Here is a 47,608-nt window from a genome sequence, read left to right as displayed (position 1 = left end):
ACCCAGGCTTGGTACACTGAACGTAATCAATTGCAAAAGGCAGTAGATTGGCAGTTTACTACTGCCGATGCTCGGATTCGACTGAAGCGCCTCTATCCACAAATTGAAAACTGACAGTCCACTAGGGCACATCATCAATTTCCCCTAGAAGCCTCGAGGGATAAGTATTACAGTGGTCGTCCCAACTTTCCCAAACGAGGGGCGTAAAAACATCTACTGCAAGAGCGTCTGGCCTCTAAAGGATGACAGCACCTAGGGGAGACAATCTGAGAACCTACACCCTTTGGACAGATATCTGCGTCATTACTACACCCATCATCACTACACCATAGTCTAGGACGATCAAGAAAAGGTTCCTGGCTCCCGATCCTAGGAAGAAGCCCAAATTCAATCTGATATACGACAACGGATAGCAAGCTTAAAGGACATTAGAGAAATCGGCAAAATCGGGCAAGATTTTCCTGATTCTGAGTTTATACAACTTTATACAACAAGTTGACCAAACAGCACGATTAATGATGCCTAAGTGAGCTATTTAATTCATTAATTTCTATTTGAATTTTCGATTCCATTAGCATAAGAGTCGGTCATTTATATCAGTTCAGACAGATCGTTCAGACAGATAGTTAGATAGATAATTTAAACCCCATACTAAATATAGTTTTTGGCCATTTGTTCACTATTGTTTCCTATTGGAGTTGATAGCAGAATGGGTAGGGCTCTAGACTTAAGCCTTGCCCACGCTGTTTTAACATGGAGCTTGCTTCCCCTAATCAACGGGTCGCCTAACAGAATTTAATGGGGTGAACCAGGGAATGAGCCCACCGCTCAAGCCCACAGCCGTTATGCCCACGGCTGTTATGCCATAACCTACAAAAACACTAGGGCAGCCTGTTCGTTTACACTCTGTCTAGGAGTTCACTGAATGACTCCACCCTGAATTGATCTTGAATTGATGGACAAAACTTAATTCATCTTCACCCCAGCCCCTTTCCTAGAGCGGAAGAGGGCGTTTGAGACAGCCCTTGTGTTCACAGTCCCTTCTTCCAAAAGGGAAGAAGGGATTTAGAGATGAGGGCAAACGAGCGGTCAGTCAATCATTACGCCACTTAAATCATTACTCCACTTAATCGCCCACATAATCCACAGCCTTCTTTAAGCATGTAATCTTTTACCAGTGCCTCCGTACCCTCTCTACCTTTATCCTAACGCTCCATCACTTAGGCAACTCGAACTGTGCAGCCCGTTGATTTCACGACATTGATGGCGATTTGTCATGAACTTCGCCAAACCTGGATTCCTGCCCGCCTGGAGCAAGTTTACCAACGCGATCGCCATACCCTCTGTTTAGCCTTGCGCACCCTCCAGGGAAGGAGCTGGCTTACAATTTCCTGGAATCCCCAAGCAGCACGGCTCCACATCAGTGATCCCCCCCCGCGCCAGCCTGATACCTTCACCTTTAGCCAACAGCTGTGGCACCAACTGGGAGGATTAGCATTGGTGGACATCGCGATCGTGGCTCCCTTTGAGCGAGTCATTGCGCTCCAGTTTGCTAAACGGCCTGGGGATCCAATTCTCTGGCAGGTTTACGTGGAAATTATGGGGCAATACAGCAATGTAATTTTGGTCAACCAAGCCCAGGAAATTGTCACAGCAGCCTACCAAGTTGGGAATCGCCAGTCTCGGATTCGATCGATCCAAACGGGAGATCCCTACGAACTACCACCACGACCGACTAGTGATAGTCCTACGCTGGAAGAACCCCGCGATCGCTGGCAAGATCGCCTTCAACTGATCCCTGGCCCCCTGGGAAAAACCTTACTGAAAACCTATCGCGGCCTCAGTTCTACATTAGTGGCGGAGCTACTTAGCCGTGCTGATCTCGATGCGACGGTTCCAACCGATCGACTCCAGCCAACAGATTGGCAGCGATTATTTGACGCTTGGCAAACCTGGCTGAAAACCCTAGCCGAGGGGAACTTTCACCCTTGTTTGCGCCCTTCGGGATATTCGGTTTTGGGTTGGAACAAGCCGGACTTTTTCCCCTCAGCAGCACCGAATCTGAGCGCTCAGGAGATTCTAAACCGTTACTATACCGATCGCTGGAATGAGCAAATCTTTAGTCAACTGAAACACCAACTTCAGCAGCGCTTGGCCAATCTCCTCGGCAAATTACACAGTAAGAGATCGGGGTTTCTGGATCGCCTCCAGGCCAGCGATCGCGCAGATGAACTGCGCCAACAGGCGGATTTGTTAATGGCCCACCTGCACCTAGGGGAACCAGGTATGGATCAAATTGAGCTATCCGATTTTGCAACTGGAGAACCCATTAAAATTTCTCTGAGTCCCGAGAAAAATCTAGTCCAAAATGCCCAAAGTCTCTATAAGCAGTACCAGAAACTGACCCGAGCCAGGGCCGCGATCGATCCCCTCCTGGCCACTGTCCAAGGGGAAATTCACTACCTTGAGCAAGTTGAGACTGCGCTGCGTCAATTGGAAACCTACACCACGATCGCCGACCTCGACACCCTGGAAGAAATCCGGGAAGAACTGATCCAGCAGGGCTACTTAGAAGATCCCAACTATCGCCGGGAAGCCCAAGGCAGCGATCGGGCCAGTGAACCCCACCATTACCCAACCCCCAGTGGGTTTGAACTGCTGATTGGCCGCAATAACCGCCAAAATGACCAACTAACCTTTCGGACTGCGGGGGACTACGATCTTTGGTTTCACACCCAGGAAATCCCGGGTAGCCATGTGTTGCTGCGGATGCCACCGGGCAGCGTCCCCGATGAAGCAGATTTACAATTTGCCGCTGATCTCACCGCTTACTACAGCCAAGCCCGCCAAAGTGAGCAGGTTCCGGTGATCTACACCCAACCCAAACATGTTTACAAACCCAAGGGGGCAAAGCCAGGCACAGTAATTTATAAGCAGGAACAAATTCTCTGGGGCAATCCCCAAAGGGGGCTATCCTGGCTCCGGGAAGAGAAAAAGGTTTAGCGGACGACGGATCCAGATCGTAACGATCCCAGTTGCAGTGGGCGATCGCAAAGTTTCGAAATCATGTGAATTTTCACAACGAATTTTTCGTATTTTCTGTTACAATTCCAAGTCAATAGGGATAAATACTCTATAAGAGCCTTCTGCACGCTTGGGAACGCGCAGAGTTGAGGTTCCTTCGATGTGAAACGACAACAGCAAACCATTCTTGGTTTACTTAATATCTAGTTGACCAGCTTCTAGGGAGAGGCTGGTCGATTTGTTTTTGCGCGTCACTTGATCCAACTGAACCGCTATGCCTCACTGTTATGCCACTAACCGCTATGCTCGATTGATGGATTCATGCGCTGACTTGATCAATGCCTTATCTCTCGACTAGATTCCCGCTTTAGCCCTCTGACATCATTCGTCTATGCCCAGCTACGCCCTTGTCCATGAGTGGTTGACCCCAAAAGCCACTGGCGGTTCCGAACTCGTTGTCCAGGAAATCTTGCAGTACCTTGATGCAGATCTTTACGCCCTCATCGACTTTGAATCCCGCAACCCCAAAAGTTATCTCTACCGACGCACGATCGGCCATACGTTTTTGCAACATTTTCCCTTGGCAGAACAAGGCGTTCAGAAATACTTACCTTTGCTGCCCTTGGCGATCGAACAGTTGGATTTGGGTCCCTATGACATTATTTTGTCATCCTCCCATGCAGTGGCCAAAGGGGTGCTAACCAAAGCCCACCAGATGCATGTGTGTTACTGTCATGCCCCTATGCGCTACGCCTGGGATTTGACCTTTGACTATCTCAACAACAGTCGATCGGGGCGCGGAATTCCGGGCATCCTGACGCGCTATTTACTGCACCAACTGCGCCAGTGGGATGTCCTCTCTGCAAACCGGGTGGATTATTTTGTTGCTAATTCGAAAACGACAGCGCGACGAATTTGGCGCTGCTATCGGCGGGAGGCGGAAGTCATTTATCCCCCCGTTGCCGTCGATCGCTTTCCCTTGGTTACCGAAAAACAAGATTTTTATCTCACGGTCTCGCGGCTGGTGAGTTACAAGAAAGTTGATTTAATTGTCGAAACCTTTAACCAACTCGGTTTGCCCTTGGTGGTGATTGGCGATGGCCCTGATCTGGCAAAAATTCGTAAGCGGGCTAAGGCCAATATTCAACTCCTAGGTTGGCAATCCAATGAGGTGGTTGAACGCTACATGGCCCAGGCCAAAGCCTTTGTATATGCAGCCTATGAGGATTTTGGTATCGCCCCGGTAGAAGCCCAAGCCTGCGGGACACCCGTCATCGCTTACGCTGCTGGCGGTACTGGAGAAACGGTGAAAGATGTGCGACAGTGGGGCACCCAAGGCACGGGTATGCTATTCCCCCAACAAACGATCGCGAGCTTACAGGAAACGATTCAAGCTTTTGAAGATCAATACGCCCAGCTTCAGCCTGAGGTGATCCATCAGCATGCCTTAGGGTTCCAACCCACGGTCTTTCGCGATCGGTACTTGGAGTTTATCGATCGCAGTTACAGCGAGTTCAAAACCCAGCAGCATCTCGATCGTTCCTGGCTATGACAACCCATAAACTGCCCTAAAATTTGATCCAATTTAAGCCAAGTGGGGACGATCGCTTTATGATCGGAACTACATTTCTTCGAAAAAGTGAAAGCTTTTTTCGCAAAAATTTACAGTTTTTACGGAATTGAATTCATTTTTATCGAAAAATCAGTGTGTGGTGTGGAGTATGCGTAACATGACTGCCGATAGCCCAATTGCTTCGGGACAGGTCATTCGAGGTCAGTCAAAGTCTCGTCGGGGCAAACCGCCGCTTTGGACTTTACTGGATCGAGCGATCGTCAAACGCCTTTTTGATATTGTCTTTTCATTCTCTGTACTCATTCTTTTTTCACCGGTCTACTTGCTTTTGGCCCTGCTGGTCGCCCTCAGTTCCGATGGCCCAGTTTTTTACATCCAAGAGCGCGTAGGCAAGCAGGGTCGTCATTTTGGCTGCATTAAGTTCCGTACCATGGTCAATAATGCCGATCGGTTACTGACGGAAATGTTAGCCAGCTCGCCGCACTTACAGCAGGAATTTGAAGAAAATTTCAAACTCAAACAGGATCCGCGTATTACTTGGATCGGTCATTTCCTGCGGGTTACCAGTCTGGATGAATTTCCTCAATTCTGGAACGTTCTCATGGGGGACATGAGTGTGGTCGGGCCTCGTCCCTTGGTGCCCGAAGAACTCTACCGTTACGGCGATGCCATTGAGCAAGTGCTTTCTATCCGTCCCGGCATCACGGGGCTCTGGCAAGTCTCGGGACGCAATGACATTCCCTATCCCCAACGGGTTCGCATGGATGCTTACTACGTCACTCACCGTAGATTTTGGTTGGATTTCTGGCTGATCATCAAGACGGTGCGCGTTGTGCTCTTTCCTAAAAACAACGGTGCCTACTAGGGGGTCGTGAACTTTACCCTGACAGGCTAAATTCCCTGGACTAAGCTCACTAGATTTTGTCTAACCGCTATACTGTCTTCGATAAAACTTGCATCAGGCAATTGGCGGAACTTTAAGGAGTCTTCGTACAGACTTTGGCCTGACTTTATACGATCCTCGCCCAATTCAGGCTAGGCTATTGGCACCTTCTTGAGACCAAAACGTGAACTATGCATGACTTCAGGAATTTAAGTCGTTGGACAGTTGTCTCTGGCAAGCCAACGCACAAAGATTCATTGCAGTCGTTTCGATCACGCTTGGTTGAGGGATTAATAAATCTATAAATTTCAATCTAGGACGATCGAGTAATGAGGCGTCTCATCACGATTTTTTGCCTAGAAGGTTTGATTTTTATACGGATCCCTAATCCATTTGGATGAGTTCATTAGAGACCAGACTTGCACTTAGATCCATTCCATCTGTAGCAGTTGGACTTGTGGCAGTTGGACTTGTGGCAGTTGGACTTTTGTCCTTCCACGAGATTTGTACGAAAGCTAGTCTGTAATGATTTGTAAATGTTTTCTATCGTGATTCGCAGGGAAGGAAAGAACTAGCATGACGCAACGTAAGCGGGCATTGATTACAGGGATTACCGGGCAAGATGGTTCCTATTTGAGTGAACTCTTGCTGGAGCAGGGCTACGAAGTGCACGGGATTATCCGTCGTACCTCCACCTTCAACACCGATCGGATCGACCACATCTACGAAGATCCGCACGCAGAAGGAGCACGCCTGTTCCTACACTACGGTGACCTGACCGATGGCACCATGCTGGGTCGCATCATTGAAGAAGTTCAACCCCACGAAATTTATAACCTCGGTGCCCAATCCCACGTTCGGGTCAGCTTTGACTCTCCGGAATACACTGCTGACAGTGTGGGAATGGGTGCCCTGCGCCTGTTGGAAGCCGTACGGGACTATCAGCAACGGACTGGCAATGAAGTGCGTTATTACCAAGCCGGTTCTTCAGAAATGTACGGCAAGGTGCTGGAAGTCCCCCAGAGCGAACTAACGCCCTTCTATCCCCGCAGCCCCTACGCCTGCGCGAAAGTCTTTGCCCACTGGCAAACCGTTAACTACCGCGAATCCTACAATCTATTTGCCTGCAACGGGATTTTGTTTAACCACGAATCTCCCCGTCGTGGCGAAACCTTTGTAACCCGCAAGATTACCCGTGCAGTAGCTCGTATTGCAGCTGGGAAACAAAAGAAACTGTTCATGGGCAACCTGGATTCCAAGCGGGACTGGGGCTACGCCAAGGACTATGTGCGGGCAATGTGGCTGATGTTGCAGCAATCTGAGCCCGATGATTATGTGGTAGCAACGGGTGAAACCCACTCGGTTAAAGAGTTTCTTGACCTAGCCTTTGGTCGAGTCAATATGGATTGGCAACAGTATGTAGAATTTGACCCTCGCTACCTGCGTCCGGCAGAGGTGGATCTGCTGATTGGAACCCCAGCGAAGGCGAAGGAAAAACTCGGTTGGGAGCCTTCGGTAACCTTTGAAGAATTGGTGAACTTGATGGTGGATGCTGATCTGCGTGCCGTCGGCATTGATGCCCCCGCTGGCCCAGTGAATTCTGAGAATGCGATCGTGCGGGAAAACGTAGCTGCTATGTCTTTCTAGATGAATCATTGCAGCCATCTCTCCTGAAGGAGATAGCTGATTTTGGAATAGGGACTGAGGGCATCTTAATAGGCTTTCTCAGTCCTTATTTGTAAATTCTCAACTTGTAAATTCTGCGTTGCAAGTTGTTGAGCCATTTTTCAAGATACCCAGCAGTTTTTTACAGTACAAGGCTAGACATACCATGACTTCAGCAGCGATCGACCTTTCTAATAAGCGCATTGTCGTGACCGGCGGTGCAGGATTCCTCGGCAAACAGGTAGTGCAGCAATTAATCGCTGCCGGAGCCAATCCTGATAAAATTTCCATTCCCCGATCGAAGGACTATGACCTGCGGCAATGGGAAGCTTGCCAACGGGCTGTCGCTAATCAAGATATTGTGATCCACCTTGCAGCTCACGTCGGCGGTATTGGCCTTAACCGGGAAAAACCTGCGGAGTTGTTTTACGACAACCTGATGATGGGCACACAGTTGATCCATGCAGCCTATCAAGCCGGGGTAGAGAAATTTACCTGCGTCGGGACGATCTGCGCCTATCCCAAGTTCACCCCGGTGCCTTTCAAGGAAGAAGACATCTGGAACGGCTACCCGGAGGAAACCAACGCCCCCTACGGCGTCGCCAAAAAAGCACTCTTGGTACAGCTTCAGTCCTACCGCCAACAGTACGGCTTTAACGGCATTTACCTGCTGCCCGTCAATCTCTACGGCCCAGAAGACAACTTCGATCCCCGCAGTTCCCACGTGATTCCGGCGCTGATTCGGAAAGTGCACGAAGCCCAACTTCGGGGAGATACAGAAATTCCCGTCTGGGGCGACGGTAGCCCAACGCGGGAATTCCTGTACTCCGAGGATGCGGCCCGAGGTATTGTGATGGGAACGACTTCCTACAATCACGAGGATCCGGTCAACTTGGGCACCAATCGGGAAATTTCCATTAAGGATTTGATCGAACTAATCTGTCAGTTGATGGAATTCAAGGGCGAAATCGTCTGGGAAACGGAGCAACCCAATGGCCAGCCTCGCCGCTGTTTAGATACCCAACGGGCGAAGGATCGGTTCGGTTTTGAGGCGAAGGTCAGCTTTGAAGAAGGGCTGAAAAATACGATCGAGTGGTACCGAGCCAACGCTCAGTAAGTCCTGAAATTCTCCATCGAATAGAACAATTTCTATTCATTCCGTCTACGAGGGAGCTATGACTAGCTCCCTATTTTGTAAGCAGGATTTTATGAGCACGATCGCATTATCTGGCCCCATTACCCTGACTTTAGCTTGACCATAGCGCAACTCCTGCAAAGTGGCGATTCCATGGGCAACTAGAACCGACAAATTCCTGGCGGGCAGAGATCTGAGAAGGGAAGGACGAAGCGATCGCCCGTTTGCCGATCTAGCCGCACAATCCGGTGATGGTTGGTATCCGCCACAAACAGCCAGTTATGGGCGATCGCCAGTCCCGCAGGTTCCGCAAAATCGGCAAACATCGTTTCGCATTGCCCTGTCGCCAGATTGATCCGTTTGATTTTGTGGTTGTAGGTATCCGCCACCCAAAGATCGGGCTGATTACCGGATGGATCATAGGCTAGCCCCAGACAGTGTTGTAGCCGTACCCCTTCACCTTGACCATCTCGATCGCCAAAGTTGTAGAGATTCCCCGAGCCGCAAATGCTCCTCACGATCGGCTCTTCAACCAGCGTAATGGCTCTCACCGTACTGCTTTCACAATCCGCCACAAACAACGATCGACCATCCGTCGCCAATCCACTCGGTTGGGCAAAGGCCGCCCTTTCTACCACACCGTCGAAACAACCCTCCGCACCCGTTCCTGCCCAGGTTTGCAAGTGGCCCGTCGTGAGATCCAAGCACCAAATTTGATGGGATCCAGCCATGGCAACCCATAGGACGCGATCGTGCCAGAGCAAATCCCAGGGGGAATTCAGGGCTACAGCTTGGGCCAGTCCACCGTGGGGATAGAGCCAGGGACTTTGGACACCTGTTCCCGCGATCGTGGTGATTTGGTAGGTGTTTAAGTCAATTTTGCGAACTGCGTGATTACCTGTATCGGCCACGTACAATGCTTTGCCGCTTGGATCGAGGGCCAAACCCTGGGGATTGGCAAACTGTGCCCTATCCCCATCGCCATCCTGAAAACCAGCCTGTCCCTGACCGATCGATTGGCTAGTTTGTCCCAAAAAATCGGTCACGACAATACGATGGTGGCCAGAATCCGCAATGAAGAGGCGATCGGAGGCGCGATCGGCTAGCACTTTACCGGGAAACCGTAGAGATTCTAGGTGCGGGACGGGGGATGGAGGCGTCGCGATCGCGGTTGCGGCCTTGGAGTCCACCAGTGCCTGCAAAGCGGATTCAATGCGATCCAACTGCCCTTCTCCGATCGCCGTCAACACGATATAGCCCTGGGCATCAATCAGCACAAAGGTGGGATAGGCACGCACCGCATAGGCATCCCAGATGTGTCGATCGTGATCCACAACAACGGGATGGCGAATGTTGTAACGGTCGATCGCCCCTTGAATCCCTGCGATCGCGTTTTCTGCCGCAAATTTCGCCGTGTGCACGCCAATGAAAGTAACCTGCTGGTAATATTTCTCAGCCAGATGGTGCAACTGGGGCAAAACGTGTAAACAGTTGATACAGCCATAGGTCCAGAAATCCAACAAAATAGGCTGCCCCCGCAATGACGCGATCGAGAGAGCAGCACTATTGAGCCAAACTAAATTTTGAGGAAACTGGGGCGCACGCACGCGAACCATAGAGTTATTTCAGGGAAATGTCAGGGAATCTATCCCCAGAGTAGTCCATGGGTTCGCGATCGCTATTTTTTCTCCGCCGTTACAGAAGTTCCAGCGGTGGCCGCCGCTGAATTGACGCCTTTACTCGAGGCACCATTAGTCGAGGCACCCGCTGCATCAACCGACTTCTCGATCGGGGCCGAAGGCTTTAAGTATGCTTTCAGGTAGTCATACTTATCGGCCTTGTCTGGGTTATCAGCTTTGTCTGTCTTATCTGTGCCCTTTGCCTGATCGGCCTGCTTCTCCACTGACTTGTCTGGCATTTGTTTCTCAGCCACCGTAGGACTAGAGACAGCAGTTTTAGAAACCGCAGGACTGGACAAAGCCGCACTAGGCACAGGCTTGACCGGAACCACTGGTTTGACTGGAGTCACCGCTTTTACAGGAGCCACCGCCGGAGCTGGAACCGCAGCCTTCACCGGAGCCGTAGTTTTCACAGGCACTGGGGGTTTTACCGGAGTCGCAGTTTTTACAGGGGTAACTGGTTTAGCGGGGACGATCGGCTTAGTCGAGGCTGCCGTTAATTTTACTGCTGACGATTTCGCCTCTGATTTCACCTCACTTGGCTTGGACTCCGCCGGGGCTGGCTTGGATAGCGTCGCTTTAGCGGGTAAAGGCTTAGCAGGTTGACCGATCGGGGTTGAGACGCGATCGGATTTTACCGCTGCTGGCGCAACCGAGGGACTAGACTCCGGTGCGGCTAACTTGGGAAGCTTGATTTGATCCTTCAGCCGATTAAAGACACTGCCCAAGGAAGGCTCTGACGGGGAAGACGGACGGGTTGCCGGAGCGATCGAGGCTGGCGTTTTGACGGTTGGGGTTGTCGTCGCCGTTTTTTCCGGAGCGGATGCCTTGGGCGCTGCATTCACTGGGGTCGTAGCATTCACCTTGGGAGCGGTAACAGCGGGCGAGGTCACTTTAGGAGCGATGACGGGAGCTTTCGGAGCCAGAGAAGGCGAGATCGTTGGCTTTGCAGGTGAGGCAGGTTGTGAACTGGTCTTTGGTGCAACTGCTTTCGGTGCAACTGCTTTCGGTGCAACTGCTTTCGGTGCAACTGTCTTCGGTACCACCGTTGGGGAACCCGTGGAGGAAATCGCAGGTTTAGCACCAGGAGCAACCGTCACAGGCTTGCTAGCCTCAGGCTTTTTCGCTTCAGCAGGCTTAGTCTGAGCAGGTTTAGCGATCGAGGATTTCAGTTCAGACTTTTGTTCAGACTTTTGCGAGGTGAAGGGTTTGAGATTGGAAACCGTTTCTGGACGGGCGATCGCGCTTGGAGCCGGAGAGACCTTAGTGACCGTCTTCGCAGGAGTAACCGTCTTCGCAGGGGTTGAAGCTGCGGGTTTCGTCCCAAATTTCGGAGCTTCAGATTGTTTTACTTCAGATTTCGTCACCTCAGGTTTCGCAATCCTAGGCTCAACAATCTCAGGCTTCACAATCTCAGGTTTCGCAACTTTCTCCGACTCAGGTTTCGCCCCAGACGATTTTGATGCCTCCGGTTGCTTAAACCGCTCCAGGAAGCCATTCAACGGATTCGCTTCTGGGGTTGCGATCGCACTGGGTTTAGCCGATGCAGAAACCTGGGGTTTCACAGGCAGTCGATCGTCCGCCTGCTTCAACCGCTTAACCAGTTCATCCAAACTTTCCGATTGGGAGGTCGGAGCAGGAGTCGCCATTGGCGCAGATTTCGGAGCGACGATACTCGTCTTGGGCGTTACAGGAATCTTAGCCGCCGCAGGGGTCGGCACTGCAATGGCAGGAACCTTAGGCGCGACCTTGGCAGAGGGCACATTAGCAGAGGGCACGATCGGGGCAATCGAAGGTGCTACCGCTGGCTTAGGTACTACTGCTGGCTTGGGTGCTACCGCTGGGCTCAGCTTCACCGTGGGTTTCACCGCTGGGCTACTGGATGGTTTAACCGTTGGCTTAACAGAAGTGGGTTGGACGGGAGTCGAGGTAGGTTTCGCGATCGCTTTCACCTCAGGCTTCACCGCGGGCTTGGTTTCCGGTTTTGCCTCCGGTTTAGGCTCAGGCTTAGTCTCCGGCTTTTGGAGCCGTTCTAGAAATCCCTTGAGAGGATTATCAAACTTCTCAGGTTCGGTAGGTTTGGATGCCGATTTAGCCTCAGGTTTGCTCGTCGTCACAGGCTGAGGCACGATCGCTGAAGGGACAGGCTTAGCATTTACCGATGGGGCGATCTCCGGAGCTACGGGCGCTTTGGGCGTCACCGCTGACGGGGTTATCACTTTAGTCGCCGCTGGCTTCTCCGTCGGAGATGACTTCGCCCCTGGACTCGGGACAGTCGTCGCTTTTGCCGCCGCTTTGGGCGCAGTGGTTGGTGCAGTAGCTGGGCTCGGTGGAGGCGTTGCTGGCTGACGGAACCGCTGGAGGAACCCACCCAAGGCATTTTGGGGGGATTGAGTTGCAGGCTTGGGCGCGATCGTGGACGGCGCGTTTAGCGTCGGTACTTTTGGCGTCGGTGCTTTCACCGCTGCGGGACTGGGCAAAACCGACGGGGCGATCGCAGGCTTCGGAGCTTCCGGTTTCTTCGCTGCTGGCTGTTTAATTTCTGGCCGTTGGGCTTCTGGTTTCTTGACCTCTGGTTTCTTGACTTCCAGCTTCTTAGCTTCTGGTGGCTGCACCTTAAGCGGTTTAGCTTCAGGCTGCTTCACCGGGGGCGTGACCGCAGCTGGACTAGGCAAGGGTTGAACCACCTCCGGTTGAGCCGGAGAAGACTTGCGGAAGCGATCGAAGAAACTGCTGAAAGGCGACTTTTCCGCTTTGGCCTCAGGTTTCGACAATTCCGGCTGAACCGAGGGAAGAACGGCGGAGGGTTTTACAGGCACCTTCGGTTCTGCGAGCACCTTCGTCTCTGGCAGTTTAGCCGCAGGTTTGACCGTTGGCGGGACAGCAACCTTCGGCGCAAGCTTCACAGGTTCCGGAGCTTTAACCTTTAGATCCGCAGGAATGGGCGTTTTCTCGATCGTCGGTTTAGCTTTACCCGCTTCAGATTTGGGCTGGGCGATCGCAGGTTTAAGTTCCTCCCGAACTTTAGGCGCTGGACTCACGATCGGTGCAGGAGAGACCGCCGGGGAGGTTGACGCAGGAGCCGCAGGTTTACGGAAACGTGCCCAGAAACCACCTATCTTTTCCGTCGGTTTTTCGATCGGTTTCTCAGACGCTTCCTTCAGTTTTTCAATTGTGGAAGTCTCAGCCTTATTAGATCCTTCCTTTGGCGCAGTCGGTTTTGGGTTAACCGATGGCACAACGGCAGGAACCTTAGAGGCTTCCGGTTTAGGCACAATCACAGGAACGGGCACCGGAGCCACCTTCGGCGCAGTCACCTTCGGCGCAATTAATGGAGTGGTAGATTTTGCAGGAGCCACAGGCGAGATCGCGGGTTTAGGCGCAATCTCTTTAGCTTCCGGCTTTACTTCTGACTTAGCTTCCGAAGCTTTCTGTTCAGCAGGGCGAGCCTTAGGACTAGCCTGGGGAGCTACTGAAGGTTTGACTTCTGTTGGAGCGGCTGGCTTACGGAAACGATCGAAGAACCCACCCTTTTTCTCCGGCGTTGCGACTTTTTTCTCAGTCTCTTTTTTCTCAACCTGAGGAGTCACCGTTGAAGCACTCGACTTGGGCGCTGGTACGATCGGCGTAACCGCTGACTTCGGCGTTGGTGCAGGTTGACTCGGAGCAGGAGCCGTAGCTTTCCCCGGAATGGGAATGGGAATGGGAATCGGCACCACGTTGGGCTTCGAGGCTGACCCAGGGGCGATCGGGATTGGCGTAGGACTGCTGGGAGTTTTCAGCTTCACCGCTTTCGGTTCCGGCGATTTTGCAGGAATGGGACTCGCAGAAGGACTCGCCCCAGGACTGACTGAAGAACTCGCAGATGGCGTTACTTCTGGTTTTGTTGCTGGTTTAACCTCGGATTTCGCATCCTTATCTTTTGGTGCTGGCGGAGCCGCTGGACGGAAGCGATCGAAAAATCCACCTTTCTTCTCTGGTGGGGCCGCTTTAGCCGCTGCTTCCGGGGCAGGAGCCGCTGGAGCTACAGCTTTTACTGGAGCCGGAGCCGGAGCCGGAGATTCCGTCGGCTTGGATAATTCCACCTTGGGCGCTTCCACTTTCGGCGCTTCCACCTTAGGTTCCGTCGCAGACGTTTTCTCTACAGACGTTTTCTCTGCAGGCTGAGGAGAAGTTTTTGCGGATTCAGCGGATTTCGCAGATTCGATCGGTTGTGGCGTGATCGACGGTTTTACTTCTACTCTCCGCCCCGGAGACAACTTAAAGAAACCTTTCTTTGCTGGCGCTTTTTCTGAAGGTGCAACTTCTGTAGGGACAACGGGCTGAGGTTTTTCCGTTTTTGCTTTCGTCGGCTCAGGCGCAAGTTGTAAGGGTTCTGGCGCTTTCTCCGGCGCAGGTAGGACTTGTTTTACAGATTTTGCTTCCGGAGCAGAGGGCGTTGCGGGGGCTGTCGCTTTTTCCGCAGCAACTTTCCCTTTTTGAGCCTTTAATTTCTCAGATTTCGCTGCTGGCGGAACCTCTGATTGGGCCTTTTTCGTTTTGGATTCCGCTGCTGGCCCAACTGGAATGGGAATTGGGACGGGAATCGGTAGCCCACCCGGCGCAATTTTAAGATCACCAGATTTCAGATCTGCTTTCGGCTCGATCGCGGGAGCCGTCGGCACCGCTGTAGGTTCAACCGTTTTAGCTTCTGTTTTTTTAGCTGCTGTCTTCTGAGTCTCCGCTGAACCACCAGGCGTTTCACTGGGGACAGCCCCAGGTTCCCCTATAGGAGTCACAGCAGGAGCAACGCTCGGTGATACCCCAGGACTGGGAACAGGTTCCGGCGGTTGGTAGTTGGGATCCACAATCCCCCGCGCTTCGGTGATCGTCAGTTCCCCTCGGATCAATTTAGATAAGGTATCGCTGCCACCCGGTTCAAAGGTAAAGACCCGCGCCGTGTTATTGGCAAAATTTTCGATCGCGCGACCTTTATCGTTAATAAATTCCAATTGAACCCAGTTTTGTCCTGGTTTAAAGCCTTTCAGGTAAATCGGCTGCCAGCGATCGAGATTAAAGCTTTGACCATTCACCGTCGCCTTAATCTTCCAATCCTCAACCTCATCCTTTTTATTACCTTGGGCAACTAAATGAAGGGGCGCATTGGTCAAATAAAAATCTAACAGGATCGGTTCTGCGCCATAGGTTCCCTGAGGCCGACTATAAGTCAGCAAGGGTTTATCGGGATCCGGTGCATTTTCCCCAGTCTTAGTCAAAACATGAAACGTAACCTGGGCATAGGCTCCATCATTTTTAAAGCTCTCATGCCAAGGTCGAGAGGCAAATACCCGTAGCGTGTGGGTTCCTGGTGTCAGATCCTTGAGTTGGAACGGTTGGCTCAGGTCATAAACCGCCTGATAGGGCTGGTTATCTAAAAAGAGGTGCAGGTGCGGCCCCAAGCCAAACTTGGCATCTTTATAGATCGGCAAATCTTTGACGCGCAAACGCACATCAACCGTTGTATCCTGCACCACTTCATCAGCCTTAGGGCTGACCACCGTAATTTGAGGCTGATATTTTTCCAGCACTTGACGCAGTTCCTGGATGGCCAGCGGTGGCGACGCTTCTGAAAGTTGTCCTGAGGTCTTCACCGAAGCAGCCAAAGCGGGGGAACCACTCCACAGACCCATCAGCAACATCACCAAGCCCAGGGCAACGGGCTTCTTTAAGGTTTTCCACCAGCGACGCCGTCCCACCACGCGATCGTTCTCCTTATAAAAAACGAATTTTGTCAAAGGCAATACTCTTTTCCATTTCAGCTTAAAGCCTATGGGCACTATAGCGGAAAAGCCCGAAATCACTGGCTAATCCTCACGAAAGTCTATGAATTCTGGATCCAAAGACCGTTTTAGCATTTATCCTACTATTCTCATTTCTAAGAAGGCACGATCCCAAAATCATTCTTTTAATCATTTTCGTAACATTTGTTCACTCACGCATTGAAACAACGTAATTGATCGCAATCAATTGTTGACTTTCTCTTTTTCAATCATGAAGTTGTGTAAATGCTATTGCTTCCCCCTTGACTTTTTGAACTTTAAGAGTGGTCAAAAGCTCTATGTGATTTAGCTTTTAGGGTTTTTGAATTATTGTTAATCCTATCCAGAAACACTTTCGTTCAAGACCTATAATGACAGGCGTGAGAACCTAGTTCGAGCAGCGATCCCTTGCTAGTTAAGGCTTTTAGCTGAGATAGTTTAAGGGGGCTTCGCATAGACCAAACGGCACAAACCGCATTCTGGCTGATTCTTCAGCACCTTGGTCTTATCCAACATGGCTTGCGTTTGTAAAGTTAGTTCGTGCTAAGCACTGCCTATTAGGGATACCTCGTTCCTTTTCTAGAGAGAGGAGAGTCTCAATGACAATCAGCCCACCGGAGCGCGAGGCGAAGGTGAAGGTTGTTGTCGATAAGGATCCGGTTCCGACTTCCACCGAAAAATGGGGTCAGCCTGGTCACTTCGATCGCACCCTCGCTAAGGGGCCCAAAACCACCACTTGGATTTGGAACCTCCACGCTAACGCTCACGACTTCGATAGCCATACTTCTGACTTAGAAGACGTATCTCGCAAAATTTTTAGCGCCCACTTTGGTCATTTGGCCGTTGTGTTCATTTGGCTCAGTGGCATGTATTTTCATGGCGCTAAGTTTTCAAATTATGAAGCTTGGTTGACGGATCCTCTAGGTGTCAAGCCTAGTGCACAGGTCGTTTGGCCTATCGTCGGTCAAGAAATTTTGAATGGTGATGTTGGTGGTGGATTCCACGGCATCCAAATTACGTCTGGCTTATTCCAGATGTGGCGCGCCGCCGGTATTACAAACAGTTTTCAGCTTTACTGCACTGCCATTGGCGGTCTAGTAATGGCTGGTTTGATGTTGTTTGCTGGCTGGTTCCACTACCACAAGGCAGCTCCGAAGCTGGAGTGGTTCCAAAACGCCGAATCCATGATGAACCACCACTTGGCTGGTTTATTCGGTTTGGGTTCATTGGGATGGGCAGGTCACCAAATCCACGTATCTCTGCCGATCAACGAACTGTTGGATAAGGGCGTTCCTGCGAGCAAGATTCCTCTGCCGCACGAGTTCATCCTGAATCCTCAGTTGATGGCAGACATCTATCCCAGCTTTGCCAAGGGCTTAACCCCCTTCTTTACCTTAGACTGGGGCGCGTATGCTGACTTCCTGACCTTCAAGGGTGGCTTGAACCCCGTAACCGGTGGCCTGTGGCTGACCGATACGGCGCACCACCACCTCGCATTGGCAGTGATGTTCATCGTGGCTGGTCATATGTACCGCACGAACTGGGGCATCGGCCATAGCATGAAGGAAATCCTGGAAGCTAACGGGCCCGACCCCGTCATGATTACTGGGAATGGTCACAAGGGTCTATACGAAACCTTGACCACCTCTTGGCATGCAAACCTGGCTATTAATCTAGCGATCGGTGGCTCTGTCACCATCATCGTGGCTCAGCATATGTATGCAATGCCACCCTATCCTTACCTGGCGACAGACTATGCAACGCAACTGTCGCTATTCACCCACCACATGTGGATTGGCGGATTCCTCATCGTAGGGGCGGCTGCTCACGGTGCCATCTTCATGGTGCGTGACTATGATCCGGTGGTAAACCAAGGCAACGTGTTGGATAACGTTATCCGTCACCGCGATGCCATCATCTCCCACTTGAACTGGGTTTGTATTTTCCTGGGCTTCCATAGCTTTGGTCTGTACATCCACAACGACACTATGCGGGCCTTCGGACGTCCTCAGGACATGTTCTCCGATACCGCAATCCAACTTCAGCCCATCTTTGCGCAGTGGGTGCAAGGCATCCATGCAGCTGCAACAGGTTTGGGTTCCACTGCTCCTGGTGCACTGGCTCCGGCAAGTGTTGCCTTCGGTGGAGATGTTGTAGCGATCGGTGGCAAGGTTGCCATGATGCCGATCGCCCTGGGCACCGCAGACTTCCTGGTGCACCATATTCACGCCTTCACAATTCACGTGACGGTGCTCATCCTACTCAAGGGTGTTTTGTTTGCCCGTAGCTCCCGTCTGATTCCAGACAAAGCCAATCTGGGCTTCCGCTTCCCTTGTGACGGCCCTGGTCGCGGCGGTACCTGCCAAGTTTCTGGTTGGGATCACGTCTTCCTAGGTCTGTTCTGGATGTACAACTCCATCTCGGTTGTGATTTTCCACTTCTCTTGGAAGATGCAGTCTGATGTCTGGGGTACTGTTTCGCCCGATGGGACTGTCAACCACATTACCTACGGCAACTTTGCTCAAAGCGCAATCACGATCAATGGTTGGCTGCGTGACTTCCTGTGGGCGCAAGCTTCTCAGGTAATCAATTCCTACGGTTCTGCGCTGTCTGCTTACGGTCTCATGTTCCTGGCCGCCCACTTCATCTGGGCCTTCAGCCTCATGTTCCTGTTCAGCGGTCGCGGCTACTGGCAAGAATTGATTGAGTCCATCGTTTGGGCACACAACAAGCTAAAAGTGGCTCCTGCTATTCAGCCTCGTGCTCTGAGCATTATCCAGGGTCGAGCTGTGGGCGTGGCACACTACCTCTTAGGCGGAATCGCCACTACGTGGGCGTTCTTCCTAGCTCGGTCACTTTCACTATGATGAGCCAGGAGGATTATTAGGACTTATGGCGACTAAATTTCCCAAATTTAGCCAAGACCTTGCCCAAGATCCGACGACTCGTCGTATTTGGTACGGGATCGCCACGGCTCATGACTTTGAAAGCCATGATGGCATGACGGAAGAGAAGCTCTATCAAAAGATCTTCGCAACCCACTTCGGTCACCTGGCAATCATCTTCCTGTGGGCTTCTGGCAGCCTGTTCCACGTTGCTTGGCAAGGCAACTTCGAGCAGTGGATTAAAGATCCGCTGAATGTTAAACCGATCGCTCACGCGATCTTTGACCCTCAGTTTGGTAAGGGTGCCGTTGATGCCTTCACTCAGGCAGGCGCTTCCTACCCTGTGGACATTGCTTACTCCGGTGTTTATCACTGGTGGTACACCATTGGGATGCGTACGGTTGGTGATCTGTATCAAGGTTCCATCTTCCTGCTCATTCTGTCTGCAATCCTGCTATTCGCTGGTTGGCTACACTTGCAACCCAAGTTCCGTCCCAGCTTGGCATGGTTCAAAAATGCTGAATCCCGTCTGAACCACCACTTGGCTGGTTTGTTTGGGGTTAGCTCCCTGGCTTGGACTGGTCACCTGGTTCACGTCGCAATTCCTGAATCCCGTGGTCAACACGTGGGTTGGGACAACTTCCTCTCTGTCGCACCTCACCCCGCAGGTCTAGCTCCCTTCTTTACAGGGAACTGGGGTGCGTATGCACAGAACCCTGATACCGCTGGGCATGTGTTTGGCACTGCTCAAGGTGCAGGGACCGCAATCCTGACCTTCTTGGGTGGTTTCCATCCTCAGACCGAGTCCCTGTGGCTCACTGATATGGCTCACCACCACCTGGCAATTGCTGTTCTCTTCATCATTGCTGGTCACATGTACAAGACCAATTTTGGAATTGGTCATAGCATGAAAGAGATCATGGAAGCGCATAATCCTCCTAAAGGCACGCCCTTCGGCGGCATGATTGGGGATGGGCATAAAGGGATGTATGACACCTACAACAACTCCCTACACTTCCAACTCGGTTGGCACTTGGCTTGCTTGGGCGTAGTTACCTCTTTGGTAGCTCAACACATGTACTCCATGCCTCCCTACGCGTTCATCGCGAAAGACTTCACCACGATGGCAGCACTCTATACCCATCACCAGTACATTGCTGGGTTCCTGATGGTTGGTGCTTTTGCCCATGGTGCAATCTTCCTGGTTCGTGACTACGATCCAGAAGCTAACAAAAACAACGTTCTAGCACGGATGCTGGAGCACAAAGAGGCTCTCATCTCTCACTTGAGCTGGGCTTCCCTCTTCCTGGGCTTCCACACCCTGGGTCTGTACGTCCACAACGATGTTGTGGTTGCTTTCGGAACTCCCGAAAAACAAATCCTCATTGAGCCTGTCTTCGGGCAATGGGTTCAAGCATCCTCTGGTAAGCTGCTCTACGGCCTCCAAACGTTGCTGTCCAACCCTGAAAGCGTGGCTTACACGGCTTATCCTAACTACGGTAACGTTTGGTTGCCCGGTTGGCTGGACGCCGTCAACAGTGGCAAGAACTCCTTGTTCCTGACGATCGGCCCTGGCGACTTCCTGGTACACCACGCGATCGCGTTGGGTCTGCACGTAACCACTTTGATTCTAGTCAAGGGCGCACTGGATGCTCGCGGCTCCAAGCTGATGCCTGACAAGAAAGATTTCGGCTATGCCTTCCCTTGCGATGGCCCCGGTCGTGGCGGTACTTGCGACATCTCTGCGTGGGATTCCTTCTACCTGTCCATGTTCTGGATGCTGAATACCATTGGCTGGGTTACTTTCTACTGGCACTGGAAACACCTATCTATCTGGTCTGATAACGTAGCTCAATTCAACGAGTCTTCGACCTACTTAATGGGCTGGTTCCGTGACTACCTGTGGCAGTACTCTGCTCCGTTGATTAATGGTTACAACCCCTATGGGATGAACAACCTAGCTATTTGGTCATGGATCTTCTTGGGTGCTCACTTGGCTTGGGCAACTGGTTTCATGTTCCTGATCAGCTGGCGTGGTTATTGGCAAGAGTTAATCGAAACCCTCGTTTGGGCCCATGAGCGCACTCCTCTGGCGAACCTGGTTCGTTGGAAGGACAAGCCGGTGGCACTGTCCATCGTGCAAGCACGCTTGGTTGGTTTAACTCACTTCACTGTGGGCTACATCTTTACCTACGCGGCGTTCCTGATTGCTTCGACTGCTGGTAAGTTCGGTTGATCGAGCTAGTGATCTTTAACTGAAAAAGCCTCCCGAATGGGAGGCTTTTTTGTATCTAGATAATTGGACAAAAAGATAGCGAAAAAAGCAGCAAATCCGAGGTTCGAGACTGCCGAAATCAGCCAAAATGGGGATGCTGTTTGTAGAAGTGCTTATGAATAACTTTATTGCAGGCGTGGTTGCTTTTCTAGTGGCAGCATTTGGATGGGTACTGTTTGGCAAGCCAAAAGGTGAAACAGAGAATAAATCAGAAAGCACGGAGGTTGTTACCCCTCCCCAGCCAGAAAGTCCTCCACCCGAGCTCGTAACACCGATCGAAACTATCAATCCACCCACAGCTACAGTAGAAACAGATGAGACATTAGGAAATGTCATCACTGAACTACCAGCCCAAGCTGAAGAGCCAGTTGATTTGATTAACTCTTTGCCTACGGAAGAAACTAGCACAGGCTCATCCTTCAGCAGCAATTTAGAAGATCCTTGGGCAGACCCATCAACCCAGGAAATAGCCCAAGGCAGCATCACGTTTGATGAGGTGACTCCCACGGAGTTTTCCGAGGCATCCGATGAAGCACCGATCGAAATTAATGTAGATGATGCAACGCAAGTGCTTGAATCTCACGAGTCAAGCCCATCTACACCGGTTACATCCTCCACTCGTTACAACGTTGGCGGCCCCATCCTTGAGGTACCGTTTGCAGCGATCCAAGATCCAAAGCGACCAAAAACTTCAGAATTACAGGATCTGAGCCAACAAATTTTAGGCTGGGGAACTTCTCGGCTTTTGAGCAATGTTCCTAAAGTTTTACCCTACGCTACCCACAACGACCCGCTAATTCGGAGTTACGTAGCGCTTGCGCTGGGTCAAATCGCCACCCCCCATACCGTGAAAGCAGAAATCGCCAAAGTGATTCCTGTCCTTGGCAAACTGAGTCAGGATAGCAATGGTGATGTGAGAGCGATGGCAATGAAAGCATTAAGTTCTATCCAATCCCCAGATGTGTTACCGTTCCTTGAAAAGGGATTGCTGAATGCCTCTGGCCCCGTTAAGCAAGCAGCTAATGCGGCCATTCAAAAGTTGAAACTGAATTATGGCAGTCAAACGACCTCAGCGGAAATTCCGCCTTCTCTCCAGCAAAGGCCCTAGACATCAAGTCTGACAGGATTTTCTTTAGTAAAATCGCCATTGCCGCTGCAACGCAGTCAGTTATACCCAGAGGATCAGTCCATTTGATTCGATTGATTTCTCTGGGTGCCATGTATGAATCTCAATAGCAATACCGGCCATTTTGCGGCGTCTTTTGATTGCTTCCTGTTCGAATCGCTCCTAAAAGCGTAGAGACAATGACACAGCGTTTTTTAATGGGATCTTGGTTAACTGATAATGTAACTCGACCAAGCTGACCATTTACATTGCCGTAGTCATCAAATTGAACCAAATACACTCCATTTTTCAGACGCAGCGTTGTCTCACCATCAATGAGTACACCTTGAGGTAACGCTCTCCATTGCACAGGTTCCTGATTCATTGGCGAGATCGCCCATTCGGTAGTGACTTGATTGGTTTGTCGAACTTGAAATTGATATCCTATTTTTTTGAGTTTCGCGAAATTCTGAGCCTGTTTCATCCCTTCTACAATTTCCGACTGCGCCACCCCAAGTCGCCAGTGCGTATAAAAAGATAACCAGGACGGAACGCCGATCGCTACAATAATCCCCAAAATAATCAATACAATTAACATCTCAATTAAGGTAAACCCTGTTTCCTGTTTTTTAGGGTTCGATCGTGGCCAAGAACTAAAGTAGCGCATAGACCTGAGTCCAAGTTATGAATAACCAATGAGATCAGCAGAGTACAATACCGTTAAATTGCCCCACGAATCAGACGCACTAACAGATTATTGAAAGTTTAATCCCATCTACACAGGACTTAAAAAAGCACTCACTTAAATTACATTAGTCACGATTTCAGCCACAGTTTCAACACAATTTCAACTATGTCAGGAAGAGTAAGCACAACAACCAGCAATAGAAAACCCTCTCAAGGACTTATGAAAGGGTTTTAACTTATCAGTCAGTATTGGGGGGTATCAGATTCATCTCAAGGAGAATACTCTATCAATTACAGTCAGTCCCTTCACCTTCTCTCATTCCACCTAATACCGTCTGAATAATGACACATTTGGTTGTTCCACCGCGTGTCGGCTTCACACCTATCTTAAAAATTGCATTTGTGGCAATTGGCTGAGTGGTCTCTCGAACTATCTCCCCATAGTTATCAAAGACAACCCACGCATTGCCTGTTTTATCAAACGTAACGTTATCTTTACTCAAATTACCATTGCCTAAAGTTTCCCATTTAGTCACAGCAGCATCTGGAATCGCGGTTCGATTTTGAGTGCAGTTTCGATTCGCAGACACAGCTGCATCCACACTGCCTGAATTTGGGCAGGGTAGTATGGCTAAGCGGAGATTAGCCAAATCAAAGCGAACTTCTCGGGGCGTCTTAGTTTGTTTCGCCTCTGCTTGGGCTCGGCGCAAAATATCAAAAATCTGAGAACGGGCAGAGTTGGTTCTTTGATTATTCATAAAACTGAGCCATCCCGGAGCCGAGATCGCTGCTAACACTCCTACGATAATCACAACTAGAAGTACTTCCAACAGCGTATAGCCAGCAGTTGAAGCATAATTCACAGGGGAGCTGATTCTGCGTTGGATAGTCATCCTACTTGTCTCCAAGGGCTTATGAAACTCAGTTGACTCAAAATCTCAATGGTTGACTTATTGATTAACTTTACCGATCGCACCTCGAGTAAGCACCCGCGTTTCCATTAAAAATGGCAAATTGCCTGTTCCAACAGGAATCCCTGGGCGACCTGCTGCATTCCCTCGGATATAAATCGCAACTTCCTGGTTGAGATTATTCGCATCCGCTCCCCGGACACAGGTATAGAAGCCTAAAGTTGATTTAGCACCCGTCGCCAAATCATTGCCGGGACTCATAATAAACCCTCCCAGTGTAGGATTAGCGGAGTCGTAGGCAGGAGTAGGGCACAGATTACTCCAACCGTTGCTAAGATCACCCGGAACCCCAGAGTTGGCATTGGCAGCAATCGACTGAATTCCCCGAGGAGGCGTGCTTTTATCCTCGCGATTATCCACAAAATCAATCAGCACAAGATTATTGGCCATTGAGGTAGGCCGACCACCATTTTTAGCCTGCAAATTTTGTGTTGCTGCACCCGCAGTGTCTGCTCCCCACGGCCAAGTTTCGAAGTTAGTCTGGCCCTGGAGGGGATTGACCCAGCCGGGAGTAGCCGTCGGAGCCCCAGCACCAGTGATGGAAGCAGTTGTAAACTGAGGTAACTCGTAACGCGTGATTCGCCCCCTGCCACGCCACAGCCTGTTGGAATTATCCGTGTTTAGCGCGTAAACCACTAGGGTATACATCCGCTGAGAAATACAAGGCACCCCTTGTAAACTCGTGGCAGCATTGGCAGTACCCGCACTAGTGCGGCAGCGATCGATCAAATTTTGGGGTAGGGGGTCAACTCGCCAAAAGGCTAATACAGGAAGGCTAGTAGCATCATTTAACGCAGCTGGTACATAATTTAAGACCCCAGGGCAACGCTTCTGTCCAGCGGTTTTATTGAAAGGATTGGCACCATCTCCTTGTAAACAACGCCCATCATAAACGTACACCGCTTCTTTGAGATCCCGTGCCATATAATCTAGGGCAGATTGCACCTCCCGTTGAGTATCGCTACGGCTGGCATCCCGCTGGTTGGTCTGCATCAGCTCCACCACCCCGTAGAGCAACCCAGTCACAATCAGACTCCCGATCGCTAAAGCCACCAATAGCTCTAGCAAGGTAAATCCGCTGGTAGAACGAACTTTCAATGACCACCGCAGCAGACACAATAGGCGAGGCTTGAGATGAGACTTAAGAGAAATCATGGTCATGCCAACAAGAAGATAGGGTCAAAGAAAGGGGGAAACGTTACATCAACGATCTAGCCTACGCAATTGGATTAGCGTCTGAATTAGCACTTCCCAGCTTTACAAAGTTCTCGATAACTGGACAGACCTTGGGAATTACTATTTTTGACAACTGTAGAATAGAGAACGGACACAGGACGCAGTCTAAATCCGCCCTGGCCTGAAGTCATCCGCAAGCTAGCCTGCGTAGTTTCAGCTTTTCCAGCCTTCAAATTGGCCTCAGCCAGCACTGAGTAAACCCTGACGCCCATAGTAAAACCTACTGACAGGTTTGTAGGATTTCCCGCATTATCCGTGGATTGAATCGAAGTCCCCGCAGTCCGAAATGTTTGTATCAGAAAATCGGCAGTACAGTCTCCATCCACATCAACCTTGACGTACTGCGTTAACGAAGGTTGACCAGAAGGACTAGCTTCTGTACAAGTTGTGTTGTTTTGCAGATTAACGTTGGATGCCTTTCGCAGCCCAGTTAAAGCTGTGGTTGGGGGGGCAGGGTTGGTATTGCTGAGAGCCCCAGTGACAGGAGCGGGCAAGTCGGTATCAAAATATTGCCCCCGTTCGACGATCGTGCGCACTCGTTCTACTTCGCCTTGAGCCAATGCCAGCCCCTGTTCTGCCCGACGATTTTGAATGCGCGTAGCAGTGGCAAAAAAGATGGGTGGCGTAATCGCGACGAGTGTGATCGAGATAACCACGATCGCCACTAAAGACTCAATTAACGTCAGACCTTGCTCCGAAGATCGGCCTAGGCTAGGAAGCCACCGAACCAAGAACTGGAGAGATTGTACGGATTGGGAAGAATCTGATGTGCGCATAATCACTCCTTAGGTTGGGCAAGCAAGGCTATTTCGACGTGCTGCAGGTACATTCGGCACCTTGCCTGCTTTAGCAGCTTGGCACAGTTGACGAATATAGGGATCATTCACTTGCGGTTCACTGTAGAACTCATTCTTAGTAGAACTGGGCGAGACGAACCGAGACGCCGCAGGGCCAGCAGGTGCAAACTGGAGCGCCACATCATACCCCCAGAAACGGTTGGGCGGACTGTAGTAGCCAATTTGCTCTCCAGATTGATCAGCCGACGCCAGATCCCCTTGGTTAGTCAATTCCCAAGCTTCCGCTTCAAAGGGAGCCGTCGCATAGTTACTGAAACTGAGTTGGAGGAATGAACCAGAGAAGTAAAGAGGAACCCCACCCCAGTTTTCTAAGAAACGGGGGAAGTTGTGCAAACCACCGTAGGATTGGCCTGCGCGGGATGGGGGAATCCCACTGACCACGATCGAATTCAACCGAGTGGCCTGTGCAGGAGATAGGCGAGCGTTATTGGCTAACGCACTGTAAGGATCATTCCCCGATACGCTGGAATCGTTAAAGAACGCTGGAACAGGCCGAGAAGGCTTTTCAGTCAAAGAGCCCGAACCATTCTTAGGGGGAGCAATCCCCAACGGCTCTCCAATGCGGGAAATCTCAATGGGTGTATCAGGATCCCCTCCAATTGCCAAATAGTTAGGATAGGTAGCTGTAATGTCAGCATTAAAGGTATTGGGATTTTTGCCCAGCGGAACAGTATTTGCTACGTTTGCAGCAGCCGTACTACGGGTCACGACGGAGGGGTTTTCTCGTAGCCAAGCCCAGGTATTCGTCTTGAAGTTGGTATCAGGACGACTCGCGTTTTGGAAAGAGGTACGATCCTTATTCTTGCAACCCAGTTCATATAGGCCACCTGTATTGGAACCGCTGTAATTGGGTTGATGGTAGCGATCGGCATCAATATTGTTAGGGTTTTGCACGAAGTAATCCTCAGCACTCCCGTCACAGAAGGCATTTGACTGAATACTGATGGAATCTGCAAGTAGCTCTGAAGGCCGCCAACGATCCTTATCAGGTCTGGCAAACTCTGTATCTAGTGTCTTGCGACTATCGTAGAAATCAGCTGCGTTGAATGCTTTATCTTGGATTTTCTCAGCAAACTCTTCCAACAGATTACCGCCCGCATTTTGGTGCAAGTTGTAGTCGCCTCGCACGTAGAGCGGTTGATCGGTAAAGAAGGACAACCCTCGATAGTTATCACCATCTTTAAAGTTGCCACCCACTAAATTATCTGCCCGCTTGAGGTCAACCCCATTGCGTAGCCGGAAGCCATAGGGACGACGATCGGGGTCGGCTAAGTAGTCGATCGGTTTTGTTGAAATCCCCCGGTTATCCGCCGTTAATGGAACCTTAGGATCCATAGGTTTGCCCGGATCACGGACATCCATGGTGTTTTTCTGAGTGTTTTCCGGGCGAGAAATCGCATCTTCCCGAACAGCATCCTCTCGGAAGGCATAGACAATGCCACTTACTGGCAACCATACATCATCTGGCGCGAAAGGCGTTCCACCAGAAGCTTTCTGGTTCTTAACCTTATTTTTCCGCAGAATATCAATATCAATGTCCATAGATCGAGACAACATTGACTGTCGAGGATCAAAGAATGCTTTGTCGAGGAATGGCACCGCCACAGAACGGTAAGACCCAGCCGTGTTCCAAGCCAATACTCGGACAGATTCTGGTGTAATCCCTCTTGGCAGCATGATTCGGTTAGGGTTCAAAGCATCAGCAGCCGGAGAATCCACAAAGGGTAGGTTCCATTGGTTCGTATCCACCACCGGCTGAAGCGCAACCTGCGAAACCCCATGATCCTCGATCGGGAAAACCGTTCTAGTGGGATCCGGATACCTTGCAAACCCAGGCTTTAAGGGTGTTTTAGGGGGCAACAAGCTAATCGGAACTGGGTTGATGGTAGCTGCTGTATTGAAATACGGAGTTGCTGGCTTCGGGGTAGTATCTGTCTGCACCCGCTTAAAGACTACCCTCTTATCATTGGCAATCTTCTTCACGTAGTCATCCACCACATAGGGCTCCAAGTCGCCAGAAACCTTGTCGGCTTTACCCCCCTTCGGCACACTTTTGAGTCCTGTCATTTGTTGCACGGTCAGACCTACCAACTCCGCTTTCGCAGCTTTCAGGGTCTTGGGTGGAATGGCATTAAGCGCAGAAACCGTCACTTCCGTCCCGTCCATGAAATCATCATGACCGGGCTGACGATGATCATACTCTCCTGCTACATCAGCTACAAAGTCACTGTTCGTATCCACCAAATCCCCATCCAAGTCGTGATCCACTTCAGGGAAGATGTAGTAGAGGGCGGGAAACTTCGGTTTCACCACTGGCCGCGCAGTTATCATTGCATAGGCAGGATCATAGGTTGCACTCTTGGGATCTAACTTAGGATCCCGTGGATCATAGGTCGTTTTTCCATTCCCGCTTGCAGATTTCTCATCACGGGGCAGTTCCAGAGCCCCGCAGAGACGAGATAGCCCCAGTCGTGCAAACTGAGTTCTCTGCATATCCAGTGCCCCCAACTGGATCCCATCAGGAAGGGTAACGGAGGGTAACGGAGAGCTGGGGGGAACTAAGGATTGGGGATTACCATTACTATCCACTGAAAGCCCAACTGCAGTAGGTTTCGCATTGACTGCCTGCTTGAAGATTGGGAATAGATCTGGATCACAGGCTGAGGGATAGGCAATGGTGGTAGGATTCGTGGGTGAACCAACGCTAATAACATAGGTTCCAAACGCAGGCGATGAGCGGAATCCAAAGGTACGATCGCGCCGCACTTGGAAGTTCAGCATAATCATTTCTGCTAAGCGAACCATTGGATGATCGGCGCTATACTTCTGGCGCAGTAGTTCAATGTAAGCTTCTGGCGGCACATCAAAGAAGTTTTTCTCGCCCTCTGGCCCAGCAACCCCACTGTTATTAGTACTTGCCGGATCGTAACCAGACCAATATTGTTGCGCCTTAGTCAGTACTTCCCCATTGGAAGGATCCCCATCCATATAGCCATATAGCTCTTCCCCTAATTTCACCATTAAGTCAGACTCGCCATTAAAGGAATCCAGGTCATAGCGACGACTGGTGGGGTCAAACCGTTGGATCTGGTCAATGTTGTAGGCCAACATCCCAACTGTGCAGGATGCCGTTTGGATATAGGTTTTGTCAGCAATACTTAGGTTTGCATAGCCTTTTGCATCCAATCTGGCCAGGGCACGGCGTAGGTTAGAAAAGTTCCCCCACATCGCCATGGCTGGATAGGGATGCACCACCGTATCATTGGGCTTCGGTGGAAAGGCTCCATCGGGATCGCCCGCAAAGTTAGCCAAGTTGTCCAACGCCCTGCGCAGCGCAGAATTTGTGTTGGCAACGTCGCTCTCAAAGGTTGCTTGATCCTTATCGGGTGGTTGAAACTCTAGCCCATTCGTCCCACGACCCACCAAGAAATTAGAGAACAGCGCCAAGGTAGTGGTCGATGACCCATCCTTCAACAAAGTGGGGAAGAAATTCGTAGACTCCCGCAGCGTTAAGGAAGTCCCAGGGTGCACTGTTGAAGCCAAACAAGCCACCGGATAGTCCTTATTGACTGCCCCATGGTAAATTGCTGCACTCTGAACTGCTGCTAGGTTATCCCGCAGCGATCGCCGTTGCTGTTGGATATGCGTTAAGGTTTTGACCTTGTCATTATCAATGGGATGGGGCCTCACGGTCGGAGGATAGAGCGGATCAGCGTCGCGCTCCAAGAACGAAGCCGAGAAATTAATTTGGGCGGAACTTGGATTTTCAATGTAACCATCTTTGGTGTTGTCCCGTGCTGTGTTCCAGCCAAACAAATTACCCAGCTCTAGCCGTTCACCCACCAAGACCCGTAAACCCTCATTCCGCGCCCGACGCTCCCAATAGCCATCAAACCCAACCTCACCAAAGGCATCAGCCGTCGGGGGATCATTCCGAGTCAAATTGGGCTTACCAACAATTTCGTCTCCCACTTTTTTGTCAGCGGGAATTTGATCATCTTTATTAGGGCCATACCGAGGCTTCGGCCCCCACAAATCGTCAGCCCGATAAAGGTCATCCACGTAGGGCGCGGGTTCCTTAGTATTCACAATTCGAGTCGCCATTGCCCCATTTTTAAAGGCATTCCAGGTAGACCCAGCACGGTTGTTGTCACCCTTGACTGATTTGTATTTATCCGCCGCCAGCAGACGTTCCGGCTCGCTGAGCATTGTTAACATCGTGGCCTTGTCGGTGGTAGCAACAGTATCAGTTGCAGGGGTAATAGTCGGATTCAGGTTAACCCCTTGTCCCACCTGGACATGGATAGGAATACTCGTTTGGTTAGGTGTTGTGTTGGTTCCAACCCGCCCTAGGGCCATTACCTGCCCTTGGAAATCCATATCCGTTTCCGTTGCATCCTTCGGCGTAGTATTCGTTGCCGAAATAATGGATGCCTCCGGATAAAACAAGCAGGATGCCTTCGCACTGATCAAGAAAGCGTTAAACGCATTGCCCCCAAAGACAAAGCTTCCTTCCGTGTGCATTGCCCCATTCCACCGGAATGCTGGCCCCGGAGAGATTTCTAAATCATTTCTAAACCAAGCACCCCATTTATTGCCCCGGTTCAGTTGCCGATCCTGATGGAACTCCATTGTGACCGCAGCACTCTTGGAATCATCGGGAATCACAAAGGAATCGACCTGAAAATTCTTCCGAATGGTTGAGGTATTACTTGCATCTAGGAACCAGCCCTCTTCCGCTTGGTTGCCTCCAGTCGCGCTAGAGACCTTACAAGCCCCTTGGGTTTCATTACTCAACGGCCCATGACGAACAATTTGAGCAGCAGCTTTGTCTGCATCATTCGTCCGGACTAGAACTTGGTCAAAAGATAGATTGCCAGCTCCTTTAGGTGTACTAAAGACAATGGAGTAGACAACCGTCGCATCTTCCTTCCCATCTCCATTCGTATCCGTCCGGAATGACCAAGCATTGTCTGGGCCATTATCTGCCATTTCCCCAGTTCCAGGCCGAGCACCTAGGTCTAGACGGGTTTCATCGGGAAGGGTATAGGGATCGGTATTCCCACTCGCATCAGGTGCGGCCAATGGCAGGCGGGCTAATCCTTTGGTTTTGCCGTCGTTCAACAGCATTGCCATCAGGTAGCTTTCCTGCGGTACCCCACCGGGATAGCGGGTATCTTTTGAAGAGTCGAACATGAATTCCAGCTTCGATCGCGCCCGATCGATCGCAGGAGTAGCCGCATTGTAGAGAACCCGTTGTTGATTTTGAACAATGACTTGGGTATTACGGCTATAGGCTCGATAGGTCAAGGCTCCTACCGTCAGAGACACCACCAAAATCAGCAGCACAGTGGTGGGCAAGATAAACCCCGAGGTAGGCTGTGCCCGCCGATTGGCCACAAACGTTGCTCGCAACAACCAATTAACAAGACGCTTGCTCATCGATCGCTGGAGTTTCCAGATTTCTCGAACAAGACTCTGAATAGCTTTGGAGAAATGACGGTTTGACATAGCGAATGATTAGAGAGCAAATGCTGCAAAATTGAATGTTGAGAGAAGGTAACCAGTCTAAGTTATCCGGGTTTTCTACTTTTGGGATGTATACCCAAGAGAGAAGAGATCATGGAACCCTGTTTCGATATTACTCACTACTTTCCAAACTGGCAAAAAACACTAAATTCAACCAATTTTCCCCTATAAGACTCTAGGGTAACGATAGGGTTAAACCAATCAGTTATTGAGTTCCGAATAATCAGACCCAGTAGCTCATAAACACGAAGATAGGTTGTTTTCCCTCCAGATTGACTCCGTAGAATCTAGCAAAACAGATCTTAAGACTCTACTAATCGGCAAAATCTAGTAATTTATTTGCCACGATTGCTTAGAATCCTGGGATTATTCCTAACGTACCCGCGATCGCAATATTTGATAAACTTTATCGCGTAAAGTTTGAATGAGTATCCTCTGCAAAGGGAATGACTTATGATGGCTAGCCTGACTGTTCTGTAGCTTGATTGAGCGTTTGAGCAAGGCTTTTCGAGCCAACCTTTTTGCTACACTCTGAGCATTAAGTCTGAGCATTAACATTGTCAACGATCGCAACATCGCAACAAAGTCTGCCTAATTTTTCTGCTGAAAACCAATTTTTTTAATAACAACAAAGGGCAAGTGTCATATCCTACAACACTCGCCCTTTGTTGGCTAATCGTCACCATTGAAGGTTGATTTTGCGAACCTTGATTAGAGGTTTACAGTTTATTGAGGTTAATTCCTGCTTGTTTTGCAAAGGCAGACAATCCCTTGAGTTCCAAGGTTTTAATTGCTTTTGTGGAAAGACGTAAACGCACAAACCGATTTCCTTCCGCCCACCAAATCCGCTTCCATTGCAGATTCACTTCTTGCAACTTCTTGGTTCGACGGTGGGAGTGAGACACCGCCATGGCATTATTAGCTTTTTTGCCAGTCAACTGACATACACGGGACATGCTTCGTTCTCCAAGCTGTGAATGTTCAACATTTCATGCAGTCTTTCATTGTATACAGATCAACTGCAAATCGGAAAGAGACAGTTGTAGTCACCTTATAGAGCAGAGAGACTTTAAACTTGGGCAAAGGCCCGATCGCATAGGGCCAAGGCTTCGTCAATCTCATCTGTAGTGACGATTAATGGGGGAACAAACCGCACCACCTGAGGGCCTGCGGGAACCAGTAAAAGCCCTTGTTGCATAGCAGCTTTAACCACTTCGATCGCGGTCACTGGCTGATCTGCCTTCAATTCCAGACCATTAATCAAGCCCCAACCTCGGACTTCCGCAATGAGATGGGGATACTTGCTAGCCAATTGCCGAAGTCCCATTCTCAACTGCTCACCCCGTTGCTGCACATTCTCCAAAATATGCTCCCGTTCTAGGGTCTGGCAAACAGATAGAGCTACAGCACAGACAAAGGGATTACCACCGTAGGTACTAGCATGATCCCCCGGCTGAAACACGTCACAGGATGCTTTACACAGAACAGCTCCGATCGGAACCCCGCCCCCTAACCCTTTTGCCGAGGTAAAAATATCGGGTTCAATCCCTAAGGTCTCATGCCCCCAAAGATGCCCCGTGCGCCCCATGCCCGTTTGCACTTCGTCGAGAATCAGCAAAATCCCTTTCTCATCACACAATTGACGCACCTGCTGGAAGTAAGTACGATCGCCGGGACGTACTCCTCCTTCTCCTTGTAGCGGTTCCAAAAGAATAGCGGCAACTTGGGGAGTTTCTGCATCTAGTTCCGCGATTGTGGCTTCTAGGGCAGCAAAATCGTTGTAGGACACATAGAAAAATCCTGGCACCAAGGGACTGAAGTTCTGCTGGTATTTGGGTTGACCAGTGGCAGTCACAGTCGCAAGGGTACGGCCATGAAAACTGGCCTGAGCAGTCACAATCACCGGATTCTCAATACCCCGACGGACATGGGCATACTTCCGAGCTAATTTGATCGCGCCTTCATTGGCCTCAGCTCCAGAGTTACAGAAAAAGATCCGATCGGCACAGGAATGCTCTACCAACCACTTCGCCAGATCCCCTTGGGGTGGGATGTAGTAGAGATTAGAGACATGATGTAGGGTTTGCATTTGTTGTGTCACAGCTTGCACCATCATTGGATGCGCATGACCTAAGGTGCAAGTTGCAATCCCTGCTACAAAGTCTAAATAAGCATGATTCCGATCGTCCCAGACACGGCACCCTGAACCCCGAACCAAGGTTAGAGGAAAACGCCCATAGGTTGACATAACATGGGCATCAAACTGCTCGGAATTCCAAGGTTCAGCCTGTTGCTGCTCAGATTGGATCAGGGTATTCAGAATCACGACGATCGCCTCGCAACGGTAAATCTATTCAAGGGATTCCATCCAATTTAGTCCAGTTTTAACGCACTAGCAGGAACTTCATCCCACGATTGTACTGTTCGGGTTCGAACTATCCATCCGGCTAACTTCTGTTGGTGGGTCAGATTTTCCTCAAAGGATTGGCGACAGTCGTGAGCCTGCTGTTCATCACAGCAAGCAATACAGACATATAGTAACCCAGCGGGATCCAACTGTTCATTGACCCAAATTGTCATTTTTAACCTCCTGCTATCAAGCTCCAAATCTAGGAGACATTTCAACGGACAATCACTCTAGTAACTTCAGTCCAGCAACTATTGTCCTATGGATGCGAGATCTAGGTTAGTCTCATTCACATCCCGTCACTCCCCTAGATTCAGTTCTACAAAAATCACAATCAGCCTAACCATCCTTTAAGACGTTCAGCAACCTGGGGTCGTCTCAGTTTCCGCATTGCTTTACTTTGAATTTGTCTGACTCGCTCTCTAGAAAGATTAAAAATACAACCCACTTCTTCAAGGGTGCAAGGTTTGCTAGTCGTTAAGCCATACCGCAGGGAAATCACATCTCTTTCCCGTTGGGTGAGAACCGTTCCTAAAATTTCAGTAATCTCCTGTCGCATGACGGCTTCACTCATCTGAGCTTCAGGGGATTGGGTGACGCCATCTTCTAGCAAATCTAGTAACTCTGTATCTTCCCCTTTGCCAACTCGGTGGTTCAGGGACAGGGACTGACGACGCACCTGCTGGAGATAGGAAACTTGCTCAGTAGGAATGGCTAAGGCAGTGGCCAGCTCCCCTTCCGTGGGATTGCGACCTAAATCTCGTCGGAGATCGCGCTGAGCCCGTTTCAACTTGTTGAGTTTTTCTACAATGTGGATGGGTAGACGAATTGTCCTAGCATCGTTGGCAATTGTGCGGGTAATACCCTGTCTGATCCACCAATAGGCATAGGTAGAGAATTTATATCCTTTGTCTGGATCAAACTTCTCAGTCGCTCGGTGTAAACCTAGTGCACCTTCCTGGATCAAATCTAGAAATGGAACCCCCCGGTTCAAATATCGCTTTGCGATCGAAACAACAAGGCGGAGATTGGAGCGGATCATCGTCCGTTTAGCCACTCGACTGAGATATAACTGATGATCCAGTTGTTTTTCGGTTAAGGCAAGATAATGTGCTAACTCTGACTTTGTGGGTAACCGATCGAGATCCCCCATTAAGTTTTCTCGACGTTGCTCAATTTCGTGGCCTACCCGGATCTGACGGGCTAATTCAATTTCTTGATCGGCTTTCAACAGAGGATAGCGCGCCATTTCCTTGAAGAAAGAACCGATCGCATCGTCGGAAATACCACGGCTATAGGTTGTTGTCCAAGTATGTTGAACGTTCTCTCCTAGAGATTCTAGATTACTGGAGTCATCAAACTCGTCTGATTCATCAAAAACTTCTAGGCTTACTAGATCTCCAGTGTCTAGATCTCCACTACCTAAATCTACAGCATTGATTTCCAGCAAATTGTCAAAGGATTCCTCTTGGATAGATGCTAATGAATTTCCCTTGTTCGATTGTGTTTCACTTGAAATAACTTCTAAATGGGATTTGGTGTTCAATTTTCTGCTCATCTTAAAATCATGTATGGTGTTTCAACATCAGTGATAAATCACTAGTAGAGAAATAGAACAGGGAACAGTGATCTGAAAAACTTTTTAGTCTACTCAATGATGATGTGGAGTAAATCCTTCATGCCCGGATTTTATTGATTTTGAAAGGACAAGCAATTGTTCAATGGGTTATATTGAACTGATTAAATGAGGCTAACAATACCTCTATTCTAGATGAGTAAAAATTTTCAGGGGAAGAGTAAAGATTCAGTTGAATGGTAAACGTTGCACCAGAAAATATTGATCAAGCTCAAGCGGAGATGCAAACAAATCTCAAATTCTCGGGCTCTGGGGATTTGACGGACTAAATGGATTCATGTATTTTGCAAGCTTGAGCTCTAGTTCAAGAGATCCTGACTCTTACCGAAAAACCTCTGTTAGGTTTAGATTTTAAAGTTCAAAGAATTATATTCTGTAGTTTATTTAACGAAATGCTTCAAAAGTTTACATCGCTTATTGCCTTCATGAGATAGGGCAGAATTTTTATCTAGGGTGGGAAAGTGATTTAACTTGTAAACTGATTGGCAAATATCAATAAGTTAGTAGTTAATCCTAAATCCTAAATCTATAACTGGGTAGATTAGCAACAAGTTGGAATTGGTGGTTACCTATAACCTGGGTAATTAAGGATTAATTGAAGCTAGGCACTCTACAAAAATTACAAAATTTTTCAATGTTTTTCTGAATGTAAGTTTTTTAACATTTTCTTGTGTCTTTTAGACGAGTTCTGCACTTTTTCTTAAGCTTTAGGATGATGACCCAACAGGCTAGGAAGCGATCGATGAATTCCTTCATCCCTGCCTGTTGGGTTAATTTCTCGCAGTGGTAATGCTCCATCCTACGGATTTAAGGGGATGCACGAAGGGGGAATTGCAAAGTGCTCTTGTGAGGTAAGACAGCCAGGGGCAGGCTAAGGTTGGAGAAGAATTCGCTATAGTCATTTAGGAGATTTTTGCTCGATCGTTGGGAAAGCTGCCTGTGTCATCTTTGGATCATCTTTCAAGCATTTCTGGGGTGGAGATTTCTCCCTTAACTCGATGGATAGAAGTGTTGGTCGATTGTCCAGGAGCGCAGGGCCTCTACACCTATGGGGTTCCGCAGGGGGTTGAGATTGCCGTTGGGGATGTGCTAACGGTGCCCTTTGGAGCTCAACAGGTGGGAGCGATCGTCATTCGTTGGGTGAAATCTTTACCCGCTGATTTGGATCCAATCCAAATTCGTAGCATTGAGGCGATCGTTAGTCGTGCTTTTTTTCCGCCGACCTACTGGCAATTGTTGAACCAGGTTGCAGACTATTACCAAACCTCCCTCATGCAGGTGATTCGGGTTGCGTTACCGCCAGGATTGTTGACGCGATCGCAGCGGCGTCTGCGCCTGCAAACAGAGCAGGCGCAGACGCAAAACTCCTTGCCTGAATTAACACCCCCGGCTGAGAAGCTTTGGGCCTTACTGCAACAGAGTAAAACCGGGGATTATTCCTGGAAGTTTATTCAACAGAAGGTCAAGGGAGCTAGCCGAGCAGTCCAAGAATTGGAAACTTTGGGACTAGTAGAAAGCTACTTACAGCCCCCAGACCAGATTCGGACGAAGCAACAGCAAGCCGTGACGTTAGTAGCCGAAGTGAGTCATCTCGAGGAGGAGTTGAGCGATCGACAGCGGGAGGTCTTAGAACATCTGAAGCGGTGCGGTGGAGAAATTTGGCTGGCGGAACTCCTGAACCAATGTCAAGTCAGTGCTTCCGTGGTGAAAACCTTGGAGAAAAAAGGTTGGGTGACGCTGCAACTGCGGGAAATGCTACGCCAAGAACAGTCGCGTATGGAGGTCGATACTGCGAAGGTACTTACGGAGGATCAAACCCAGGTGCTTGGGAAACTCCGATCGTTGCAAGGCTCTGAGCAAGTGCTGCTGCATGGGGTGACCGGTTCCGGTAAAACGGAGGTCTATCTGCAAGCGATCGCGCCATTGTTGCACCAAGGAAAGTCTGCGCTAATCTTGGTGCCAGAGATTGGCTTAACCCCGCAATTGACAGATCGCTTCCGAGCTCGATTTGGCGATCGAGTGTGCGTTTACCACAGTGCGCTATCTGATGGCGAGCGCTATGACACTTGGCGGCAAATGTTGCTGGGGCAGCCCCAGGTTGTCATCGGCACCCGATCGGCCATTTTTGCACCCTTACCCAATTTGGGATTAATTGTTTTAGACGAAGAACATGATTCTAGTTTTAAGCAAGATCAACCTGCGCCCTGTTACCATGCCCGAACGGTAGCCCAATGGCGATCGCAGTTAGAACAGTGTCCCTTAATTTTAGGGTCCGCTACACCGTCTTTTGAAAGTTGGGTTATGGCCCAGCGATCGGACTCGATCTATCTTTCTATGCCTCGGCGAATTCACGATCGACCCATGCCCCAGATCAAAGTCGTAGATATGCGGTACGAATTACAATCTGGGAATCGATCGATGTTTAGTCGAGCGTTGCAAGAAAAAATAACTCAACTAAAACAAACTGGACAACAAGGCATTTTATTTATTCATCGTCGTGGCCATAGCACCCATGTTTCCTGTCGGAGTTGTGGTTATGTAATGGATTGTCCAAACTGTGATGTTCCTCTGGCTTACCATCATACCCATGCAGATGCTGTGGAACTTCTGCGTTGTCACTACTGTGGTTATACCCAAGTGCAACCTCAGCATTGTCCAGACTGTTCCTCTCCCTATTTCAAGCATTTTGGAAGTGGGACTCAAAAAGTTACCCAAGAGCTAACCAAGCTGTTTCCCGAGGTGCGCGTCCTGCGATTTGACAGTGATACCACCCGCACAAAAGGAGCACATCGGGCTTTGCTCACGCGCTTTGCTAACGGAGAGGCAGATCTTCTGGTGGGGACGCAAATGCTGACGAAAGGAATTGACCTGCCCCAGGTAACGCTAGTAGGGATTGTGGCGGCGGATGGGATTCTCCATCTCCAGGATTTTCGGGCCAGTGAACGCGCGTTCCAGACGTTGCTGCAAGTGGCGGGTCGATCGGGCCGTGGAGCCGATCCGGGTTGCGTGATTTTGCAGACCTATACCCCTGAACATCCTGTGGTGCAGGCCGTGGTCAAACAGGACTATGCTGCGTTTGTAGAGGCGGAATTGCCCCTGAGAGCCACGCTGAACTATCCCCCGACGGGACGCTTAATTCTATTGCGCTTTAGTAGTCCCGATGCGGTTGCGGTGCAAAAGGCCGCCGATCGCGTGGCCAAAATTCTAGCCCAGCCGCAGGCCAACTATGAACTCCTCGGCCCGGCCCCAGCGGCAATTTTGCGAGTAGCCCAGCGCTATCGTTGGCAAATTCTAGTGAAGGTGCTGCCTGACACTGACCCCACCTTGCCTGATTTAGCCATGCTACGATCGTACTGCGGCAATTCCGTCAGCCTGACGATCGACATTGACCCCATGAATTTGCTGTGATGGGTGCTAATTCGCTGCGTTGTTTTGCTAGATGCTTGGGTAGGCACTGGCTCCGGGCTAGATCTTGGCCTCCGGCAAAATCAGCATCGCATCTCCAAAGGAATAAAAACGGTAGTTCTCTCGAATCGCTTCGGCGTAGAGATCCAACAGCCGCTGACGGCCAATCAACGCGCTGATCATCATCATCAAACTCGATTTGGGAAGATGGAAATTGGTGATCATGCCATCCACAGTTTTCCATTTATAACCGGGATAAATAAAAATCTCGGTCTTCCCGCAGTAGGGTTCTAGTTTGCCCGATCGTTGCGAGGCTCCTTCGAGCGATCGAGCGGATGTTGTCCCTACCGCAATCACACGCCCTCCGTTGATTTGGGTCTGCCGCACTTTCTCAACGGTTTCGGCAGGCACTTCGATCCATTCCCCATGCATCTCGTGTTGAGTAATGTCTTCCACTTCCACGGGGCGGAAGGTGCCAACGCCTACATGGAGTGTGACAAAGGCCCGATCGATGCCCTTTTGGGTTAACCGCTCCAGTAGCTCTGGTGTGAAGTGCAGTCCTGCGGTGGGGGCCGCGGCGGAACCGAGGCGATCGCCATAGACCGTTTGATATTGCTCCGGGGTGGATTGGCTGTCTTGAATGTAGGGCGGCAAGGGCATGTGCCCGTATTGCTCAATCACCTCTAGCAAAGATTGATTGGTCGCAGTCTTAAATTCCAGCAATCTTCCGCCGGTGGCATGGTCTCGATCGAGAATCGTAGCAGCTAATTGTACGGAGGTGTCCTGGGGGGCGATCGGTGTAAATTCGATGACTGCACCAGGTTGCAACTTGCGGCCCGGTTTAACCAGGGCTAACCATTGGTTGGGACTTTTTTCTTCCAGTAAGAGAACTTCAACCTGGCTTCCGGTGGGCTTGTGGCCGTACAATCTGGCTGGAATGACCCGGGTGTTGTTCATGACCAACAGGTCACCGGGTTTGAGAAACTGCTCTAGCTCATAGAAATGCTGATGGCGATGCAGGGTGCGATCGGGAATCAGCATCAGCCGAGAATGATCTCGTGGATTAGCCGGATTTTGGGCAATCTGCGTCTCCGGTAAGGTGTAGTCATAGGCTGAAAGGCTGCGATCGAGATCCATGGAATTGCATCGAAACTTAGAGTCTAGACCACTAGGGTACAGGGGAATGGAACCAGAGGAAATGTGTAGAACTATGGAGAATGTGTACAATAACGATAGAGTACAGAAACTAACTTCACAGATTGTTAAGAAGTGAGAAGTTAGAAGCGCATAAATGCATCTGTCAATACATTTTTTAATCTCCATTCACTAAAGATTTATCCTCCAAGATTTCTGCCCTGGAAATTCACATTTTTTGGGTAGGTTCCCGCTCCTAGGTTGGGGGATATTCCCCTACATTTACAGCGGGTTGCCGTCGATGATTGAAGTGTCGCATTTGCGAGGACATGTTCTATGGATTACCTCTACTACCTTGCGAATGCCAGCCTCACCCTTCGGATTGTTGAGTTTCTGCATGCGAATACCCAATTGCCGCTTCTCTTCATGACGGTGATTCATCAAATTGATGGATGGGTGGTGCGAGTTAAGTTTGAACACCCACTTAACCCGCAGCAGGATGGTGATTTTCGCGCCTTCCTGAATGAGCTGGGCATTCCCTACGACCCCAACGTTCGAGTCCAGATGGCCCTTTGGGGCTTAGAAATGGGCCAGATGCCGATCGATGTAATGCAACGGTATCAAATCGCAGTGGTGTCCCATGGTCATCCTGACCGGGCAGAAATTGAAGCCTTTCGAGGCCAGTTTGTGCAGGGATTAGGATATTGTCCTGAAACCTTGGCTTAGGGTGAAAGCTTAAGCCACATTGTGCAGGGATACTGCTTGTGATGAGCAGATTTCACTTTACTTAGATTCAGGATTGATTAGATTCAGGATTGATTAGATTCAGGATTGATTAGATTCAAGACTCATTAGTAGATGCTCTATTGAATAGACCTTTATTGGACTGGGTTGAGCAGTCTCATAGGGTAGGGTGTAGGCTCAGCTAACCTTCAATAGACATCGCTAAGGGGCTCAGTGTGACGAATTGCGAAAGGATCTGCGTGCAGTAGGAGTGATGCAGTGGTCTAGAGCTGAGAAATCTTGTGAAAAATCTCGATCGTTTAAAGACGTTGGTTAAATTCCAAAGCGTTGATTAAGTAGTTCACCAAAGTCAGTTGATACCCTGCGATCGTGCGGCTAAACCCAGGTTGAGTGGGTTGGCTTCGCGATTGAGGAGAGTAATGCACCAGCGCAATATCAAAGCGACAGGGGCGATCGGTGTATTGGGGATGCTTGAGAAAGAAACACTGTGCAGCTTTCCAGAGTTTGGTTTGTTTGCTGCGGGTGATGGCTAACGATCCATCAGAATCCCAATTGTAAGGCTGACGGGTTTTGACTTCGATGAAAATTAGGTCAGCAGCAGCATTGAGCGCCACAACATCCAATTCTCCAAAACGGCAATGCCAGCGCTGGTACAGCACAGTGCCGCCTTTGGTCGCGACCCATTGGGCCACTAACTGTTCTCCTAGTAAGCCAGGATCGGGGGCAGGATTGGAGGAAGATTGGGCGCTCATAGACGAGTTTCTCATGGTCTTTTCTAGCGTTCCCTTAGTTACGACCGTGCCGCACCGATGTACGATCTAAGAATAGGCAGATTGTTTGAAAAGATTCAGTTGGTGAATGCGTACTGAAATGCGTAGCGAATTACGGATCAAAAAGTTTTCCTTCCGGTGGCAGCGCTGGGTGATAGGGATGGCGATCGTGGCGATCGGGTTACTGTGCACGCTAGCTCCGGCCTGGGCAGAGGACTATAACAAAGAATTTCTTGTAGGCCGAGATTTTTCCAACCGGGATTTAACCGATTCCAGCTTCAACCATGCCAACCTGCGGGAATCGAACTTTAGCCATGCCAATCTGCAAGGGGTCAGCTTTTTTGCTGCGAATTTAGAAGCCTCTAACCTCGTGGGGGCGGATTTGCGGAATGCGACGTTGGACAGTGCCCGTATTTCGGAAGCGGACTTGAGCGATGCCAACTTGGAAGGGGCGTTTGCGTTCAATGCCAAGTTTGAGCGTTCCAAGATTGATGGCGCAGACTTCACCGATACCCAGATGCGGGAAGATACGCGGCTACTGCTCTGCAAACTGGCCACAGGTCGCAATTCCGTCACAGGTCGGGACACCCGCGAGACGCTCTATTGCGACGACTAGCGTTGGGAGAATTTGAGAAACCGGGGTTCTTTGACAAATTTAGGCAAGAAGCCTAGCTGTTAAAAGAACCCCGGTTTCTGTTTAGCCCTTTTTTGGGAAACCGGGGTTCTGTTTAGTCCTTTTGGTCAAATTTGGGGGGCTAGAATCCTGGTTTCTGTTGAAAGCTATTCGCCTAGCCAAGGTGTAAGGACGAGATCGGAAAAGTTCACCTGACGCTGCCGATCGAGTTCACGAATCCGTTGATCTTCGGCGTAGATCTTTTGCTGGTAGTACTGCCCCAGATCCGGCGAGGTCACGAAGTCGGTATTTTTCCATAAATCGAGAAAATGGCGGCGGCGCTTTTCGCACATGACTCGCTCCATAGCTGCGGCTGCCGTACGAATCACCAATTCCGCCCGCTGAATGTCCGTGGTGGTCTTTTCATCCAGCTCAAACAGGCGGTACACCTGTGTCATTTCCGTGGGAAATTCGGTGCAACGATCGCGCAGCAAGGTCAACAAATCCGGCGCATCTGGGGCGGCAAATTCCGAAGCCGTGGGATTGGCGGATTGAATGTCTAAAATTTGTCGCCAGAGAAAACGATGGTGGGACTGACTGAATTCCAAATCCCGTTCTTCTAAGACTTCCACAATTGTGGAACGATGCTGGGGGGCATGGAGGTACAGTTGCAATAGTTGAGATTCGGCTTCTTCCAAGAGCGATCGGTCACCGGGGGTCTGCCATTTGGCCGATCGGCCATGCCAGCGTTGCCCTTTGACCTGGAGCCGCAGGTTCTCTTCAATCTGCCGGACGAGCCTTGTGTTTCCCTGGCCAAGTAATTCCGAGCATTTCTGAATGTAATGGGTTCTTAGGGTCGGATTGGGCAGATTTCCCAGTAATTTGACCAATTCCTCCGTAGCGGCCTGCATCTGATCGGGCTGCTGGAGATTTCGAGGGTGGATCGTCTGCTGGATTTGCCAATCGATCCACAGGGGCGCGTTTTCCAGGAGCGTTTCGTAGGCTGCGGGGGCGTGGTGTTTTAAGAACTCGTCGGGATCCTTGCCGTCGGGAATGTTGAGGATCCGTAACTGCACATCGCCTTGGTAAGCCAGATTGGCCACTTCCCCGATCGCCCGTTCCGTGGCTTGCACCCCCGCCCGATCGGCGTCGAAGTTAAAAACCACCCGTTTGGATTCCATGTAGCGCAGGAGTTGCCGGACTTGATGGCTGCCCAAGGCGGTGCCCAAGGAGGCGACAGCGCTGGTGATTCCGGCGGCGTGCAGGGCAATCACATCGAAATAGCCTTCCACGACGATCGCCTGGTCAGTTTTCGTGATCGCGGCGCGGGCTTTATCCAATCCATAGAGGGTTTTGCCTTTGTCAAACAGTTCGGTTTCCGGCGAGTTGAGATATTTTGGTTGCTCATCGCCCAGCGATCGTCCCCCAAAGCCAATCACCCGACCTTGCAGATCCAAAATTGGAATCATCAACCGATCGCGGAAACGATCGTAAAAGCCGCCCCCTTCCTTACGCGGTACGAGTAATCCAGCCTGCTCCACCAAGGCCACGGGATATTTTTTCTGCTCTACCAAATAGCCGTAGAGGGTTTCCCATCCGCCCGGTGCATAGCCTAGTTGGAACTGCTGAATCGTTTCTTCCGAAAGCTGTCGCTGCTGGATTAAATAATTCAGGGCGACCTGTCCCGCCGGTTGCCGTAGGGCGTATTCGTAGAACTTCGCGGTCAGGGCCAGAATTTCGTACAGTTGCTCCCGCACGGAAAGTTGGCGTTGGAGTTCCTGCCGCTGTTCCACATCCAGGGTTTTCACGGGGACTTGGTACTTTTTGGCCAGATCCAACACGACTTCGCTGAAGTTGCGTTTGCCAATCTCCATCAAAAATTTGATCGCATTCCCCCCTGCGCCGCAGCTAAAGCAGTAATAAAACTGTTTGCTGGGGGAAACGCTGAAGCTGGGGTTACGTTTGTCGTCGTGGAAGGGACAGAAGCCGACAAAATCTTTACCCTGCTTTTTCAGGACAACATGTTCCGAAACGACATCGTAAATATCAGCACGCTCTTTGACAGCTTCGATCGTGTCTGGATGCAGACGAGGAACGTTCATGGCAGTGCGCAGGTTGGACAGTGGAGGTTGAATGGCTAAACTTTAACAGGATTTTCGGGCGATCGATCTGACCTTTTGTATTGGTTTGTGTATTGTTTAGTCAGGGATGTCGGGATGATCGGTTTGCTACGATAGATGAACCAGCAAGCTCCTATTCTGATGAAATATCCTTTCCATACGCAATCTCAACCGGTTTCTGGCGAAGCTGCTAAGAAGCTGCTCGAAGCGATCGATTCTGGTACTACAGTTGTTAACGATCGGATGCTGGCTCTGGCTAAGCGGATAGCTGCGCGTCGTCGTAAAGCGCAGAAGCATGGCTAGTTTAGGTAAATTTGGCGGGGTAGATTTTTCCCAAATCAGCATTGAACCCTTGACCCTAGATCTTCGATCCCTAGGACAGGGGTTTCGTTGTGTTAGAGGGGAATTCACAACCTATTGGAAGCAAGGGCGGATTTACCGGGACATGGATTCATTTCTCTGTCAATGCTGGATTGTTCGCATTGAGGATGCCTTAGCTGGCTATATTACGCTCCTAGCGGATAAGTTGCAGGTTGAAGATTCGCTTTTGGAGGCAGAAGGTGTGAAGTATCGGACGTTTCCTGCGGTGAAGATCGGACTATTAGCAGTAGATCGACGCACTAAAGGGCTTGGTGTGCGATTGGTTGATTGGGCAATTGACTATGTGATGACTGAGGTTATGCCAATCATTGGTGTGAGATTCATCACGGTTGACGCGCTTTATGATGCTGATGTTGATCCAGCCTACGATGTCTCTGGTTTCTACAGTCAGTTTGGCTTTGAGTTCGCGACTCCTAATGCTCCTTTACCTCCTGCAAATCCCTATCGCACGATGTACTTGGATTTGAAGCAATTGATGGAGGCTTTGAGATTGGAAGAAATGGTCGAGGGGCACAAATAATCGATTCCAAGAGGCTATCTCCTGTGCTCAGATTAGGTGTCTTTGGGCGATACTGCCTGGCAATTTGCAGCGAGATTACCTACCCTAAAAGAAAATCTGTAATTCACCCTAGGGGGCACGATCGGGATGAAGGGATCTCTGCAAAGGTTCGGGTTGGTATTGCTATTGGGGCTGGTTCCCTGCCGATCGTTGGCCCAAGCGTCTTCTCCTGAAAGTCCGGTACCGCCGATCGATCCGCGCTATCCCTCTGCAGTGCAAGATGCGGCCAGGGTAGATCCGGGTGAAAATGTGGATTCCCTCTGGGCGATTACGCCGGATAATCCCAAGCTGGTGTGGAATGCTGATAAAACTCGCTTACTGGTGGTGACTTGGAAAAGCCAAGCGGCCTACGATCGCTTCATCAAGCCCAGCACCCATACGGCGGCCAGTGAAGCCTTTGTGGTCTGGGTGACGGCGGCTCCCCAGGTGAAGGAATTCTGCCAGAACTATTTGAAAAAACACCCCCAAGCCTCGATCGCCGATCTCAACCAGCGGCTGAAGCAATACCTAGGACTCCATCCCGATTGGCAGTATGACTTGTTTGTTGAAATGTGGGTCAGCCCGACGGATCTGTTTCGGCCTTGCGTTAATCCCAGCATTACCGATCGCCAGTGTGCACTGACATTCGACACTAGCAATGCCAGCAAACCGACGGTGAAAAATATTGCCGACTACCCTGCCTTTTATAAAAATCTCTACTTTCAAAGTTTTCGCAGTGGGCCGGGAGTGCCTTGGACAGGCTTGGGCTATACCTATGATTGGGGCAATGTGCGAGATCAGCAGAAGGCCGAACGCCGCGATCGAAAAAACACGATCGGAGCCAGCGAGTTTATCCTAGTGCCCAGCGCTTCCTACAGTTTGCAACAGGCAGCCTCAACCCAACGCTACTGTGAGCCGATAGTGAGCGAGATGGCTGGTAAAGGCGATTAATCTACTCCGCATCAGAAGCTTTAGGGCTCACTGCGAACGCTAGCTGTGAACGGTAGAAGCAAACATCAAACTCCATAAAAAAATTGACCTGCCCCAAGATGAGTGGGACATTAGTAGCTTGTGTCCACGCAAGTACTAATTGAACAGGCTCAAATTGCCCTATGACTGCTTGGGCAAGGACAACACGCGCTTCATATTGAGCCAAATTTCCAGTCAAGCTCAGGGATGTTGTTTGCCGCTCCCAATGATAACCAAGCTCCACTCCTACTGAATATGGCAGCACATTGACACTTGCACCAGTATCTAGAAGTGCTAGGGCTGAGACAGAAGCTTGTTGGTTAAGCAGAGTGAATGGCAAATAGGGGCGGAAACTCGCTTCACCTAAAGTTGGGTCGCCTGCAAGAAATGGATAGCGCTCAGCATTACGCATGATCTTGAGCTTTAGCAGCTTGTAGTACTTTTAGCATTGTGTCCGCCGCCTCGTCCGCACCGTAGGGAGACCATACGGGATAAGCTTGTTCCGGTTGAATGAGATCGGTTTCCTGCTGGGCGAGTTCTGAGAGCAAAAGCTGCATGATATGGAACTTATCTGAGCGACTCAGACTTTTTAAGGTGGAGATTAGGTCTGCTGAAACCATGTAAAACACTCCAGTTAAATCGTTTTTTCCTTCTATTCTAAAGATTTCTTCATGCTTATGATGTCTTTAACCTCTCCGGGAATGTTGCCCGCCTCGCCTCGTCTGCACCAGCAACTAACGTTTATTTTGGAAATTGATCGCCTCAAACAGGTGCTTCGGCAGACCCTGCTGACCGATGGTTCCCGCCGGGAAAACGATGCAGAACATTCCTGGCATTTGGCCATGATGGCGATCGTCTTGCAGGAATATGCAGCGCAGCCTGTGGATTTGCTAAGGGTGTTGAAAATGCTGCTGATTCATGACTTGGTGGAAATTGATGCGGGCGATACCTTTTGCTATGACGAGCAACTTCTGACGACCAAGGCCGATCGGGAACAGCAAGCCGCCGATCGCCTATTTGGCCTATTGCCCATCGAACTTCAAGCAGATCTCTATCCCCTCTGGCAGGAGTTTGAAGCTCGAGAAACGGCGGATGCCCAGTTTGCTGCTGCCCTCGATCTCCTGCAACCCATCCTGCACAACTACCAAACCCAAGGGCACAGTTGGCAAAAAAATCAGGTGACGGCAGATCAGGTGCGCCGCCGTGCCCAGTCGATCGGGGTGGGTGCGCCTGTGTTGGGTGATTATGTGGAAGTCTTGCTGCAAGCGGCGATCGACCAGGGATATCTCTTGGACGCGCCAGTATCCGTTGCGTAAGCGATCAAAGGCCAAGCGGAAACTAGTACCCGAGGAAGAGGAATATTAAATTATCTTTCTAAGGGTGAATTGCGGAATCGGGCCGAATTATCCTGTCATCAAGGTTTTTGGATAGCTGTCTCTGGTTAACACAATCAGGGCGTCTTCTACCTATCGCTCCGTCAGTGAAGGTCTCTGTCATGGCTGATTCTCCTAAACCCAGTGACGATCAACCGCCAAATTCATCCATACAATCAGCCCCTGCCAATGGTGAGACTCGTGGCGAGAAGGTGG

The 47,608-nt window shown here is 50.1% G+C and carries 32 protein-coding genes (1 of these 32 running past the window's edge); 16 read left to right on the top strand and 16 right to left on the bottom strand.

The window, feature by feature from the left end; all coding sequences use genetic code 11:
* Window positions 1–1,236 precede the first annotated feature (1,236 nt).
* The 5 genes from ACN4EG_RS01315 to ACN4EG_RS01295 all read left to right on the top strand — a co-directional run bounded on the left by ACN4EG_RS01315 (window position 1,237) and on the right by ACN4EG_RS01295 (window position 8,262).
* The gene (locus tag ACN4EG_RS01315) at window positions 1,237–3,003 is read left to right on the top strand and encodes an Rqc2 family fibronectin-binding protein (protein WP_431627348.1); all 1,767 of its coding nucleotides are present in this window, start codon (window positions 1,237–1,239) and stop codon (window positions 3,001–3,003) included.
* Window positions 3,004–3,415: 412 nt separating this feature from the next.
* Entirely contained in the window at window positions 3,416–4,576 is a 1,161-nt protein-coding gene (locus ACN4EG_RS01310) for a glycosyltransferase (RefSeq protein ID WP_431627347.1), read from the top strand.
* Window positions 4,577–4,754: 178 nt separating this feature from the next.
* Window positions 4,755–5,462, top strand: coding sequence for an undecaprenyl-phosphate galactose phosphotransferase family protein (locus tag ACN4EG_RS01305; protein WP_431627346.1), 708 nt, complete (start codon window positions 4,755–4,757; stop codon window positions 5,460–5,462).
* A gap of 594 nt (window positions 5,463–6,056) precedes the next feature.
* Window positions 6,057–7,127, top strand: coding sequence for a GDP-mannose 4,6-dehydratase (gmd, locus tag ACN4EG_RS01300; protein WP_431627345.1), 1,071 nt, complete (start codon window positions 6,057–6,059; stop codon window positions 7,125–7,127).
* A 184-nt stretch (window positions 7,128–7,311) separates the two neighbouring features.
* Window positions 7,312–8,262, top strand: a complete 951-nt coding sequence (locus ACN4EG_RS01295; protein ID WP_431627344.1) for a GDP-L-fucose synthase family protein — start codon at window positions 7,312–7,314, stop codon at window positions 8,260–8,262.
* A 179-nt stretch (window positions 8,263–8,441) separates the two neighbouring features.
* Here the strand turns inward: ACN4EG_RS01295 and ACN4EG_RS01290 are convergent, their stop codons facing one another.
* Window positions 8,442–9,896: a thioredoxin-like domain-containing protein gene (locus tag ACN4EG_RS01290; protein ID WP_431627343.1), complete on the bottom strand. Its 1,455-nt coding sequence runs from the start codon at window positions 9,894–9,896 to the stop codon at window positions 8,442–8,444.
* 62 nt (window positions 9,897–9,958) lie between these two features.
* Window positions 9,959–15,733, bottom strand: coding sequence for a hypothetical protein (locus ACN4EG_RS01285; protein WP_431627342.1), 5,775 nt, complete (start codon window positions 15,731–15,733; stop codon window positions 9,959–9,961).
* A gap of 623 nt (window positions 15,734–16,356) precedes the next feature.
* Here ACN4EG_RS01285 and psaA point away from each other — a divergent pair.
* The 3 genes from psaA to ACN4EG_RS01270 all read left to right on the top strand — a co-directional run bounded on the left by psaA (window position 16,357) and on the right by ACN4EG_RS01270 (window position 22,025).
* Window positions 16,357–18,624 carry a photosystem I core protein PsaA gene (gene psaA, locus ACN4EG_RS01280; RefSeq protein ID WP_431627341.1) on the top strand — a complete coding sequence of 756 codons (2,268 nt, stop codon included), beginning with the start codon at window positions 16,357–16,359 and terminating at the stop codon, window positions 18,622–18,624.
* Window positions 18,625–18,649: 25 nt separating this feature from the next.
* On the top strand, window positions 18,650–20,878 hold the full coding sequence (gene psaB, locus ACN4EG_RS01275) for a photosystem I core protein PsaB (RefSeq protein ID WP_431627340.1): 2,229 nt from the start codon (window positions 18,650–18,652) through the stop codon (window positions 20,876–20,878).
* 154 nt (window positions 20,879–21,032) lie between these two features.
* The gene (locus ACN4EG_RS01270; RefSeq protein ID WP_431627339.1) at window positions 21,033–22,025 is read left to right on the top strand and encodes a HEAT repeat domain-containing protein; all 993 of its coding nucleotides are present in this window, start codon (window positions 21,033–21,035) and stop codon (window positions 22,023–22,025) included.
* Window positions 22,026–22,146: 121 nt separating this feature from the next.
* Here the strand turns inward: ACN4EG_RS01270 and ACN4EG_RS01265 are convergent, their stop codons facing one another.
* The 9 genes from ACN4EG_RS01265 to ACN4EG_RS01225 form a co-directional block, all read right to left on the bottom strand.
* Complete coding sequence (locus ACN4EG_RS01265) at window positions 22,147–22,689, bottom strand: pilus assembly FimT family protein (RefSeq protein WP_431627338.1); 543 nt, start codon at window positions 22,687–22,689, stop codon at window positions 22,147–22,149.
* Window positions 22,690–22,996: 307 nt separating this feature from the next.
* Window positions 22,997–23,602 carry a pilus assembly FimT family protein gene (locus ACN4EG_RS01260; protein ID WP_431627337.1) on the bottom strand — a complete coding sequence of 202 codons (606 nt, stop codon included), beginning with the start codon at window positions 23,600–23,602 and terminating at the stop codon, window positions 22,997–22,999.
* Between the two features lie 57 nt (window positions 23,603–23,659).
* Window positions 23,660–24,835 (bottom strand): PulJ/GspJ family protein, encoded by a 1,176-nt coding sequence (locus tag ACN4EG_RS01255; protein WP_431627336.1) that lies wholly within the window; start codon window positions 24,833–24,835, stop codon window positions 23,660–23,662.
* A gap of 86 nt (window positions 24,836–24,921) precedes the next feature.
* Complete coding sequence (locus ACN4EG_RS01250) at window positions 24,922–25,692, bottom strand: type II secretion system protein (RefSeq protein ID WP_431627335.1); 771 nt, start codon at window positions 25,690–25,692, stop codon at window positions 24,922–24,924.
* Between the two features lie 9 nt (window positions 25,693–25,701).
* Complete coding sequence (gene hpsA / locus ACN4EG_RS01245; protein WP_431627334.1) at window positions 25,702–31,284, bottom strand: hormogonium polysaccharide biosynthesis protein HpsA; 5,583 nt, start codon at window positions 31,282–31,284, stop codon at window positions 25,702–25,704.
* A gap of 737 nt (window positions 31,285–32,021) precedes the next feature.
* Window positions 32,022–32,258 (bottom strand): 50S ribosomal protein L28, encoded by a 237-nt coding sequence (rpmB, locus tag ACN4EG_RS01240; protein ID WP_431627333.1) that lies wholly within the window; start codon window positions 32,256–32,258, stop codon window positions 32,022–32,024.
* Window positions 32,259–32,371: 113 nt separating this feature from the next.
* Window positions 32,372–33,628 (bottom strand): aspartate aminotransferase family protein, encoded by a 1,257-nt coding sequence (locus ACN4EG_RS01235; protein ID WP_431627332.1) that lies wholly within the window; start codon window positions 33,626–33,628, stop codon window positions 32,372–32,374.
* A gap of 47 nt (window positions 33,629–33,675) precedes the next feature.
* Window positions 33,676–33,882 carry a glycogen debranching protein gene (locus ACN4EG_RS01230; RefSeq protein WP_431627331.1) on the bottom strand — a complete coding sequence of 69 codons (207 nt, stop codon included), beginning with the start codon at window positions 33,880–33,882 and terminating at the stop codon, window positions 33,676–33,678.
* 161 nt (window positions 33,883–34,043) lie between these two features.
* Complete coding sequence (locus ACN4EG_RS01225) at window positions 34,044–35,255, bottom strand: RNA polymerase sigma factor, RpoD/SigA family (protein WP_431627330.1); 1,212 nt, start codon at window positions 35,253–35,255, stop codon at window positions 34,044–34,046.
* Between the two features lie 1,029 nt (window positions 35,256–36,284).
* On the opposite strand from ACN4EG_RS01225, the gene priA reads away from it, so the two are divergent.
* The gene (gene priA, locus ACN4EG_RS01220) at window positions 36,285–38,753 is read left to right on the top strand and encodes a primosomal protein N' (protein ID WP_431627329.1); all 2,469 of its coding nucleotides are present in this window, start codon (window positions 36,285–36,287) and stop codon (window positions 38,751–38,753) included.
* Between the two features lie 57 nt (window positions 38,754–38,810).
* Here priA and queA read toward each other — a convergent pair whose 3' ends face one another.
* Complete coding sequence (gene queA / locus ACN4EG_RS01215) at window positions 38,811–39,887, bottom strand: tRNA preQ1(34) S-adenosylmethionine ribosyltransferase-isomerase QueA (protein ID WP_431627328.1); 1,077 nt, start codon at window positions 39,885–39,887, stop codon at window positions 38,811–38,813.
* Between the two features lie 333 nt (window positions 39,888–40,220).
* Here queA and ACN4EG_RS01210 point away from each other — a divergent pair, with 333 nt between their 5' ends.
* Window positions 40,221–40,610, top strand: coding sequence for a hypothetical protein (locus ACN4EG_RS01210; protein WP_431627327.1), 390 nt, complete (start codon window positions 40,221–40,223; stop codon window positions 40,608–40,610).
* A gap of 317 nt (window positions 40,611–40,927) precedes the next feature.
* Here the strand turns inward: ACN4EG_RS01210 and ACN4EG_RS01205 are convergent, their stop codons facing one another.
* On the bottom strand, window positions 40,928–41,380 hold the full coding sequence (locus ACN4EG_RS01205) for a YraN family protein (protein ID WP_431627326.1): 453 nt from the start codon (window positions 41,378–41,380) through the stop codon (window positions 40,928–40,930).
* 118 nt (window positions 41,381–41,498) lie between these two features.
* Here ACN4EG_RS01205 and ACN4EG_RS01200 point away from each other — a divergent pair, with 118 nt between their 5' ends.
* Window positions 41,499–42,014 (top strand): pentapeptide repeat-containing protein, encoded by a 516-nt coding sequence (locus tag ACN4EG_RS01200; RefSeq protein ID WP_431627325.1) that lies wholly within the window; start codon window positions 41,499–41,501, stop codon window positions 42,012–42,014.
* A 164-nt stretch (window positions 42,015–42,178) separates the two neighbouring features.
* Here ACN4EG_RS01200 and dnaG read toward each other — a convergent pair whose 3' ends face one another.
* Window positions 42,179–44,113 (bottom strand): DNA primase, encoded by a 1,935-nt coding sequence (gene dnaG / locus ACN4EG_RS01195; RefSeq protein WP_431627324.1) that lies wholly within the window; start codon window positions 44,111–44,113, stop codon window positions 42,179–42,181.
* Window positions 44,114–44,248: 135 nt separating this feature from the next.
* Here dnaG and ACN4EG_RS01190 point away from each other — a divergent pair, with 135 nt between their 5' ends.
* The 3 genes from ACN4EG_RS01190 to ACN4EG_RS01180 all read left to right on the top strand — a co-directional run bounded on the left by ACN4EG_RS01190 (window position 44,249) and on the right by ACN4EG_RS01180 (window position 46,001).
* A complete protein-coding gene (locus ACN4EG_RS01190) occupies window positions 44,249–44,434 on the top strand; it encodes a hypothetical protein (protein ID WP_431627323.1) in 186 nt (61 codons plus the stop codon).
* Window positions 44,427–45,032, top strand: coding sequence for a hypothetical protein (locus ACN4EG_RS01185; protein WP_431627322.1), 606 nt, complete (start codon window positions 44,427–44,429; stop codon window positions 45,030–45,032). The genes ACN4EG_RS01190 and ACN4EG_RS01185 overlap by 8 nt, the downstream gene beginning before the upstream one ends.
* Before the next feature lie 126 nt (window positions 45,033–45,158).
* Entirely contained in the window at window positions 45,159–46,001 is an 843-nt protein-coding gene (locus ACN4EG_RS01180; RefSeq protein ID WP_431627321.1) for a hypothetical protein, read from the top strand.
* A 1-nt stretch (window position 46,002) separates the two neighbouring features.
* Here ACN4EG_RS01180 and ACN4EG_RS01175 read toward each other — a convergent pair whose 3' ends face one another.
* Window positions 46,003–46,431: an aspartyl protease family protein gene (locus tag ACN4EG_RS01175; RefSeq protein WP_431627320.1), complete on the bottom strand. Its 429-nt coding sequence runs from the start codon at window positions 46,429–46,431 to the stop codon at window positions 46,003–46,005.
* On the bottom strand, window positions 46,424–46,639 hold the full coding sequence (locus tag ACN4EG_RS01170) for a hypothetical protein (protein ID WP_431627319.1): 216 nt from the start codon (window positions 46,637–46,639) through the stop codon (window positions 46,424–46,426). Before ACN4EG_RS01170 ends, ACN4EG_RS01175 begins: the two co-directional genes overlap by 8 nt.
* Before the next feature lie 57 nt (window positions 46,640–46,696).
* On the opposite strand from ACN4EG_RS01170, the gene ACN4EG_RS01165 reads away from it, so the two are divergent.
* Window positions 46,697–47,335, top strand: coding sequence for an HD domain-containing protein (locus ACN4EG_RS01165; RefSeq protein ID WP_431627318.1), 639 nt, complete (start codon window positions 46,697–46,699; stop codon window positions 47,333–47,335).
* Window positions 47,336–47,514: 179 nt separating this feature from the next.
* Window positions 47,515–47,608 carry the start of a hypothetical protein gene (locus ACN4EG_RS01160; RefSeq protein WP_431627317.1) on the top strand. It continues 536 nt past the right edge of the window, so 94 of the gene's 630 nt are visible here — the first part of the coding sequence; the start codon lies at window positions 47,515–47,517; the stop codon falls past the right edge of the window.

The sequence above is a fragment of the Alkalinema pantanalense CENA528 genome, from assembly GCF_050753345.1.
Classification (GTDB): domain Bacteria; phylum Cyanobacteriota; class Cyanobacteriia; order Leptolyngbyales; family Leptolyngbyaceae; genus Alkalinema; species Alkalinema pantanalense.
The sequence above is the reverse complement of the archived record's forward strand: the minus strand, read 5'-3'. Positions and strand labels throughout refer to the sequence as shown.

What these genes read in the sequence shown, in the direction of transcription:
- ACN4EG_RS01310 (WP_431627347.1), top strand. Translation starts at nt 3,416, where the DNA reads ATGCCCAGCTACGCCCTTGTCCATGAGTGGTTGACCCCAAAAGCCACT.
- ACN4EG_RS01305 (WP_431627346.1), top strand. Translation starts at nt 4,755, where the DNA reads ATGACTGCCGATAGCCCAATTGCTTCGGGACAGGTCATTCGAGGTCAG.
- gmd (WP_431627345.1), top strand. Translation starts at nt 6,057, where the DNA reads ATGACGCAACGTAAGCGGGCATTGATTACAGGGATTACCGGGCAAGAT.
- ACN4EG_RS01295 (WP_431627344.1), top strand. Translation starts at nt 7,312, where the DNA reads ATGACTTCAGCAGCGATCGACCTTTCTAATAAGCGCATTGTCGTGACC.
- ACN4EG_RS01290 (WP_431627343.1), bottom strand. Translation starts at nt 9,896, where the DNA reads ATGGTTCGCGTGCGTGCGCCCCAGTTTCCTCAAAATTTAGTTTGGCTC.
- psaA (WP_431627341.1), top strand. Translation starts at nt 16,357, where the DNA reads ATGACAATCAGCCCACCGGAGCGCGAGGCGAAGGTGAAGGTTGTTGTC.
- psaB (WP_431627340.1), top strand. Translation starts at nt 18,650, where the DNA reads ATGGCGACTAAATTTCCCAAATTTAGCCAAGACCTTGCCCAAGATCCG.
- ACN4EG_RS01270 (WP_431627339.1), top strand. Translation starts at nt 21,033, where the DNA reads ATGAATAACTTTATTGCAGGCGTGGTTGCTTTTCTAGTGGCAGCATTT.
- ACN4EG_RS01265 (WP_431627338.1), bottom strand. Translation starts at nt 22,689, where the DNA reads ATGCGCTACTTTAGTTCTTGGCCACGATCGAACCCTAAAAAACAGGAA.
- ACN4EG_RS01260 (WP_431627337.1), bottom strand. Translation starts at nt 23,602, where the DNA reads ATGACTATCCAACGCAGAATCAGCTCCCCTGTGAATTATGCTTCAACT.
- ACN4EG_RS01255 (WP_431627336.1), bottom strand. Translation starts at nt 24,835, where the DNA reads ATGATTTCTCTTAAGTCTCATCTCAAGCCTCGCCTATTGTGTCTGCTG.
- ACN4EG_RS01250 (WP_431627335.1), bottom strand. Translation starts at nt 25,692, where the DNA reads ATGCGCACATCAGATTCTTCCCAATCCGTACAATCTCTCCAGTTCTTG.
- hpsA (WP_431627334.1), bottom strand. Translation starts at nt 31,284, where the DNA reads ATGTCAAACCGTCATTTCTCCAAAGCTATTCAGAGTCTTGTTCGAGAA.
- rpmB (WP_431627333.1), bottom strand. Translation starts at nt 32,258, where the DNA reads ATGTCCCGTGTATGTCAGTTGACTGGCAAAAAAGCTAATAATGCCATG.
- ACN4EG_RS01230 (WP_431627331.1), bottom strand. Translation starts at nt 33,882, where the DNA reads ATGACAATTTGGGTCAATGAACAGTTGGATCCCGCTGGGTTACTATAT.
- queA (WP_431627328.1), bottom strand. Translation starts at nt 39,887, where the DNA reads ATGGATCTCGATCGCAGCCTTTCAGCCTATGACTACACCTTACCGGAG.
- ACN4EG_RS01210 (WP_431627327.1), top strand. Translation starts at nt 40,221, where the DNA reads ATGGATTACCTCTACTACCTTGCGAATGCCAGCCTCACCCTTCGGATT.
- ACN4EG_RS01205 (WP_431627326.1), bottom strand. Translation starts at nt 41,380, where the DNA reads ATGAGCGCCCAATCTTCCTCCAATCCTGCCCCCGATCCTGGCTTACTA.
- ACN4EG_RS01200 (WP_431627325.1), top strand. Translation starts at nt 41,499, where the DNA reads ATGCGTAGCGAATTACGGATCAAAAAGTTTTCCTTCCGGTGGCAGCGC.
- dnaG (WP_431627324.1), bottom strand. Translation starts at nt 44,113, where the DNA reads ATGAACGTTCCTCGTCTGCATCCAGACACGATCGAAGCTGTCAAAGAG.
- ACN4EG_RS01190 (WP_431627323.1), top strand. Translation starts at nt 44,249, where the DNA reads ATGAACCAGCAAGCTCCTATTCTGATGAAATATCCTTTCCATACGCAA.
- ACN4EG_RS01185 (WP_431627322.1), top strand. Translation starts at nt 44,427, where the DNA reads ATGGCTAGTTTAGGTAAATTTGGCGGGGTAGATTTTTCCCAAATCAGC.
- ACN4EG_RS01180 (WP_431627321.1), top strand. Translation starts at nt 45,159, where the DNA reads ATGAAGGGATCTCTGCAAAGGTTCGGGTTGGTATTGCTATTGGGGCTG.
- ACN4EG_RS01175 (WP_431627320.1), bottom strand. Translation starts at nt 46,431, where the DNA reads ATGCGTAATGCTGAGCGCTATCCATTTCTTGCAGGCGACCCAACTTTA.
- ACN4EG_RS01170 (WP_431627319.1), bottom strand. Translation starts at nt 46,639, where the DNA reads ATGGTTTCAGCAGACCTAATCTCCACCTTAAAAAGTCTGAGTCGCTCA.
- ACN4EG_RS01165 (WP_431627318.1), top strand. Translation starts at nt 46,697, where the DNA reads ATGATGTCTTTAACCTCTCCGGGAATGTTGCCCGCCTCGCCTCGTCTG.